General features: G+C 68.4%; 58 protein-coding genes and 2 pseudogenes (2 of these 60 cut by a window edge). 41 read left to right on the top strand and 19 right to left on the bottom strand.

Annotated elements, in window-relative coordinates:
- Window positions 1-1,048 carry the 5' portion of a cytochrome P450 gene (locus ACQI46_RS15490; protein WP_427094901.1) on the bottom strand. Its footprint begins 329 nt before the window's first position, so 1,048 of the gene's 1,377 nt are visible here — the first part of the coding sequence; the start codon lies at window positions 1,046-1,048; the stop codon falls past the left edge of the window.
- A 1-nt stretch (window position 1,049) separates the two neighbouring features.
- Window positions 1,050-1,745, bottom strand: a complete 696-nt coding sequence (locus tag ACQI46_RS15485) for a phosphodiesterase (protein ID WP_427094900.1) — start codon at window positions 1,743-1,745, stop codon at window positions 1,050-1,052.
- A gap of 75 nt (window positions 1,746-1,820) precedes the next feature.
- On the opposite strand from ACQI46_RS15485, the gene ACQI46_RS15480 reads away from it, so the two are divergent.
- A complete protein-coding gene (locus ACQI46_RS15480) occupies window positions 1,821-3,338 on the top strand; it encodes an FAD-dependent oxidoreductase (RefSeq protein WP_427094899.1) in 1,518 nt (505 codons plus the stop codon).
- A 1-nt stretch (window position 3,339) separates the two neighbouring features.
- Here ACQI46_RS15480 and ACQI46_RS15475 read toward each other — a convergent pair whose 3' ends face one another.
- The 4 genes from ACQI46_RS15475 to ACQI46_RS15460 form a co-directional block, all read right to left on the bottom strand.
- Entirely contained in the window at window positions 3,340-4,314 is a 975-nt protein-coding gene (locus ACQI46_RS15475; protein ID WP_427094898.1) for a helix-turn-helix domain-containing protein, read from the bottom strand.
- 112 nt (window positions 4,315-4,426) lie between these two features.
- On the bottom strand, window positions 4,427-6,169 hold the full coding sequence (locus ACQI46_RS15470) for a PecA family PE domain-processing aspartic protease (protein ID WP_427094897.1): 1,743 nt from the start codon (window positions 6,167-6,169) through the stop codon (window positions 4,427-4,429).
- Between the two features lie 435 nt (window positions 6,170-6,604).
- Window positions 6,605-8,044, bottom strand: a complete 1,440-nt coding sequence (gene pntB / locus ACQI46_RS15465) for a Re/Si-specific NAD(P)(+) transhydrogenase subunit beta (protein WP_427094896.1) — start codon at window positions 8,042-8,044, stop codon at window positions 6,605-6,607.
- 5 nt (window positions 8,045-8,049) lie between these two features.
- Window positions 8,050-9,591 carry a Re/Si-specific NAD(P)(+) transhydrogenase subunit alpha gene (locus ACQI46_RS15460; protein ID WP_427094895.1) on the bottom strand — a complete coding sequence of 514 codons (1,542 nt, stop codon included), beginning with the start codon at window positions 9,589-9,591 and terminating at the stop codon, window positions 8,050-8,052.
- A 216-nt stretch (window positions 9,592-9,807) separates the two neighbouring features.
- On the opposite strand from ACQI46_RS15460, the gene ACQI46_RS15455 reads away from it, so the two are divergent.
- From ACQI46_RS15455 to ACQI46_RS15440, 4 genes are all read left to right on the top strand, one after another.
- Window positions 9,808-10,677 (top strand): ABC transporter permease, encoded by an 870-nt coding sequence (locus ACQI46_RS15455; protein WP_427094894.1) that lies wholly within the window; start codon window positions 9,808-9,810, stop codon window positions 10,675-10,677.
- The gene (locus tag ACQI46_RS15450) at window positions 10,674-11,708 is read left to right on the top strand and encodes a glycine betaine ABC transporter substrate-binding protein (RefSeq protein ID WP_427094893.1); all 1,035 of its coding nucleotides are present in this window, start codon (window positions 10,674-10,676) and stop codon (window positions 11,706-11,708) included. The genes ACQI46_RS15455 and ACQI46_RS15450 overlap by 4 nt, the downstream gene beginning before the upstream one ends.
- Window positions 11,695-12,471 (top strand): ABC transporter ATP-binding protein, encoded by a 777-nt coding sequence (locus ACQI46_RS15445; protein WP_427094892.1) that lies wholly within the window; start codon window positions 11,695-11,697, stop codon window positions 12,469-12,471. The genes ACQI46_RS15450 and ACQI46_RS15445 overlap by 14 nt, the downstream gene beginning before the upstream one ends.
- 91 nt (window positions 12,472-12,562) lie before the next feature.
- The gene (locus ACQI46_RS15440; protein ID WP_427095074.1) at window positions 12,563-12,973 is read left to right on the top strand and encodes a hypothetical protein; all 411 of its coding nucleotides are present in this window, start codon (window positions 12,563-12,565) and stop codon (window positions 12,971-12,973) included.
- On the opposite strand, the pseudogene ACQI46_RS15435 reads toward ACQI46_RS15440, so the two are convergent.
- A pseudogene (locus tag ACQI46_RS15435) lies at window positions 12,958-13,065 on the bottom strand (CAP domain-containing protein); the annotation flags it as partial. The gene ACQI46_RS15440 and the pseudogene ACQI46_RS15435 sit on opposite strands and share 16 nt — an antisense overlap.
- Before the next feature lie 141 nt (window positions 13,066-13,206).
- Here ACQI46_RS15435 and ACQI46_RS15430 point away from each other — a divergent pair.
- Window positions 13,207-13,863, top strand: a complete 657-nt coding sequence (locus ACQI46_RS15430) for a TetR/AcrR family transcriptional regulator (protein WP_427094891.1) — start codon at window positions 13,207-13,209, stop codon at window positions 13,861-13,863.
- On the opposite strand, the gene ACQI46_RS15425 is transcribed toward ACQI46_RS15430, so the two are convergent.
- Window positions 13,860-14,927 (bottom strand): M42 family metallopeptidase, encoded by a 1,068-nt coding sequence (locus ACQI46_RS15425; protein WP_427094890.1) that lies wholly within the window; start codon window positions 14,925-14,927, stop codon window positions 13,860-13,862. The two genes, ACQI46_RS15430 and ACQI46_RS15425, sit on opposite strands and share 4 nt — an antisense overlap.
- Window positions 14,928-14,980: 53 nt before the next feature.
- Here ACQI46_RS15425 and ACQI46_RS15420 point away from each other — a divergent pair, with 53 nt between their 5' ends.
- Complete coding sequence (locus ACQI46_RS15420) at window positions 14,981-15,709, top strand: DUF72 domain-containing protein (RefSeq protein ID WP_427094889.1); 729 nt, start codon at window positions 14,981-14,983, stop codon at window positions 15,707-15,709.
- A gap of 19 nt (window positions 15,710-15,728) precedes the next feature.
- Window positions 15,729-16,169, top strand: a complete 441-nt coding sequence (locus tag ACQI46_RS15415) for an SRPBCC family protein (RefSeq protein WP_427094888.1) — start codon at window positions 15,729-15,731, stop codon at window positions 16,167-16,169.
- Between the two features lie 5 nt (window positions 16,170-16,174).
- On the opposite strand, the pseudogene ACQI46_RS15410 reads toward ACQI46_RS15415, so the two are convergent.
- Together ACQI46_RS15410 and ACQI46_RS15405 are read right to left on the bottom strand one after the other, a co-directional pair.
- A pseudogene (locus ACQI46_RS15410) lies at window positions 16,175-16,521 on the bottom strand (hypothetical protein).
- A 506-nt stretch (window positions 16,522-17,027) separates the two neighbouring features.
- A complete protein-coding gene (locus ACQI46_RS15405; RefSeq protein WP_427094887.1) occupies window positions 17,028-17,726 on the bottom strand; it encodes a GntR family transcriptional regulator in 699 nt (232 codons plus the stop codon).
- 126 nt (window positions 17,727-17,852) lie between these two features.
- On the opposite strand from ACQI46_RS15405, the gene fadD5 reads away from it, so the two are divergent.
- From fadD5 to ACQI46_RS15330, 15 genes are all read left to right on the top strand, one after another.
- Window positions 17,853-19,529, top strand: coding sequence for a fatty-acid--CoA ligase FadD5 (fadD5, locus tag ACQI46_RS15400; RefSeq protein ID WP_427094886.1), 1,677 nt, complete (start codon window positions 17,853-17,855; stop codon window positions 19,527-19,529).
- A 303-nt stretch (window positions 19,530-19,832) separates the two neighbouring features.
- Window positions 19,833-20,549: an MlaE family ABC transporter permease gene (locus ACQI46_RS15395; RefSeq protein WP_427095073.1), complete on the top strand. Its 717-nt coding sequence runs from the start codon at window positions 19,833-19,835 to the stop codon at window positions 20,547-20,549.
- A gap of 1 nt (window position 20,550) precedes the next feature.
- Complete coding sequence (locus tag ACQI46_RS15390) at window positions 20,551-21,420, top strand: MlaE family ABC transporter permease (protein ID WP_427094885.1); 870 nt, start codon at window positions 20,551-20,553, stop codon at window positions 21,418-21,420.
- A gap of 4 nt (window positions 21,421-21,424) precedes the next feature.
- Window positions 21,425-22,642, top strand: a complete 1,218-nt coding sequence (locus ACQI46_RS15385) for an MCE family protein (RefSeq protein ID WP_427094884.1) — start codon at window positions 21,425-21,427, stop codon at window positions 22,640-22,642.
- Window positions 22,639-23,670: a virulence factor Mce family protein gene (locus tag ACQI46_RS15380; protein ID WP_427094883.1), complete on the top strand. Its 1,032-nt coding sequence runs from the start codon at window positions 22,639-22,641 to the stop codon at window positions 23,668-23,670. Before ACQI46_RS15385 ends, ACQI46_RS15380 begins: the two co-directional genes overlap by 4 nt.
- On the top strand, window positions 23,667-25,250 hold the full coding sequence (locus ACQI46_RS15375) for an MCE family protein (RefSeq protein ID WP_427094882.1): 1,584 nt from the start codon (window positions 23,667-23,669) through the stop codon (window positions 25,248-25,250). Before ACQI46_RS15380 ends, ACQI46_RS15375 begins: the two co-directional genes overlap by 4 nt.
- A 15-nt stretch (window positions 25,251-25,265) precedes the next feature.
- Window positions 25,266-26,900 carry a virulence factor Mce family protein gene (locus tag ACQI46_RS15370; protein WP_427094881.1) on the top strand — a complete coding sequence of 545 codons (1,635 nt, stop codon included), beginning with the start codon at window positions 25,266-25,268 and terminating at the stop codon, window positions 26,898-26,900.
- A 3-nt stretch (window positions 26,901-26,903) separates the two neighbouring features.
- Window positions 26,904-28,049, top strand: a complete 1,146-nt coding sequence (locus ACQI46_RS15365) for a virulence factor Mce family protein (RefSeq protein WP_427094880.1) — start codon at window positions 26,904-26,906, stop codon at window positions 28,047-28,049.
- Window positions 28,050-28,052: 3 nt separating this feature from the next.
- Window positions 28,053-29,615, top strand: a complete 1,563-nt coding sequence (locus ACQI46_RS15360; protein ID WP_427094879.1) for an MCE family protein — start codon at window positions 28,053-28,055, stop codon at window positions 29,613-29,615.
- Entirely contained in the window at window positions 29,585-30,226 is a 642-nt protein-coding gene (locus tag ACQI46_RS15355) for a hypothetical protein (protein ID WP_427094878.1), read from the top strand. The genes ACQI46_RS15360 and ACQI46_RS15355 overlap by 31 nt, the downstream gene beginning before the upstream one ends.
- Window positions 30,223-31,200 carry an RDD family protein gene (locus ACQI46_RS15350; RefSeq protein WP_427094877.1) on the top strand — a complete coding sequence of 326 codons (978 nt, stop codon included), beginning with the start codon at window positions 30,223-30,225 and terminating at the stop codon, window positions 31,198-31,200. Before ACQI46_RS15355 ends, ACQI46_RS15350 begins: the two co-directional genes overlap by 4 nt.
- A complete protein-coding gene (locus tag ACQI46_RS15345; RefSeq protein ID WP_427094876.1) occupies window positions 31,197-31,745 on the top strand; it encodes a mammalian cell entry protein in 549 nt (182 codons plus the stop codon). The genes ACQI46_RS15350 and ACQI46_RS15345 overlap by 4 nt, the downstream gene beginning before the upstream one ends.
- Window positions 31,712-32,440, top strand: a complete 729-nt coding sequence (locus tag ACQI46_RS15340) for a mammalian cell entry protein (protein ID WP_427094875.1) — start codon at window positions 31,712-31,714, stop codon at window positions 32,438-32,440. The genes ACQI46_RS15345 and ACQI46_RS15340 overlap by 34 nt, the downstream gene beginning before the upstream one ends.
- A gap of 9 nt (window positions 32,441-32,449) precedes the next feature.
- Entirely contained in the window at window positions 32,450-33,130 is a 681-nt protein-coding gene (locus ACQI46_RS15335) for a YoaK family protein (protein ID WP_427094874.1), read from the top strand.
- A complete protein-coding gene (locus ACQI46_RS15330) occupies window positions 33,127-33,891 on the top strand; it encodes a fructosamine kinase family protein (protein WP_427094873.1) in 765 nt (254 codons plus the stop codon). Before ACQI46_RS15335 ends, ACQI46_RS15330 begins: the two co-directional genes overlap by 4 nt.
- Here ACQI46_RS15330 and ACQI46_RS15325 read toward each other — a convergent pair.
- The 4 genes from ACQI46_RS15325 to ACQI46_RS15310 all read right to left on the bottom strand — a co-directional run bounded on the left by ACQI46_RS15325 (window position 33,888) and on the right by ACQI46_RS15310 (window position 38,401).
- A complete protein-coding gene (locus tag ACQI46_RS15325; protein WP_427095072.1) occupies window positions 33,888-34,919 on the bottom strand; it encodes a phosphodiester glycosidase family protein in 1,032 nt (343 codons plus the stop codon). The two genes, ACQI46_RS15330 and ACQI46_RS15325, sit on opposite strands and share 4 nt — an antisense overlap.
- Window positions 34,920-35,228: 309 nt before the next feature.
- Complete coding sequence (locus tag ACQI46_RS15320; RefSeq protein ID WP_427094872.1) at window positions 35,229-36,548, bottom strand: PQQ-dependent sugar dehydrogenase; 1,320 nt, start codon at window positions 36,546-36,548, stop codon at window positions 35,229-35,231.
- Window positions 36,526-37,296, bottom strand: a complete 771-nt coding sequence (locus ACQI46_RS15315; RefSeq protein ID WP_427094871.1) for a pirin family protein — start codon at window positions 37,294-37,296, stop codon at window positions 36,526-36,528. Before ACQI46_RS15315 ends, ACQI46_RS15320 begins: the two co-directional genes overlap by 23 nt.
- 82 nt (window positions 37,297-37,378) lie before the next feature.
- A complete protein-coding gene (locus ACQI46_RS15310) occupies window positions 37,379-38,401 on the bottom strand; it encodes a sigma-70 family RNA polymerase sigma factor (protein ID WP_427094870.1) in 1,023 nt (340 codons plus the stop codon).
- 52 nt (window positions 38,402-38,453) lie between these two features.
- Here ACQI46_RS15310 and ACQI46_RS15305 point away from each other — a divergent pair, with 52 nt between their 5' ends.
- The 7 genes from ACQI46_RS15305 (at window position 38,454) to ACQI46_RS15275 (ending at window position 43,187) form a co-directional block, all read left to right on the top strand.
- Window positions 38,454-39,296 (top strand): lysophospholipase, encoded by an 843-nt coding sequence (locus ACQI46_RS15305; protein WP_427094869.1) that lies wholly within the window; start codon window positions 38,454-38,456, stop codon window positions 39,294-39,296.
- Complete coding sequence (locus ACQI46_RS15300; RefSeq protein ID WP_427094868.1) at window positions 39,293-40,282, top strand: hypothetical protein; 990 nt, start codon at window positions 39,293-39,295, stop codon at window positions 40,280-40,282. Before ACQI46_RS15305 ends, ACQI46_RS15300 begins: the two co-directional genes overlap by 4 nt.
- Window positions 40,283-40,361: 79 nt before the next feature.
- Window positions 40,362-41,114, top strand: a complete 753-nt coding sequence (locus ACQI46_RS15295) for a DUF2786 domain-containing protein (RefSeq protein ID WP_427094867.1) — start codon at window positions 40,362-40,364, stop codon at window positions 41,112-41,114.
- Window positions 41,111-41,602 (top strand): TIGR04338 family metallohydrolase, encoded by a 492-nt coding sequence (locus ACQI46_RS15290; RefSeq protein ID WP_427094866.1) that lies wholly within the window; start codon window positions 41,111-41,113, stop codon window positions 41,600-41,602. Before ACQI46_RS15295 ends, ACQI46_RS15290 begins: the two co-directional genes overlap by 4 nt.
- A 10-nt stretch (window positions 41,603-41,612) precedes the next feature.
- Complete coding sequence (locus ACQI46_RS15285; RefSeq protein ID WP_427094865.1) at window positions 41,613-42,272, top strand: O-methyltransferase; 660 nt, start codon at window positions 41,613-41,615, stop codon at window positions 42,270-42,272.
- 16 nt (window positions 42,273-42,288) lie between these two features.
- Window positions 42,289-42,705, top strand: a complete 417-nt coding sequence (locus ACQI46_RS15280) for an SRPBCC family protein (RefSeq protein ID WP_427094864.1) — start codon at window positions 42,289-42,291, stop codon at window positions 42,703-42,705.
- A 41-nt stretch (window positions 42,706-42,746) separates the two neighbouring features.
- Window positions 42,747-43,187 (top strand): SRPBCC family protein, encoded by a 441-nt coding sequence (locus ACQI46_RS15275; RefSeq protein WP_427094863.1) that lies wholly within the window; start codon window positions 42,747-42,749, stop codon window positions 43,185-43,187.
- Window positions 43,188-43,197: 10 nt separating this feature from the next.
- Here the strand turns inward: ACQI46_RS15275 and ACQI46_RS15270 are convergent, their stop codons facing one another.
- The gene (locus ACQI46_RS15270; RefSeq protein WP_427094862.1) at window positions 43,198-44,019 is read right to left on the bottom strand and encodes a nitroreductase; all 822 of its coding nucleotides are present in this window, start codon (window positions 44,017-44,019) and stop codon (window positions 43,198-43,200) included.
- A gap of 56 nt (window positions 44,020-44,075) precedes the next feature.
- On the bottom strand, window positions 44,076-44,570 hold the full coding sequence (locus ACQI46_RS15265) for a DUF2243 domain-containing protein (RefSeq protein ID WP_427094861.1): 495 nt from the start codon (window positions 44,568-44,570) through the stop codon (window positions 44,076-44,078).
- A gap of 181 nt (window positions 44,571-44,751) precedes the next feature.
- On the opposite strand from ACQI46_RS15265, the gene ACQI46_RS15260 reads away from it, so the two are divergent.
- From ACQI46_RS15260 to ACQI46_RS15240, 5 genes are read left to right on the top strand one after another with little or no spacing between them, the layout of a single operon-like run.
- Entirely contained in the window at window positions 44,752-45,642 is an 891-nt protein-coding gene (locus ACQI46_RS15260; protein ID WP_427094860.1) for a phosphate/phosphite/phosphonate ABC transporter substrate-binding protein, read from the top strand.
- 1 nt (window position 45,643) lies between these two features.
- Window positions 45,644-46,453 (top strand): phosphonate ABC transporter ATP-binding protein, encoded by an 810-nt coding sequence (gene phnC / locus ACQI46_RS15255; RefSeq protein ID WP_427094859.1) that lies wholly within the window; start codon window positions 45,644-45,646, stop codon window positions 46,451-46,453.
- Window positions 46,450-47,280: a phosphonate ABC transporter, permease protein PhnE gene (phnE, locus tag ACQI46_RS15250; RefSeq protein ID WP_427094858.1), complete on the top strand. Its 831-nt coding sequence runs from the start codon at window positions 46,450-46,452 to the stop codon at window positions 47,278-47,280. Before phnC ends, phnE begins: the two co-directional genes overlap by 4 nt.
- Entirely contained in the window at window positions 47,277-48,005 is a 729-nt protein-coding gene (locus tag ACQI46_RS15245; protein WP_427094857.1) for a GntR family transcriptional regulator, read from the top strand. Before phnE ends, ACQI46_RS15245 begins: the two co-directional genes overlap by 4 nt.
- 46 nt (window positions 48,006-48,051) lie before the next feature.
- Complete coding sequence (locus tag ACQI46_RS15240; protein WP_427094856.1) at window positions 48,052-49,230, top strand: alpha-D-ribose 1-methylphosphonate 5-triphosphate diphosphatase; 1,179 nt, start codon at window positions 48,052-48,054, stop codon at window positions 49,228-49,230.
- Here ACQI46_RS15240 and ACQI46_RS15235 read toward each other — a convergent pair.
- A complete protein-coding gene (locus ACQI46_RS15235; RefSeq protein ID WP_427094855.1) occupies window positions 49,227-49,790 on the bottom strand; it encodes a TetR family transcriptional regulator in 564 nt (187 codons plus the stop codon). The two genes, ACQI46_RS15240 and ACQI46_RS15235, sit on opposite strands and share 4 nt — an antisense overlap.
- A gap of 91 nt (window positions 49,791-49,881) precedes the next feature.
- Here ACQI46_RS15235 and ACQI46_RS15230 point away from each other — a divergent pair, with 91 nt between their 5' ends.
- Window positions 49,882-50,565 carry a nitroreductase gene (locus tag ACQI46_RS15230; RefSeq protein ID WP_427094854.1) on the top strand — a complete coding sequence of 228 codons (684 nt, stop codon included), beginning with the start codon at window positions 49,882-49,884 and terminating at the stop codon, window positions 50,563-50,565.
- A gap of 18 nt (window positions 50,566-50,583) precedes the next feature.
- Here the strand turns inward: ACQI46_RS15230 and ilvD are convergent, their stop codons facing one another.
- Window positions 50,584-52,281 carry a dihydroxy-acid dehydratase gene (ilvD, locus tag ACQI46_RS15225; RefSeq protein ID WP_427094853.1) on the bottom strand — a complete coding sequence of 566 codons (1,698 nt, stop codon included), beginning with the start codon at window positions 52,279-52,281 and terminating at the stop codon, window positions 50,584-50,586.
- Between the two features lie 77 nt (window positions 52,282-52,358).
- On the opposite strand from ilvD, the gene ACQI46_RS15220 reads away from it, so the two are divergent.
- Together ACQI46_RS15220 and ACQI46_RS15215 are read left to right on the top strand one after the other, a co-directional pair.
- Complete coding sequence (locus ACQI46_RS15220; protein ID WP_427094852.1) at window positions 52,359-52,487, top strand: hypothetical protein; 129 nt, start codon at window positions 52,359-52,361, stop codon at window positions 52,485-52,487.
- Between the two features lie 23 nt (window positions 52,488-52,510).
- Window positions 52,511-52,834 (top strand): metal-sensitive transcriptional regulator, encoded by a 324-nt coding sequence (locus tag ACQI46_RS15215; RefSeq protein ID WP_427095071.1) that lies wholly within the window; start codon window positions 52,511-52,513, stop codon window positions 52,832-52,834.
- Window positions 52,835-52,844: 10 nt separating this feature from the next.
- Here the strand turns inward: ACQI46_RS15215 and ACQI46_RS15210 are convergent, their stop codons facing one another.
- Complete coding sequence (locus ACQI46_RS15210) at window positions 52,845-53,141, bottom strand: thiamine-binding protein (protein ID WP_427094851.1); 297 nt, start codon at window positions 53,139-53,141, stop codon at window positions 52,845-52,847.
- A gap of 155 nt (window positions 53,142-53,296) precedes the next feature.
- Between ACQI46_RS15210 and ACQI46_RS15205 the strand changes: the two genes are divergently transcribed.
- The 3 genes in view from ACQI46_RS15205 to ACQI46_RS15195 are tightly spaced (at most 35 nt apart) and all read left to right on the top strand, a layout consistent with a single transcriptional unit that may run on beyond the window.
- On the top strand, window positions 53,297-54,298 hold the full coding sequence (locus ACQI46_RS15205) for a L,D-transpeptidase family protein (protein WP_427094850.1): 1,002 nt from the start codon (window positions 53,297-53,299) through the stop codon (window positions 54,296-54,298).
- 35 nt (window positions 54,299-54,333) lie between these two features.
- Window positions 54,334-55,326, top strand: coding sequence for a DUF4129 domain-containing protein (locus ACQI46_RS15200; RefSeq protein ID WP_427094849.1), 993 nt, complete (start codon window positions 54,334-54,336; stop codon window positions 55,324-55,326).
- Window positions 55,323-55,793, top strand: the 5' portion of a protein-coding gene (locus ACQI46_RS15195) for a hypothetical protein (protein WP_427094848.1). Its footprint extends 9 nt past the window's final position; only the first 471 of its 480 coding nucleotides appear in the window; it begins with the start codon at window positions 55,323-55,325; its stop codon lies off the right edge, out of view. Before ACQI46_RS15200 ends, ACQI46_RS15195 begins: the two co-directional genes overlap by 4 nt.

Below are 55,793 nucleotides of genomic sequence, written 5' to 3'. Positions count from 1 at the left end.
CCGGCACGGGGATCAGCACCGAAGCCGGCGGCGACGTCGTCACCTCCGCCGGAGTGCCCTCGTGCCATGTGGTCGTCGTGGTCACCTCACGCAGGATGGCGGGCGTCGTCGGCCACAGCCGCACCGACTCCAGGACGCACGCGCGCAGAAACGGGCGCACCGCAACAGCTTCCGGGTCGTCGACCTCGCAGCGGGCGAGCGCGTCAGGATGGGTGGACAGCAACGCCAACGCGCGCAGCGACGCCATCCCGGCCGCGTCGAACGCGAACAGCCACTGTGGAACCTGCCCGACCGGGTCCACCGCACCGGCGGCGGGTGTCGCGGCCAGCGCGCCCATCAGACTGTCCGGGTCGGGCGACTCGGCGTAGCGGTACAGCTTGGCGAAGAAGCGGTCGCGGCGCCGCTGATGCGGCAGGCTCGCGAACGACCAGTTCCCGGCCTTGCGGAGCCGCCACAGGTCGTCGGTGATCGAGTCGTCGTCCTCGGCCGCGGCGCCCAGCACCACGCGGCGGACCAGCCGCCACCAGGCGATCGTGAACTGTGCGGAATCGAAACCCTCGCGCGAGAGCACCGCCTCGGCGAACGCCGCGGCGTGGTGCGCCACGGCGGCGTGCAGCGGCGCGGCCAAGTGGTGCAGTTCTGCGTCGGAGTCCAGGACGGCTTCGTTGTAGTCGCGGCGCTGCTGACGGATCGCGCCACGCGAGGACAGCACCCCGCGCGGCTGGAACTGGTCGAGCGCATGCCGTTTCTCCCAGCTCGCCGGGTGAAACGGGTTCGGCGTCTGCGCGAGGACGCCGCCGACGTCGGCCGGGTCGAGCGGGACCACGATGTGACGGCCCGGGATCGCCAGCTCGACAGGGCCCAGGCCGTAGCGGTCGCGCAGCGTGCGCAGGCGGCGGACGCCTCTCGCGTCGGCATCCAGCCGGTCCAGCAGACCCATCACGGGCCGGCGCCGCGCGATCACACCCGCCGCGACCGACGGCAGACCCAGATCGGCGAGGGTGAGCGCTGCTTCGAGGCCGGTCAGTCGCGGAGCAGGACGTGCCATGTCAGAGCTTCGCGCCGTCGGGGCTGTCGGCGTCGGCTCCCCGGCCCTCGCGGCTGTTGCGGTAGGCCGACTTGCGCAGCGACGTCAGCCACCGCGGCAACAGCTGCACCTCGGTGCCGCTGCGCACCGTCGGGTCGAAAGGCTGGTCGCAGCCGGGATCGTCCTCGCAGACCTCCCGCTGCAGCGTCAGCGTCGCGAGGTTGGTGAACGGGCCGTTGCCGCGTGCCTGCTCGATACTGAATTCCAGTGGCGCCGAGCCCAAGTGGGAGCGCAGCGCGTCGATCGACAATCCGTCGCCGTCGAACGGGGTCCGCAGTTGCGCGCGCAACCAGAACATTCCGCCGCGATAACCCAGCGGCATCAACGTCGAATACTGCGGCGACGACCATGCGGCCACCGGTCGCAGCACGACACGCGCCGAGGACGACACGGTCAGCACGTCCCACGGATGCTCACCGTCGGCGTCGCGCGGCATCCGCCAGGCCAGACCGGCGAAGTCGGGCAGCGCGCCGGGTGTTCCGGCGCCTTTGGAGACTCGGCCCACGACGTCACCGGACACCAGGGGCAGGCCCTCGCCGTCCGGTGCGAGTCGGGTGATGTTGCCGGCGCAGAGCAGTCCGGTGGGATGGAAGAACCGCTTGTCCCGCAATGCCGCGCCGGCGCGTAAAGGCAATGTGGCCAGCTCTGAGATCGTCATCCGAATTGTCTGCCCGCTCCGGGCATGATCAAACGCCTCGGTTAGACAGCTCGGCCTTCGGGTATTCGCGCGGCCATGCCGTCTCTGTGGACCGATGGACGCATTCAAGCTCCCACGTCGGCAGGTGCCGCCGAGGATGTCCGCTCCGCCGACATCGTCGTCGTGGGTGCCGGACTGACCGGCCTCACCACCGCGCTGCTGCTCGCGCGCGCCGGAAAGAAAGTCGTCGTGCTGGAGGCCCGCCAGGTGGGCGCCTGCGCCACCGGCAACACCACCGGCAAGGTCAGTGTGCTGCAGGGCAGCAAGCTTGCCCGCATCGCGAGAAAGCACAACACCGACGTGCTGCGCGCATACGTCACCGGCAACACCGAGGGCCGCGACTGGCTGCTGCGCTACTGCGACGAGCACGGCATCAGCGCGCAACGCGAAGACGACCACGCCTACGCGCAGAGCCTCAAAGGACTGAGCACCGCCCGCGACATCCTCGACGCGTGCCGGGACGCCGGACTCGGCGAGGCGATCTGGGTCGACGACGCCGACGTCCCGTTCCCGTTCCGCGGCGGGGTCCGACTTCCCGACCAGGCCCAGATTGACCCGATGCCCGTCCTGACCAGTCTGACCGCCGAACTCGAACGCCACGGCGGCACCCTGCTGCAAGGCATGCGGGTGACGTCGGTGTCGGGTACCGGGCCCGTCGACGTCCATGTGCGGATGTCGAGCGCCCCCGAGGACAGTCGGGAAGCCCAACTGGTCATCCGCGCTCAGCGGTGCGTACTGGCCACGGGCACACCGATTCTGGACCGCGGCATGTTCTTCGCCCGCGTCGAGGCGCAGCGGTCGTACTGCCTGGCCTTCGACGTGCCCGGCGAGATCACGCGGTCGATGTACATCGCCGTCGATTCACCCACCCGCTCGGTGCGCTACGCGCCCACCGACACCGGCGACAAACTCATCGTCGGCGGCGCCGGTCACTCGGTCGGCCGCTCCAACGCGCCCAGCAAGAGCGTCAGCGAACTCGCGGACTGGGCCCGCCAGCACTATCCGGGTGCGGTGCAAACGCACTTCTGGTCGGCCCAGGACTACCACCCCGCTGCCGAACTGCCTTACGTCGGGCCGCTGCTGCCGAAGCTCGAGAACATCTTGGTCGCAACGGGATTCGACAAGTGGGGGATGACCAACGGCGTGGCGGCAGCGCTTGCGCTGGCCGCACGCATTCTGGGCGGTCGGATGGATTGGGCGCAGGCCTTCCAGAGCTGGAGTTCCCAGGAGCTCGGCGGCGTGCCGACCGCGGTCGAGTTCAACGCGAAAGTCGGTCTGCACCTGGCGCTCGGCTACGTCAAACCGTTGGTGCCGTCCGGGGCGCCCGCCGACGGACAGGGCTCGGTGCGCGGGATGCCGTGGCACCTACAGGCCGAAAGCAACGTGGACGGGACGCGCCGCGCAGTCTCCCCGGTCTGCCCGCACCTCGGCGGCATCGTCTCCTGGAACGACGCCGACCAGGCCTGGGAATGCCCCCTGCACGGTTCGCGATTCGGTCCCGACGGCGCCCTTCTGGAAGGACCGGCTACCCGCGGGCTATCGCCGGTGACCTGACTCAGCTCTTCAGCGTGTCGGACGGCGCGCAGCCGTAGTTCTGCCGGTACATCGTCGCGAATCGACCGGCGTGGGCGAAGCCCCAGCGGGTGGCGATGGTGTGCACGCTGGTCTCGGACGGGTCGGCGCGCAGCAGATCCCGGTGTGCGTGATCGAGACGAACCCGGCGCAGGTACTCCATCGGGGTCAGGTCCAGGTGCCGGCGGAACATGTACTGCAGAGCGCGCGGCGTGAGGTGCACGGCTGCCGCGATGTCGGCCAGCGCGATGTCGTGGTCGGCGCGGCTGTCGATGTAGGCGACGGCCCGCCGCAGCACCGCGGGTTTGGCGTTGCCGTCGGTCGCCTCGGCCGGACCGGTGTTGGCGGTGTTGGGGAGTGCTGACAACACCACCGCAGCCAGCAGGCTCGCCGTCGTCGAGGCCACCAGCGGGGTCACCGGTTGATCACCGTGCGCGACTGCGGAGACGTAATCGATGGCCGCGAAGAGTTGACGGCCGGCGTCGCGCGACACCGGCCGGTGACCGAGCAGCCGAATGGAGTCGCCGCGTCCGGCAACCCGGTCCAGCAGGACAGGGTCGAACATGGTCAGGTCGTAGCTGGCCTGGCAAGCCCGGCCGGAGTACGGCTCGTCCGGCGGCGAGAGCAAGGTGACGTCGCCGGGGGCGAAGACGTCGGTCGACTCGCCGATGAAGTTCTCCTCGATGTGCCCCTCGTGAACGCGGCACAGGCAGATCAGCCCGATCGGATTCGCGTCGTAGGACATGTGGAATCCGACACGCACCTCGTCGAAGGTGATCGGCCCCAGCCAGTGTCGTTCGATACGGGTCTGCGTCTGCTCGCCCGGTTCAGCCGCGAGCGACATCTTGGTGTAGGTCTTGGACAGGAAATCTTCTGTCGCGCCCAGGTCTGTGCTGACGAACCGCAGTTCGTCTCGTTGGTGCGGGGGCGACGACGTGGAGGGCGTGTGTTGGTTCATGCAGCCACCGGCTAAGAGGTGGTGGGGCGGGCGCTGGCTGTACCCAGTGACACCACCATACCGCCGGACCCCCAGAGGGGCCCGGCGGTCGGTTACCGGCGGGTGAAAACCGCTACCGGTAGTTGAAACTGGTGCTTCCGGAGCCGGTGAAGTCGGTATAGACGGAGGCTCCGACCCACGGTTGCCACCCGAAAAGCACCGTGTCGCTTTCGTCGGGATCGGTGAAGGTCGGCGTGTTGGACCTGGTGGTGCGGTACGAGAACAGCAGTGTTTCGCCGTCCTCGGTGTAGACCGAGATGAGGGTGCCGGGGGGCACGCCGTTGTCACCGTCGATTAGGGACTTCGGAAGGGTGCCCAGAAGTCCGCCGGTGTCGAGCCAGGTTTGGCCGACATACTCGTCGTAGTCGCCGATTTTGACCGTCAAGTCGCTGATCGGTGACCCGTCGACCGTGACGCGTGCCGCGTACGGGTTCGGACCGAGGATCGCCCGGTTCCGGCGCTCATCGATCAGGATGCCGCGACCGAGAAGCCCCGGCAGGGCCGTCAGCGGATTGTTGGTCCACGGCAACTCGTTATTGGCTCCGATGCCGAGAATGCCTTCGAAGTCGCCGTTCTCCTTCGCGACGTTCTCCCACGTGCTCAGGGTCACCACCAGCACCGGGGTGGCGGTGCTGTCGACGCCCTCGGCCACCGAAATCGGGATCTCGTACACGTCGAAGCGATATTCATTCGTGCAGTCGCCGTAGCAACCCTCGCCGTGGTCGACGGGCTCGGGAACGTTTTCCAGACCGATCACCTGCGGGTTGATCACGAGGCCGAGCGAGCCGGTGTCGAGCAGGACGTTGACGTACTCGCCGCCGTTGATCGACATCTGGAAGATCGGGTTGACGCGGACGCCGCCCGGTCCCCGCTCCGTGAAGATGTCCAGGATCTGATAGACGAGGCCGTTGTCGGAGGCCTCATCGATCAACTCCGAGATGTCGGTCAGGTCTTGTCGGGTGAATACGTGCACCACGTCGAGCCACTTGTCGGCGGCCTCGAGCTGATCCTGGACACGGACGACGCGCATGATGCTGGCTTCGATGCGCTGTCCGGCTATCCAGTGCGCGAACGGGTTGTCGACCGTGGCGGCGAACCGCGCCTGCAGCAGCTCGTGACCTTCCTGCCATCGCACCAGTGACGACTGGGCGCCGCCCAGCCACATTTGCGGCAGCATTGCCGCCAGTCCGGCCAGGATGTTGCCGCTGTTCCAGACGGCCGCGTCGAGGTCGGCGCGTGCGGCGGCGATTTGTTCGATCGCGCGACCGACGGTGTCGACGTCGTCATCCGCCGTGGCTTCTACGGTGCTGTCGTGCCTCGCGGCCAGTGTGTCCACCGTGACGAACCGCTGTGCGGCGCGGGGCTTGCTGCTCAACGGGTTCGAGGAGGCGGCGGTCAGGGCGGCTTTGCGCGGCTGGGGCTGGGCCGGCGTTGCGTCTGCGCCGTCGGGGTCGGATTGCTCCGCGACCGCATCGGTTTCGTCTGTCGTTTCGTCGATACCGAGGGACTCTTCGGCGGCATCGTCGTCGATCTCGACTTCGCGTTCCTCGGCCGCGCGGGTACCGGCATCGCGTTTGCGGAGCGACGAGTCCGACCGGTCGTCCGCCGCAGCGGATCCGGCGGTAGCGCGGGCTTTGCCACGCGCGGCCGAGGAGCTCGTTGCCTTGGTGTCGTCGCGGTCGGTGGCCGGTCCGGCGCTGACGCTGGAGGAGGTGTCGTCGGGCGACGCCTGTGCCGTGGCGGAACTGAGCATGCAGACGCCGGTCGCGATAGCAGGCGCGGCGAGGGCGGTGGCCGCCCAGCTATTTATTTTCATAGGCGTCAGTAAAGCACTTAGACTGTCGCGCGCACCGGTTTTCGCATGGTACGTGGGCATTCCAGTGTGCCGACGTTACAAACGTTGCTACAAAAGCTCAGCGGTGAGCGCGTGCAGCAAAATCAACTACCACTCCCAGCGCCCGGGAAACGGGGTAGCGGGGTCACACGGTCCTCATGCGGGCCGCGACGGGCTTCCCGAAAGACCAGCACGAGCGAATGTGTCGGAGGTCAGTAAGAGTGGCTAACCAGTGCTCGACAATGTCGCTCGCGTCGGTCTTTTTTCGGGTCCGTCCCCTCCTGTAGACGACGCCCGTCCGCGGGAGGTGCCCCCACACCGCTTGATCGTCGTCAGACGGTGCTGATGGTCTGACTCCTCAACGCGGCTCGTCTTCCCCCGCAAGCGGGGAGGCGCCCCCACACCGCTTGATCGTCGTCAGACGGTGGCCGGCGTCGACAGCGCCGCATTGATCGCGTCCACCCGGTCCTTCGCGTCACCGAACAGCATCTGCGTGTTCTCGCGGAAGAACAGCGGATTCTGCACGCCCGCATAGCCCGACGCCATCGACCGCTTGAACACGATGACGTTGTCGGCGTTCCACACCGTCAACACCGGCATGCCGGCGATCGGGCTGCCCGGATCCTCCGACGCCGCCGGATTGACCGTGTCGTTGGCGCCGATCACCAGGACCACCGAGGTGCCGTCGAAGTCGTCGTTGATCTCGTCCATCTCCAGGACGATGTCGTAGGGCACCTTGGCCTCGGCCAACAGCACGTTCATGTGGCCGGGCAGCCGGCCGGCGACCGGGTGGATGCCGAAACGGACCTCGACGCCGCGCTCCCGCAGCTTGCGCGTCAGCTCGGCGACGCCGTACTGGGCTTGCGCGACCGCCATGCCGTAACCGGGCGTGATGATCACCGTGCTGGCGTTGGCCAGCAGCTCGGCCGCGCCCTCGGCGGTGATCTCCCGGTGCTCGCCGTAGTCCTTGTCGTCGGCCGGGCCGGCCTCGATCCCGAACCCGCCCGCGATCACCGAGATGAACGACCGGTTCATCGCCTTGCACATGATGTACGACAGGTAGGCACCCGAGGAGCCGACCAGCGCGCCGGTCACGATCAGCAGATCGTTGCCCAACAGGAAGCCGGCCGCCGCGGCAGCCCACCCCGAGTAGCTGTTGAGCATCGACACCACCACCGGCATGTCGCCGCCGCCGATCGAAGCCACCAGATGCCAGCCGAGCAGCAGCGCCAACACGGTCACCGCCACCAGCACCCACAGCTGCGGGTCGATGACGAACCACACGGTCAGCGCGGCGAACACCACCAAGGCGCCCACATTCAGGAAGTTCTTGCCCGGCAGCATCATCGGGGCGGACTTCATCCGCGCCGAGAGCTTGAGGTTCGCGACGATCGAACCGGTGAACGTCACCGCGCCGATGAAGACGCCGATGACGACCTCACCGGAGTGGATGCCCAGCATCCCCTCGTCGGCCAGCTGCACGGCTTCTGCGCCGGACGGGTCTGCCTCGACGTGCAGGTAGCCGTTCCAGCCGACCAGCACCGCGGCCAGACCCACGAACGAGTGCAGCAACGCGATCAACTCGGGCATGCCGGTCATCTCGACCTTCTTCGCACGCCACAGACCGATCGCCGCACCGATGACCGTCGCGACGACCAGCAGCCCCAGGCCGAGCGGCTCGATCTGGTGGTTGATCGCCAGCGCGATGGTCGCGATCAGTGCGATGGTCATGCCGCCGATGCCGTAGCTGATGCCGGCGCGTGAGGTCTCGTGCTTGGACAGCCCGGCCAGCGACAGAACGAAGAGCAGCGCCGCGACGACGTAGGCCGCGGTGGCAGTGGTTTCCAGGGTGAACATGTCCTCTAGCTCCTCGTGAACATCGCGAGCATGCGGCGCGTCACCGCGAAACCGCCGAAGATGTTGATGCTGGCCAGCAGGATCGCGACGAAGGCGACCGCGGTGACGATGGCGTTGCCGTGCCCGATCTGGAGCAGGGCGCCGACGACGATGATTCCGGAGATCGCGTTGGTCACCGACATCAGCGGAGTGTGCAGGGCGTGGTGCACATTGCCGATGACGTAGTAGCCGATCACGATGGCCAGCGCGAACACCGTGAGGTGCACCTGCAGCGCGGCGGGGGAGAGCGCGATCAGCGCGAACAACGCGGCCGCCGCGACGAACGTCAGCCCCAGCCGGCGCCCCGACGACATGGGCGCCTTGGCCGGCTTGGTCTCGACGGGCGCGGCAGCCGCGGCCGCGGCCGCGGCCGGGGCCGCGGACACCTGCACCGGAGGCGGCGGCCACGTGATCTCGCCGTCACGGACGACGGTCACCGACCGCTGTACGACGTCGTCGAAATCCAGCGTGAGGTGGCCGTCCTTCTCCGGGGTGAGCAGCTTGAGCAGGTTCACCAGGTTGGTGCCGTAGAGCTGGGAGGACTGGGCCGGCAACCGGCCGGCCAGATCGGTGTAGCCGATGATCGTCACGCCGTTGTCGGTGACGATCGCCTGGTCCTTGACGGTGCCCTCGACGTTGCCGCCGTTGGCGGCTGCCATGTCGACGATGACGCTGCCGGACTTCATCGAGGCGACCATCTCGGCGGTGATGATGCGCGGCGCGGGCTTACCGGGGATCAGCGCGGTGGTGATGATGATGTCGACGTCTTTGCACTGCTCGGCGTACAGCGCCGCCTCGCGGGCCTTGTAGTCGTCGCCCATCTCCTTGGCGTAACCGGTCGCCGACACTTCGGCGGCCGCCGGGTCCACGGGCAGGTACTCGCCGCCCAGCGATTTGACCTGATCTGCCACCTCGGGCCGCGGGTCGGTGGCGCGCACGACGGCGCCCAGACTGCCGGCGGCCCCGATCGCCGCCAGCCCGGCCACGCCGGCGCCGACGACGAGCACCTTGGCCGGCGGCACCTTGCCGGCCGCGGTCACCTGACCGGTGAAGAAGCGGCCGAACCGGTGCGCCGCCTCGACCACTGCGCGGTAACCGGCGATGTTGGCCATCGAGGACAGCACGTCCATCGACTGCGCCCGGGAGATCCGGGGCACCGCGTCCATCGCCAGCACGGTGATCGGCCGCGTGGCCAACTGCTCGAGCAACTCGGGCTGAAGTGCCGGAGAAATCAGACTGATGACGGTGGCGCCGTCGCTGAAACCGGCGATCTCACCGCGGGTCGGGGCATTGACCTTCAGCACCACATCGGCGGACAGCACGTCGTAAGTGGTGCCGATGTCCGCGCCGGCCTCGGCGTACGCCGCATCGGAGAAGCTCGCCGCAGCCCCCGCGCCGGACTCCACCTGGACCTGATAGCCCAGCTTGATCAGCTGACCCACCGTCTGCGGGGTAGCCGCAACCCGCGTTTCCCCAGGCAGGGACTCTCTCGGTATCCCGATGATCATCGATGTCGATCCGATCTAGGCTTCGCTTCCCGGTGTCGGTCCGAGCGCCGCACGGCACCCTGACACCGCCCGTCGAGCGACGGGTAAAGATGTCAGTGTAGGAGGACGGCCGGTCAAACCTGCACGCCCTCCCGCCACGCACTCCGACGGTCCCGATTTTCGCTCGCGATGATCGCAGCCATTCCGCAACGGTGGCGGGTCGGTCAATGTTCGCCGGTGTCCGTTTTCGTCGACCTTCCCCGCGACGGTGCCGTCGCCCCGCCACCGAGCGGTGACGTACACCCCGACCGGAGTGGTCGGCGTGCTCGGTTGACCCGTGCGCTGCTGCCGCTGCTGTCGGTCGCGGTGTTCGGAGTGCTCTGGCAGCTCGCGGCGGCCAGCGGCCTGTGGAACCAGACCTTCGTGCCGCATCCCGCCGCCGTCTGGCGCGCCTTCGTCGACCTGTCGACCACCCACGACGGCGTACGTGGCTACGCCGGGCACCTGCTGTGGGAGCACCTGTACATGACGTTGCGACGGGTGCTGGCCGGCGTGGTCGTCGGTGTCGTGGCCGGTGTGCTGCTGGGCCTGGTCATGGGGTCGGTGCGGTGGGTGCGCAGCGTCCTGGAACCGTGGCTGACGTTCCTGCGGGCGCTGCCGCCGCTGGCCTACTTCTTCCTGCTGGTCATCTGGCTCGGCATCGACGAGGCGCCGAAGGTGACGCTGCTCGCGCTGGCCGCACTGCCGCCCGCCGCGGTCGCGACCACCGCGGCCGTCGTCGCCGCCCCGGTCGGGCTACAGGAGGCCGCACGGGCACTGGGCGCTTCCCGGCGCGAGGTGATCCGCGACGTCGTGATCCCGTCCGCGCTGCCCGAAACGTTCACCGGGATCCGGCTCGCGGTCGGAATGGCCTACTCGTCGGTGGTGGCCGCCGAACTGTTCAACGGCATCCCCGGTGTCGGCGGACTGGTCAAAGACGCGAGCAACTACAACAACACCCCGGTCGTGCTGGTCGGGATCTTCGCCATCGGGTTCTCCGGTTTGGTGATCGACGGTCTGCTGCGCGCCGCCGAACGGCGCAGTGTCCCCTGGAGAGGAAAGATATGAAAACCAAAGCTGTTGTGGTAGCGCTTCTTTCGGTCGTGCTGGCACTGGCCGGCTGCTCGGTGGACCGCTCGGCCCAGCACGGAGACGGCTCGGACAAGCCGACGATCCGGATCGGCTACCAGACGTTCCCCAGCGGCGACCTCATCGTCAAGAACAACAAGTGGCTCGAAGAAGCGTTGCCGGACTACAACATCAAGTGGACGAAGTTCGATTCCGGCGCCGACGTCAACACCGCGTTCATCGCCGAGGAACTCGACTTCGGGGCCCTGGGATCCAGCCCGGTCGCCCGTGGACTCTCCGCGCCGCTGAACATCCCGTACAAGGTCGCGTTCATCCTCGACGTCGCCGGCGAGAACGAGGCGCTCGTCGTGCGCAACGCCGCCGGCATCGACAACGTCGCACAGCTGAAGGGCAAGCGCATCGGCACCCCGTTCGCCTCCACCGCGCACTACAGCCTGCTGGCTGCGCTGCACCAGAATGGGTTGTCCGCCAACGATGTTGCCCTCATCGACTTGCAGCCCCAGGCCATCCTCGCCGCCTGGGAGCGCGGCGATATCGACGCCGCCTACACGTGGCTGCCGACGCTGGACCAGCTGCGCGAGACCGGCAAGGACCTGATCACCAGCCGCCAACTCGCCGAGGCCGGCAAGCCCACCCTGGACCTGGCCACGGTGTCCGACGAGTTCGCCGCGGCTCACCCCGAGGCGGTCGACGTCTGGCGTCAGCAGCAGGTACGGGCCCTCGACGTCATCCAGGACGACCCGAAGGCCGCCGCGGCGGCCATCGCCGCCGAAGTCGGACTGACCCCAGAGGAGGTGGCCGGCCAGCTCGAGCAGATGGTGTTCGTCCCGCGCCAGGACATCTCGTCGTCGGAATGGCTTGGCACCGAAGGAAACCCGGGCAACCTGGCGGCGAACCTGGAAAGCGCGTCACAGTTTCTCGCCGACCAGAAACAGATCCCCGCGGCCAGCCCCCGCGCTGTCTTCCAGGACGCGATCTACACCAAGGGCCTGCCGGATGCCCTCGAGTGACGGCGCGGTCCGCATCGAAGCGGTGTCGCACCGCTACGGCAGCGGACGCGATCAAGTGACCGCGCTGGGCCCGGTCGACCTGACCGTCGACCCCGGCTCGTTCCTGGTGCTCGTCGGCGCGTCCGGCTGCGGCAAGAGCACGCTGCTGCGGTTGCTGGCCGGCTTCGAGGAACCCAGCCAGGGCTCGGTTCACGTGGCCGGCCGACCGCCCACTCCGGGGGTCACCGCAGGGGTGGTGTTCCAGCAGCCTCGGCTGTTCCCGTGGCGCACCGTCGGCGGAAACATCGACCTGGCCCTGAGATACGCGAGGGTGCCGCGCGACCGCCGTGCAGACCGCCGCGACGAACTGCTCGAACGCGTCGGCCTGGCCGGCACTGCGCACCGCCGCATCTGGGAGATCAGCGGCGGGCAGCAGCAGCGCGTCGCGATCGCGCGGGCGCTCGCGGCGGAAACGCCGCTGTTCCTGCTCGACGAACCGTTCGCCGCGCTCGACGCGCTGACCCGCGAACGGCTCCAGGACGACGTGCGCCAGGTCAGCGCCGAGTCGGGACGCACCACGGTGTTCGTCACCCACAGCGCCGACGAGGCCGCGTTCCTCGCGTCGCGCATCGTGGTGCTGACCCGCCGGCCCGGCAAGGTTGCCCTCGACATCCCGGTTGCCCTGCCGCGCTCCGGAGTCGACGCCGACGAGCTGCGCCGCTCTCCGGAGTATGCGGAACTGCGAGCCGAGGTGGGCCGCGCGGTCAAGCAGGCGGCGGCCTGACCGCACATCTCGAAACGGCACCGATCAGGCATCGAGATGTCGGTGGCCGGTGCGTGCACTGGCGTGTCGGCCGCACGATGGCGGTGTGAGCATGGTCGTCGAACGCGGGCTCGCCCGCTGCCCGCGCTGCGTGTCCGTCGCGGACTACGCCTTCATCGAGTATGGCCGCGGCATGCGCTACGAGGTGCGGTGCCGCAAATGCGGCGAGCGCTACGAGGAGGAAAGCAGGCCGTCGGCAGCCGTGGCGCCCACGCCCGCACCGGAACCGCCCATCGAGTGGCCGCGCGACCGTGACCCGGTACCGCCGCGCGACTGGCGCGCCGAACTCAACGAGCGCATCTCAGCAGCCGCGAGGCATGGGCGTACTGGCGCCGAGGAACTGAGCAGACGGCTGGGCGTGCTCAACGAACAGGCCCGCACCTGGGTGCAGGCGCGCAAAGCGCGCCTGGACGCACGACGAGACGACCGACAGGGCGTCGACGCGGATCAGACCGGCGGGTAGGCCGGCGGCGGATACACCCCGCGCAGAATCCAGGCGAACCAGTTGACGCCGTACTCCAGCTCATCGCTGGCGTCATAGTCAGGATTGGGATCCAACGTCATCACCTCTCGCCTGCGTGCTGGCTATGTCGCGAGTCTAGACCTGTCCGCCACGCGGCAACACGGCAACGACTTAGACTGGCCGACCAGTTAGTAGACCGCCGAGAAGTCAGGCACATGCTTATATGAGTCGCCATGTCTGAGACCACCACGACGAACGGAATGTCGCGCCGCCAGGAGTTGCTGGCTGTGGCCACAAAACTGTTCGCCGCGCGCGGGTACCACGGCACCCGGATGGATGACGTCGCGGACGCGGTCGGGCTGAACAAGGCGACGGTCTACCACTATTACGCGAGCAAGTCGCTGATCCTCTACGACATCTACAAGGGTGCGGCCGACTTCACCGTCGACGCGCTGCACGACGACCCGACCGCTTCGGCCCGCGAGACCATCTATCACTTCACGCGGCGGTTGCTGGTCGGCATCGCCAGCGACATCGAGCGCGCCGCCGTGTATTTCCAGGAGGGGCCCTACATCACCGAGTGGTTCACCGAGGAGCAGGTGGCCTACATCCGGGAGAGGGAAGCCCAGGTCTACGAACATGTGCGCGACGTGATCGACCGCGGCATCGCCAGCGGCGAGTTCTATGACTGCGATTCCCACGTGCTGGCCCTGGGATACATCGGCATGACGTTGGGGTCCTACCGCTGGCTGCGTCCGGACGGCCGGCGCAGCGCGCAGGAGATCGCCGTGGAATTCAGCACCGCGCTGTTGCGGGGTCTGATCCGCGAGGAGGCGGTGCGGACATCGTCACCGCTCGGCGTCGTCGCCGAGGCCGAGGCCGCCGGCTAGCGGTCACGCCGGTCCGACCACGGGTCGGAGAGGAACTCCGTGAGCACCGACGTCATCGCTGGGATCGCGTCGGTGTGGATGACCTCGTAGCCGTGCGTGCTCAGTGTCGGTAGGCACAACAGGCCCGCCTGCGCGGTGCATCCACACGCTTTTGCGTGGGAAGCGTCGGACTCGAACGCGCCCAGTACCGCGGCCTGCGGCGTCATCCCCAGACCTCGAGCCACGTCCATCAGTCGATCGGCCACCGGCTTGTCGTACACCGCGATCGCGTCGCTGTAGGCGACGATCGGGCCGCCTCCCACGGCGGTGTCGTACTCGGGTTCGGTGGGACCGACCTCGACCGCGACGGTCAGGTCGCCGGGCAGAGTGCGCGCGGCATACGAGCCGCCCAGCCCGCCGATCTCCTCGTTGGCGGTGAACACCAGATACACATCGCCCGCCGGTCCGGCGCCGTCCCGCATGCGGCGCGCCGTCTGCAGCACGGCGGTCACGGGGGCGCGGTCGTCCATGAAGTAGCACCCCAGGTAGTCGCCGAGGTCGACCAGCGTGCGCTTGCTGCGGTCGACACACACCCGGGTGCCCGGCCCCACCCCGGCCTCTGCCAACTGTTTCCTGTCGCGGCCGGTGAACACGTAGACGTCGGGCCAGTCGAGTGCCTTGTCGCCCTGGTCGGGTTTGGTCTGCCAGATGCGCGGGGTCTCTTGCGTGGTGTGCTCCGAGCCGAGCGCCAGGACGCCGCAGAACGTCTCGTGTTCCCCGAGAATCGCCACCGGACCTAGCCCGAAGTTGCCCGGGTACATCGTGCCCAGCGGCGTCAGGTGGATGGTCCCGTCGTCGTCGATGCGTTTGATCAGCATCGACAGTTCGTCCATGTGGGCCAGTAGCTGCACCGGCGGCGCGCTGCCGCCCCGGATGACACCGACCAGGTTGCCGGCGGGGTCCACCCAGACCTCGTCGGCAACCGGGGCGAGTTCGCGGCGGCAGATGTCACGGACGGCGTCTTCCTGACCGCACGGGCCGTAAGCGAGCAGCAGTTCCTGTAAGAGATCCCGGTAGTCGTCCACGTAGATGCCCGATACCCGAGGCCGAGGAGTTCGAACCGGGGTATCAGACAGAGATGACGATCCGGATCGGTTGCTCGGGGTGGTCGTACAACCACTGGAACGGCGTGCTCTACGAGCGCGGCGTGCCCGCGGCGCGGCGGTTGGAGCGCTACGCCGCCGAGTTCGACACCGTCGAGCTGAACGGCAGCTTCTACCGGTGGCCGCGCGACGACTGGTTCGCGCGCTGGCGCGACCAGCTGCCACCGGGTTTCGTCATGGCGGTCAAGGCGGCGCGCGGCCTGACGCATGCGCGGCGGCTGCGGTCGCCGGAGGTGTGGATCGAACGGTTCGAGCGCGGCTGGAAGGAACTCGGCGACCGCAGCGGACCCCTGCTGGTGCAGCTGCATCCCGCCCTCGAGCGCGACGACGCCCGCTTGGACTACTTCCTGAACGCGATGCCGGCCGCGATCCCGGTCGCGGTGGAATTCCGGCACCCGTCGTGGGAGCACCCGGACGTCTACGAGCTGCTCGAGCGGCACGGCGCCGCGTATGTCGTGATGAGCGGTGCCGGGTTGCCGTGCAACCTGCAGGCGACCGCGAACTTCGTCTACGTGCGCTTGCACGGACCCGACCCGGGCGCGATGTACGGCGGCTCCTACAGCGACGACGACCTGCGGTGGTGGGCCGACCGCATCCGCGAGTGGCAGGCGCAGGACCGCGATGTGCTGGTCTATTTCAACAACGATCTGGGCGGCAACGCGGTGCGCAATGCGCGCGACCTGCGCGTGCTGCTGGGCTGCTGAAGGTCGATATGCTCTGCCAATGCCGCTGGTGAGTAAGACAGTCGAGGTCGAGGCCGCTGCCGAGACGGTGATGCGGATCGTCCACGACTTCGAGAGCTACCCGCAGTGGAACGAGGAGATCAAGGGCTGCTGGGTGCTGGCCCGCTACCCGGACGGCCGGCCCAGCCAGCTGCGTCTCGACGTGGTGGTGCAAGGCCAGTCCGGCACCTTCATCACCGCGGTGTACTACCCGGCCGAGAACCAGATCTATACCGTGTTGCAGCAGGGTGATCACTTCGAGAAGCAGGAGCAGCGGTTCTCCGTGGTGCCGATCGGCCCCACCTCGCTGCTCACCGTCGACCTCGACGTCGAGACCAAGTTGGCGCTGCCCAAGCCGATGGTGAAGAAGGCGATCGGCGACACGCTGGACTATCTCGCCGACAACCTGAAGAAGCGCGCCGAGCAACTCGCGACGCCGTAGCGCCGCTACTGCAGATACGGGACCACTCGATCCCAGAAGTGCTCGTCGGTGCGGCCCATCGCCAGTCCGGCCTGCGCACGCAGCGTCATTGCTCGCCGGTGGATTCGTTGCTCTGTGGTGCGGGCATGTCGACGGGCCCGAAGCGCCCACGACGCAGCCGGCGCAGCCTGCCGCGCCGGACTTCCCAGCGCAGCGCGTCGGAGATGGTCTTCGAGGCTCGCCCGGCGATGGTGAACCCGTGGTAGTGCAGTTCCTCGATGAGGTCGGGGATGTCGGCCGGGCCGTGGCGGAACAGATGGTCGACGATGACGTAGCGCAGGTCGGTGCCGCGGAGTTGCGGGATCTCGGTCACGAGGGCACGGTCGCAGGCCACGCCGACACATAGCAGGTGCTGGTCAGCCGAATCGCCCGGCCTGTGGACAGATCCGAGGCTGGGGATGCCCCGTCGCGAGGACTGGCGGGCACCGGGTCACCGGGCAGGGCACCGGGGCGCACCGGCGCGAGGGCTGTCGGTCATCGCGGCGCAACGGGCAGGGCACCGGGGTCACCGGGCAGGGCACCGGGGGTCACTGGGCGTTCCGAAAGACCAGCACGAGCGAGAGTGTCGGTGGTCAGTGAGATCGGCTATCGGATCTCCGACAATGTCGCTCGCGTTGGTCTTCTTCGGTCCGCATCTGCTCCGGGCGTCCTCCGTTCAGCGGCTCCGGGCCTCGCTGCTCCGGGCGTCCTCCGCACCGGGCCTCGCCGCTCCGGGCGTCCTCCGCACCGGGCCTCGCTGCTCCGGGCGTCCTCCGTTCAGCGGCTACCGGCCTCGCCGTTCCGGGCGGCCCTCGCTCCGACCGCCCGTCCGCGAAAGCCTCAGCGTCGCGCGTTGTTCCACAGCCCGGCCTGGTCCAGCCAGGTCAGCAGTCGGGCCAACCCGTCGGTGAACTGCTGATCGGTCAGATCCACGACGGTGTGCACGTCACGCCGGCGCAGCGCGGCGACCAGACGGTCGTGGCCGGCCACCGCCGCCGCGCCCCAGTTCGGGTCGGTGACGTACAGCTGCGGCGGCAGATACCGCGCAACGTGCAGCAGGAACCAGCCCAGCTTGATGCGGCCGCTCGCGCGGTTGAACAGCCGATGGAAGTTGAACTCCGCGGCAGTGATCCCTGCGGCATCGCCGTTCTTCACCGCGACCCTCATCGTCCGGTTCAGCCGTTCGAGTTCGTCGATCTGCTCGGCGGTGATGCGCCGCGTGGTGGTGGCCGCCAGCTCCTGCGCAATGGTCGACTGCAGCCAGAAGATGTCCTCGATGTCCTGCCGCGTCAACGGCATCACACGGTGACCGCGATGTGGTTCGAGCTCGACCATGCCCTCCCCGCGCAGCGTGCGCAGCGCCTCACGCACGGGGGTGTTGCTCACGCCCAGGCGGGCGGCTGTTTCCTCGAGACGGATGAACGTGTTGGGTCGCAGCGAGCCGGTCATGATCTCCGCGCGCAGGCGTGCGGCCACCTCGTCGGAGAGCTGTTCCCGACGGACCGATCCGGAGCGCAGCGGCTTGACAGGAGCGTTCATCGGATCGGCCTTTCCGGCAGTCAAGCGAGGGCCTTGTCCCCATGGCGTCGGGGCCATAGTGTGACCGAGGCAACACAATGTTTGATCAAATATCATCATCGCGCAACCCTGACGATGGAGAACTACGTGAGTGACCCCTCCGGTGCGTCCGGCTCACCGACCGAGCAGCCCTACCTGGCGCGACGTCAGAACTGGACCAACCAGCTGGCCCGTCATGCATTGATGCAGCCCGGCGCGACGGCCATGCGTTTCCTGGGGCGCACCATCACGTGGGCCGAACTGGACCTGCGGGTCACCGCCCTGGCCGCCGATCTGCGCCGGCGCGGCGTCGGGTTCGGCGACCGCGTCCTGATCCTGATGCTCAACCGCCCGGAGTTCATCGAGTCATTCCTGGCGGTCAACAAGTTGGGCGCGATCGCGGTCCCGGTGAACTTCCGCATGACGCCGCCGGAGATCGCGTTCCTGGTCTCCGACTGCGAGGCGAAGGTCGTCATCACCGAGTCCGTGCTGACCAACGTCGCCACGGCGGTACGGGAGCTCGAACCCACGCTGGCGACGGTGATCGTCGCCGGCGGAAGCGCCGAGGACGCCGACGCTGAAGTGCTCGACTACGAACAGCTCGTCACCGAAAGCGACGGGGACTGCCCGGTGGTCGACATCCCCAACGACTCACCGGCACTGATCATGTACACCTCCGGCACCACCGGCCGGCCCAAGGGTGCGGTACTGACCCACACCAACATCTCCGGTCAGGCCCTGACCTTCCTGTTCACCAGCGGCGCCGACCTCAACCACGACGTCGGGTTCATCGGCGTGCCGCTGTTCCACATCGCGGGAATCGGCAACATGATCCCGGGTCTGCTGCTCGGCCGCCCGACCGTGCTGTATCCCTTGGGCGCATTCGATCCCGGTGAACTGCTCGACGTGCTCGAAGCCGAGCGCGTCACCGGCATCTTCCTGGTGCCCGCGCAGTGGCAAGCGGTGTGCGCGGCGCAGCGGGCCAAGCCCCGCGACCTGAAACTGCGCACGCTGTCCTGGGGAGCCGCACCGGCCTCGGACACGCTGCTGCGCGAGATGGCCGAGACGTTCCCGGGCGCACAGATCCTGGCTGCGTTCGGCCAGACCGAGATGTCGCCGGTGACCTGCATGCTGTTGGGCGAGGACGCCATCCGCAAGCTCGGCTCGGTCGGCAAGGTCATCCCCACCGTCTCGGCACGCATCGTCGACGACGAGATGAACGACGTGCCCATCGGTCAGGTCGGCGAGATCGTCTACCGGGCGCCGACACTCATGGCCGGATACTGGAACAACCCCGAAGCCACCGCGGCAGCGTTCGAGGGCGGATGGTTCCACTCCGGTGACCTGGTTCGTCAGGACGAGGAAGGCTACATCTGGGTGGTCGACCGCAAGAAGGACATGATCATCTCCGGCGGGGAGAACATCTACTGCGCCGAGGTGGAGAACGTCCTGGCGGCCCATCCGGACATCGTCGAGGTGTCGGTCATCGGACGCGCTCACCAGAAGTGGGGCGAGGTGCCGGTTGCTGTGGTGGTTCTGCGCAGTTCGCTGGGCGCCGGCTCCGACGCGAGCTTGCGCCTGGAGGATCTCGACGAGTTCCTGACGTCGCGGCTCGCGCGCTACAAGCACCCGAAGGCGCTCGAAGTGGTCGATGCGCTGCCTCGCAATCCCGCAGGAAAGGTGCTGAAGACCGACCTGCGGAACCGGTTCAGCGCCGCAGTCGCCGTTGACGCCGACGAAAGTACAGCTGCGGCAACAGTTTCCACCTCGGCCAAGATCGATTAGCCGGGCGGGGCGGAGTTTGCTAACAGTTAGAGGCCCAATACTGCCGATGCGGTACGCGCCGCCCTTTGGATCGGGTACAGTCCGGTGGTCTGTCTTACTACTGACGGGTAGGACGACTGTCCTCACTCGATCTGAGTCCGGGCGGGAAGGGAGCGTGCGACAGGTGCTGCCGGTGCGCTACGCCAGTGACAATTTCGTCGCGGAGGCCTCCCGGTGACGATCTCGTCCAAGTCCAACAACCTGACCGGCTACGTCCGGGACCAGGTGCGGCCCGGGCTGGAAGCCGTCGGCGGGTTCGTCCGCATGTGCGTGCTCGTCGGCAAGGCCCTGCTGCGGCCGCCGTTCCAATGGCGAGAGTTCATCCTGCAGAGCTGGTTCCTCATGCGCGTCGCGTTCCTGCCGACGCTCGCCGTGTCGATCCCGCTGACCGTGCTGCTCATCTTCACCCTGAACATCCTGCTCGCCGAGTTCGGCGCCGCCGACGTGTCCGGAGCGGGCGCGGCGATCGGCGCGGTCACCCAGCTCGGTCCGCTGGTGACCGTGCTGGTGGTGGCCGGTGCCGGGTCCACCGCGATCTGCGCGGACCTCGGTGCCCGCACCATCCGCGAGGAGATCGACGCGCTGGAAGTGCTGGGCATCGACCCTATCCACCGCCTGGTGGTGCCACGGGTGGTCGCGTCCACCTTCGTCGCGATCCTGCTCAACGGCGCGGTGATCACCGTCGGCCTGGTCGGCGGCTTCATCTTCGGTGTGTACCTGCAGAACGTGTCGGCCGGCGCCTACGTGTCGACGCTGACGCTGATCACCGGCCTGCCCGAGGTGATCATCTCGATCGTCAAGGCCGCGACCTTCGGTCTGATCGCCGGACTGGTCGGGTGCTACCGCGGCCTGACCGTCGGCGGCGGTGCCAAAGGTGTGGGCACCGCGGTCAACGAGACCCTCGTGCTCTGCGTCATCGCGCTGTTCGCGGTGAACGTGGTGCTGACGACCATCGGTGTCCGATTCGGGACGGGGGCCTGACGTGTCGACGACCGCCGTTCTGAGAGCCCGCTTCCCGCGCGGCGCCGCCACCGCCAAACGTCTGGCCGGTGCGCCGGCCCGCGGCCTGGACTCGCTGGGCCACGTCGCCTGGTTCGTGGTCACCGCGGTCGGCTCGATCGGCCACGCACTGCGCTTCTACCGCCGGGAGATGCTGCGGCTGATCGCCGAGATCGGCATGGGCACCGGCGCCATGGCCGTCATCGGCGGCACCGTCGCCATCGTCGGGTTCGTGACTTTGTCGGGTTCCTCGCTGGTGGCCATTCAAGGTTTCGCGTCCCTGGGCAACATCGGCGTCGAGGCGTTCACCGGCTTCTTCGCCGCCCTGATCAACGTGCGCATCGCCGCGCCCGTGGTGGCCGGGCAGGCGCTCGCCGCCACGGTCGGTGCCGGCGCCACCGCCGAGCTGGGCGCCATGCGCATCAGCGAGGAGATCGACGCCCTCGAGGTCATGGGCATCAAGTCGATCTCGTACCTGGTGTCGACGCGCATCATGGCCGGGTTCGTCGTGATCATCCCGCTCTACGCGATGGCGATCATCATGAGCTTCCTGTCCGCGCAGGTGACCACCACGATCTTCTACGGGCAGTCCGTCGGCACCTACGAGCACTACTTCCGTACGTTCCTGCGGCCGGACGACGTGATGTGGTCGTTCATCCAGGCGATCATCATCTCGGTGATCGTGATGCTCAACCACTGCTACTACGGGTTCTACGCCAGCGGCGGCCCGGTCGGTGTGGGTGAGGCCGTCGGCCGCTCGATGCGGGCCTCGCTGGTCGCGATCGTCTGTGTGGTCCTGTTCGCCTCGTTGGCGCTCTACGGCGTCGACCCGAACTTCAACCTGACGGTGTAGCGCCATGACCGCCCCCGAGAATTCACCTCGCCAGCCCCCGTACAAGCTGGCCGGACTGGTCCTGGCCATCCTCGCGATCATCGTGCTGGTCGTCGTCTTCCTGCAGTTCCGCGGCGAACTCATGACCCGCGAACGGCTGACGATGCTGTCGGCGCGCTCGGGCCTGTCCATGGACCCGGGCGCGAAGGTCACCTACAACGGCGTTCAGATCGGGCAGGTCGGCCAGGTCGACCAGGTGACCGTGGACGGCGAACCGCGCGCCAAGATCATCCTCGAGGTCGACCCGCGCTACCTCGAGCTGATCCCGCAGAACGCGGACGTCGACATAGCCGCGACGACGCTCTTCGGCAACAAGTACGTGTCGTTCTCCACGCCGGAGAACCCGTCGTCGGAGCGGATCGACGCCAGCGACGTCATCGACGTGACGTCGGTGACCACCGAGTTCAACACCCTGTTCGAGACGGTGGTGTCGCTGGCCGAGCAGGTCGACCCGATCAAGCTGAACCAGACGCTGACCGCGACGGCCGAAGCGCTCGACGGGCTCGGTGACCGTTTCGGCGAGTCCATCGTCAACGGCAACGAGATCCTCGCCGAGATCAACCCGCAGATGCCGCAGATCCGCCGCGACAATCGGCTGCTCGCCGATCTGACCGACATCTACGCCGGAGCGGCGCCCGATCTGTTCGACGGTCTGGAGAACGCGGTCACCACCGCGCGCACCCTCAACGCGCAGCGCGGCGACGTCGACCAGGCGCTGATGGCGTCGGTCGGGTTCGGCAACACCGGCGGGGACGTGTTCGAGCGCGGCGCCCCGTACTTCATCCGTACCGCCGAGGACCTGATCCCCACCACGGCGCTGCTCGATGAGTACAGCCCGCAGTTCTTCTGCATGTTCCGCAACTACCACGACGTCGAACCCAAGATCAGTGACGCGCTGGGCGGCAACGGATACTCGCTCAAGACGCACTCGCAGGTGCTGGGTCTGGGCGCCGGCAACGCGTACGTCTATCCGGACAACCTGCCTCGCGTCAACGCCAAGGGCGGCCCCGGTGGCCGACCGGGCTGCTGGCAGCCCATCACCCGCGATCTGTGGCCCGCGCCGTTCCTGGTGCTCGACACCGGCGCATCCATCGCCCCGTACAACCACCTGGAGTTGGGCCAGCCGCTTCTGACCGAATACGTCTGGGGACGCCAAGTCGGAGAGCACACGATCAACCCATGAAAATCACCGGAACCGCGATCAAGCTCGGCGCCTTCTCACTGGTGCTGCTCATGTTCACCGCGATCATCGTGGTGGTCTTCGGGCAGGTGCGTTTCGACCGCACCACCGGGTACTCGGCGATCTTCTCCAGTGCCAGTGGTCTGCGGCCCGGCCAGTTCGTCCGCGCCTCGGGAGTCGAGGTCGGCAAGGTCAAGGGTGTCGAACTGATCGACGGCGGCACCAAGGTCAGGGTCGACTTCAACGTGGACCGCTCGCTGGACCTGTTCGACGAGACCCGCGCCTCGGTCCGTTACCTGAACCTCATCGGCGACCGCTACCTCGAGCTGACCCGCGGCGACAGCAACACCAAAATCTCTGCGGGAGCGACCATCCCGCTCGAACGGACCCAGCCGGCGCTGGACCTCGACGCGCTGATCGGCGGCTTCCGCCCGGTGTTCCAGTCGCTGGAGCCCGAGAAGGTCAACACCATCGCGCAGTCGCTGATCACCGTGTTCCAGGGACAGGGCGGCACCATCAACGACATCCTCGACCAGACGGCGTCGCTCACCTCCGCGCTGGCCGACCGTGACCAGGCCATCGGTGAGGTCGTCAAGAACCTCAACACCGTGCTCGAGACGACGGTCAGACATCAGCAGCAATTCGACGAGACCATTCAGAACTTCGAGGTGCTCATCACGGGGCTGAAGAACCGCGCCGACCCGCTGGCCGGATCGGTGGCCGACATCAGCGACGCCGCGGGCACCATCTCCGATCTGCTGGCCGACAACCGGCCGCTGCTCAAGGACACGGTCACCAAGCTGGAAGTGCTCCAGGAGCCGCTCGTGGAGCAGCGCGAGGAGCTCAACAAGTTCCTCGACGACCTGCCCGACGCGTTGGGGATCATCGGCCGGTCAGGCGGTATCTACGGTGACTTCTTCAACTTCTATGCCTGCGACATCACGTTGAAGCTGAACGGGTTGCAGCCGGGCGGGCCGGTACGCACCGTCAAGGTGTGGAGCCAGCCTTCGGGTAGGTGCACGCCGAAATGAGAGTCCTCGAAGGGTCCAATCGCCTCCGCGGCGGATTGATGGGCATCATCATCCTGGTCATCGTGATCGGGGTGGGACAGAGTTTCGCCAGCGTGCCGATGCTGTTCGCCCAACCCAGGTACTACGCGGAGTTCGCCGACACCGGCGGTCTGAACACCGGTGACAACGTCCGCATCGCCGGCGTCGACGTCGGCACCGTGCAGTCCATGGAGATCGACGGTGACCGCGTCGTCATCGGCTACTCGCTGGGTGGCACGCAGATCGGCACCGACAGCCGCGCCGCGATCCGCACCGACACCATCCTGGGCCGCCGCAATCTCGAGATCGAACCGCGCGGCGACGATCCGTTGCCGCCCAGCGGCGTCATTCCGTTGGCGCGCACCAGCACGCCGTACCAGATCTACGATGCGTTCGCCGACCTGACCGACTCGGCCGCCGGCTGGGACACCCAGACGGTCAAAGAATCGCTCAACGTGCTGTCGGAGACCATCGATCAGACCTACCCGCACCTGAGCGCGGCGCTGGACGGGGTGGCGCGCTTCTCCGACACGATCGGCAAGCGTGACGACCAGGTCAAGCAGTTGCTCGCCAACGCCAACAAGGTCGCCGGGGTGCTCGGCAACCGCAGCGGGCAGATCAACGCCCTGCTGGTCAACGCGCAGACTCTGCTCGAGGCGGTCAACGAGCGCAACTACGCCGTCGGCCAACTACTCGAACGGGTCTCCGCCTTCTCGGCGCAGGTGCGCGGCTTCATCGACGACAACCCGAACCTGAACCGCGTGCTCGAACAGCTGCGGGTGCTGTCGGACATCCTCAACGCGCGCAAGATGGATCTGGCCGACTCGCTGTCGTCGCTGTCGAAGTTCATGGTGTCGCTCGGCGAGGCGCTCGCTTCGGGCCCCTACTTCAAGGTGATGCTGGCCAACCTGGCCCCGTACTGGATCCTGCAGCCGTTCGTCGACGCCGCGTTCAAGAAGCGCGGCATCGACCCCGAGGAGTTCTGGCGCAACGCCGGCCTGCCGGCCTTCCGCTTCCCGGACCCGAACGGCACCGGTTTCCCCAACGGTGCACCGCCGCCGGCGCCGACGCCGCTGGAGGGCACGCCCGAAAACCCGGGCCCCGCAGTGCCGCCCGGCTCGCCGTGCTCGTACACGCCGCCGGCCGACGGTCTGCCGCGGCCCGGCAACCCGCTGCCGTGCGCGGACCTGACGGTGGGACCGTACGGCGACAACCCCTACGGCCCGAACTACGAGAATCAGCGGCCGAACGTCGCGACGTCGGCGCCCAACGCGCACGGCCCGCAGCCGTCGCCGGGTGTGCCGGCCGCGGCCATCCCCGGCCAGCTGTCCCCGGACGTGCCCGGCGCGCGGGTGCCGCTGCCGGAGGCGCCTCCCGGGGCGCGCACCGTTCCGCTCGCGCCGCAGCCGTCGGCGCCGGACTTCACCCCCGGTATCGCTCCGCTGCCACCGGCACTGGACGGACCGCCACCGCCTCCGGGTCCGGGCCCGGTGCCCGGTCCGGCGGGCCAGCCGCTGCTGCCGGGCAATCCGCCGTTCCTCCCACCGGGATCTCAGGGCTGAGGGGGATCGAGAACCATGTCGACTGTCTTCAACGTCCGCAACCTCAAGGTGCCCGCGGTGTCCCGCGGCGCGTTGATCATCGGGACGATCATCGTGGCGCTCGCCCTCATCGGCGGCCTCGTCGGATGGAACCTGTACAAGGGGCTGACCACCAAGACCGCGGTCGCCTACTTCACCCAGACGTTGGCGCTCTACCCGGGCGACAAGGTCCAGATCATGGGTGTCCAGGTCGGCACGATCGACAAGATCGAACCCGCCGGCGACAAGATGAAGGTCACGTTCAACTACGAGAGCAAGTACAAGCTTCCCGAGGACGTGACGGCCTCGATCGTGAACCCCAGTTTGGTGGCGTCGCGGTCCATCCAGTTGGCGCCGCCCTACACCGACGGAAACGTGTTGCCGGACAACGCCGTTCTGGGTCTCGACCGCACGCAGGTGCCCGTCGAGTACGACGATCTGCGCAACTCCCTGGATCGGCTGCTGACCGACCTGGGCCCCACCCCCGAGCAGCCCAAGGGGCCGTTCGGCGACATCATCGAGTCGGCGGCCTACGGGTTCGCGGGCAAGGGCAAGCAGCTCAACGAGACGCTGACCAACCTGTCCGAGGCGCTGTTCGCGCTCAACGAGGGCCGCGGGGACCTCTTCAGTGTGGTCAAGAGTCTGGCGCTGTTCGTCAACGCGCTGCATCAGAGCGACCAGCAGTTCGTGGCTTTGAACAACGACCTCGCCCAGATCACCAACGCATTCAGCAACACTGATCAAGAGGTCGCCACCGCGCTGCGTGACCTCAACCAGTTGCTGTCCACCACAAGGGAATTCGTCAACGAGAACGGCGAAGTCCTGGCCCACGACATCAACAACCTGGCCGACGTCACCAACGCGATCCTGCAGCCCGAGCCACGCGAGGGCCTGGAGACCGCGCTGCACGCCTACCCCAACGTCGCGGCCAACCTGATGAACATCTCGTCTCCGAACGCGGGCGGCATCGTGTCGATGCCGGTGATCTCCAACTTCGCCAACCCGATGCAGTTCATCTGCAGCGCCATCCAGGCCGGCAGCCGGATGGGCTACCAGGAGTCGGCCGAGTTGTGCGCCCAGTACCTCGGGCCCATCCTCGACGCGATCAAGTTCAACTACCTGCCGTTCGGCGCGAACCAGCTGCAACCGGCATACACGCTGCCCAAGCAGATCGCGTACTCCGAACAGCGTCTGCGGCCGCCGCCGGGATACAAGGACACGACCGTGCCGGGCATCTTCTCGCGGGACACGCTGTTCTCGCACGGCAACCACGAACCCGGCTGGGTCGTTGCGCCGGGCATGCAGGGCGTCGAGGTGCAGCCGTTCACCGCGAACATGCTGACCCCGGAGTCACTCGCCGAGCTGATGGGGGGCCCGGACATCACGCCGCCGCCGGCCCCGCCGGCGTTCGGGACCACCCGCAACGGCAACCTGCCCGGTCCGCCGAACGCGTTCGACCAGAACAACCCGCTGCCACCGCCCTGGTACCCGCAGCCGGGTCCGCCGCCGGCGCCTGCGCCCGGGGTGATCCCGGGTGATCCGCTCGGCGCGATCGCTCCGGCGGCACCGCCGGCGCCGGCCGCGCCCTCGGCGCCGACGGGACCGTTGTTGCCGGCCGAGGCAGGAGGCTGAGCCGTGGCCAGATGGAGCACAATCGCCAAGCGCGCCGGTGCGCTTGGTGCGGCCGCACTGGTTCTGACGTCGTGCGGATCCTGGAGGGGCATCTCGAACGTCCCGCTGCCGGGCGGTCCGGGTACCAGTTCGGACGCGACGACGATCTACGTGCAGATGCCGGACACGTTGGCGTTGAACGTCAACAGCCGGGTGCGCGTCGCCGACGTCTACGTCGGCAGGGTCCGGGCCATCGAGCTCAAGAACTGGGTCGCGACGCTGACGCTGGACCTCGAGCCCACCGTGCAGCTGCCGGTCAACGCGCTGGCCAAGATCGGCCAGACCAGCCTGCTGGGCACGCAGCACCTGCAGCTGGACATGCCGCCGGATCCCGCGCCGGAAATGCTGGAGAACGGTGACACGATCCCGCTGGCGAACGCGTCCGCCTTCCCCAACACCGAGCGGGTGCTGGCCAGCATCGCCACCATCCTGACCGGCGGCGGCGTCAGCAACCTGGAAACCATCCAGACCGAGATCTACAACGTCCTCAACGGACGCGCCGATCAGATCCGGACGTTCCTGGGACAGCTCGACACCTTCACCGCCGAACTCAACGCGCAGCGCGACGACATCACCCGCGCCATCGAGAACACCGATCGGCTGTTGGCGGTGGTGGCCCAACGCAACGACACACTGGACCGGGTGCTGACCGAATTCCCGCCGCTGATCGAGCATTTCGCGGAGACCCGGGACCTGTTCGCCGATGCGGTGGAATCGCTGGGCCGGATCAGCAATGCCGCCGAGGGTGCGCTGGAGCCGTCGTCTGACAACCTCAACACCAACCTGGCCAATCTGCAGCGGCCGCTGCGCGAGTTGGGCAAGTCGGGTCCGTACCTGATCAACGCGCTCAAGATCTTCCTGACCGCGCCGTACAGCATCGAGAACGTGCCGAAGGCCATCCGCGGCGACTACATCAACGCGTCGCTGACCGTGGACCTGACGTTGTCGGCCATCGACAACGGGTTCCTGTCCGGCACCGGGGTCTCGGGCATGCTGCGCGCGCTCGAGCAGTCGTGGGGCCGCGACCCGGCGACGATGATTCCGGATGTCCGGTTCACCCCGAACCCGAACTCGGCACCCAACGGACCACTGATCGAAAGGGCGGAGTGAGCGATGCTGACCCGCTTCGTCAAGATCCAGCTGATCATCTTCACGATCCTTACCGTGGTCGCGCTCGGCGTGCTGGGGTTGTACTACCTGCGGTTGCCGAGTCTGGCCGGGGTCGGGCAGTACACGCTGCACGCCGATCTGCCCCGGTCGGGTGGGCTGTACGAGACGTCGAACGTGACCTACCGGGGCACCCAGATCGGCAAGGTGACCGCGGTCGAGCCGACCGAGACCGGTGCTCGAGCCACCATGAGCATCGACAACCGGTACAGGATCCCCGTCGACGTCGTCGCGAACGTGCACTCGGTGTCGCCGATCGGTGAGCAGTATCTGGACCTGGTGCCCCAGGGCGACTCCGACCAGTACCTCAGCCCGGGACAGACGATCACCGAGAGCACGGTGCCCGCGCCGGTCGGTCCGGCGCTCGACGCGGCCAACGAAGGTCTGGCGGTGCTGCCCAAGGAACAGATCGACACGCTGCTGACGGAGACGTCGTTGGCCGTGGGCGGTCTGGGACCGACTCTGCAACGGTTGGTGGATTCGACCACCAACCTCGCCGAGGGCTTCCGCGACAACCTGCCGCAGGTCAACGACATCATCGCGAACGCCGCACCGATCCTGCAGAGCCAGGTCGACTCGGGTGACGCGATCGCTGCGTGGTCGCGCAACCTGAACACCATCGCCGGGCAGGCGGCGAGCGAGGACGCGGCGCTGCGCAGCGGACTGTCGCAGGCGGCGCCGACGCTGGACCAGGTGACCACGGTGTTCAGCGATGTGCGGGAGGCCCTGCCGCAGACGCTGGCGAATCTCGCGGTGGTCTCCGACATGCTCAAGCGCTACAACAAGGGCCTCGAACAGACGCTGGTGATCTACCCGCAGGGCGCCTCGCTGCTGCAGATGGGTTCGATCTTCGAAGACGGTGGCCTGCTGCACTTCGGTCTGTCGATCAACCAGCCGCCCCCCTGCATGACGGGCTTCCTGCCGGCGTCGGAGTGGCGGTCGCCGGCCGACACCAGCACCGCGCCGCTGCCGTCGGGCACCTACTGCAAGATCCCGAAGGACTACCAGGGCAACGCGGTCCGCGGCGCCCGTAACTATCCGTGCGCGGATGTCCCGGGCAAGCGGGCCGCCACCCCGCAGGAGTGCCGCAGCGACGAACCGTATGTCCCGCTGGGCACCAACCCGTGGTACGGCGACCCGAACCAGGTGCTGGCCTGCCCGGCTCCGGGCGCCCGCTGCGACCAGGGCGTGGACCCGGGCCGCGTGATTCCCGCGCCGTCGGTCAACAACGGCATGAACCCGCTGCCCGCCGACCAGCTGCCCAAGCCCGAACGGCTCGCGCCCACCAGCGATCCGGTCAGTGCTCCGGGCTCGGGTACCGTCAGCTGCAGCGGGCAGCAGCCCAACCCGTGCACCTACACCCCGACCCAGGGCCCGCCCGGAACCACCGCGGCATACAGCCCGAGTTCCGGCGAGGTGGTCGGCCCGGACGGCGTCCGGTACAACGTCAACAGCTCGACCAACACAGGAGACGACGGATGGAAGGAGATGCTGGCACCAGCCGGCTGATCCCCGACCCCGAAACCGGTTCGGTCGACGAAGCGCTCATCACGCCGGAGGAGACTCCCGCCGCGACAGCCGGTGATGCGACACCGGACCAGACCGCCGATACCCGCCGTCCGGCACGGCTGGGCAACGGCTGGGTCACCACGATTTGTGTGTTGTTGATCCTGCTGACCGCCGGTGCGGCCGTGGGCGGTTACTTCGCGGTGCGTGCCAACGACCGCGCCGACGAGATCGCCCGCGCCGACGAGGCCGCCCTGGCCGCGGCCAAGGAGTGCATCGCCGCGACCCAGGCGCCCGACACCGCTGCGATGACCGCGGCGCAATCCAAGATCCTCGAATGCTCGACGGGTGAATTCGGGGTGCAGGCCGGGCTGTACAGCAGCGTGCTGGCCGAGGCATACCAGGCCGCCGACGCGACGGTGAAGGTCGACGATCTGCGGGCGGCCGTGGAGCGGCACAACGACGACGGCTCGGTCAACGTGCTGGTGGCCGTGCGGGTGCGCATCACCAACGCCGAGGCCGCCGATCAGCAGGTCGGCTACCGGTTGCGGGCCACGATGGCCTTCGACGAGGGCCGCTACCGGATCTCCAAGATGGATCAGGTCACCTCGTGACCACCGTTCTCGACGGCGTCGTCGTCTCCGCGGAGGAGACCGACGAGCGTCCGCAGCTCGCGTCCTGGCCGGCGCGGGCCGGTGCGCTGGCGGTCGACGTGCTGCTCCCGATCGGTGTGGCCGCGACGATGGCACTGCTCGCGTTGGGCGCCGCCGACGACTCATGGGCCCGTTGGGTGTTCATCGCCGGTTTCGCGCTGACGCTGCTGGCCCTGTTGGGGAACCGGCTGGCGTTGCCGGTCGCCACCGGCTGGACTATGGGCCGTGGGCTGTTCGGCATCGCCGTCCGCCGCGGCGATGGCGGCACGGTCGGTCTGGCGCGGTTGATCGCGCGCGACCTGGCGCACCTGCTCGACACCGGATCGTTGTTCGTCGGGTGGCTGTGGCCGCTGTGGGATCGACGCAACCGGACGTTCGCCGACATGCTGACCGGCACCGAGGTGCAGAAGGTGACGCGGCCGGGGCGCGACATGCGGCGCCTGGTGGCCGGTGTGCTGATCTCGGCCGCCGTGTTGAGCGCGGGTGCGGCCGGTCTGGGATACGGGGCGGTGTACCGGCAGGATCAGGCCGTCGACGCGGCGCGTGCACAGATCGCCGAACTGGGCCCGCGCATCGTGGAGCAGATGCTCAGCTACAGCGCGGATTCCATCGACGAGGACTTCACCCACGCCCAGGAGTTGACCACCGCCGCCTATCGCGAACAGTTGGTCGCCCAGCAGGACGCGGTCCGCAAGGCGGGCGCGACCACCAACGAGTACTGGGCTGTCAGCAGCGCGGTGCTGACCGACCCGCCGGTCACCCGGGACCGGGCCGCCATGCTGCTGGCGATGCAGGGCCAGCGCGGCGCCACCGCCGAGGACCTCAAGTTCATCACCGCCACCGTGCGCGCGGAGTTCGAGAAGGCCGGCGACCAGTGGCGCGTCGCGAACCTCACGGTGCTCAAGGCGCCCCAGATGAGTCAGGCCGGCCAGTGAGTCCGCGCCGCAGATTCGACGAGCAGACCGACTACTTCCAGAGCCCACCGGCGCGGAAACGCCGGTGGGGGATGGCCATCGTCAGCGCCCTGTCGGCGCTGGTGATCGCCGCCGCGATCACCGCGGCCACCCTGATGCTGGTACAGCAGCAGGCCGACCGTCGCGCCGACGTCCAAGAAGCCGCCGCGCTGGGATACGCGCGCGAGTTCATGACCATGTACACCAGCCTGGACCCGTTCAACGCCAACGCCTACGCCGACCGGGTCGCCGCCGAAGCCACCGGTGAATTCGCGAAGAACTTCAACGAGAAGGTCAACGAGATCCTGGTTCAGGTCGCGCGGTCGGAGCCGTCCACCGGTGAGGTGCTCGCCGCGGGCGTGCAGCGCTGGAACGACGACGGCAGCGCCGACGTTCTGGTCGCCACCAAGGTCACCTCGACGATGCCGGACGGCAAGACCACCATCGAGAGTGGGAGCCGCTGGATCGCCACGACGATCAGGGAAGGACAGCAGTGGAAGATCAGCAACCTGATCCAGGTGATCTGACCACCGACGCGCCCAAGACGCCCTTCGGCAAGGCCAGCCGGCAGTCCAGAACGGTTGAGGTTGAGCAGGATTCGCCGGAGCCTGATGCGGATCCGTCGGAGCAGTCCGACGCGGATTCGCCGGAGCAGTCCGACGATGACAACCACGTTGTACTCGTCGAGCACCGGCCGGCCGGTCGGGGCGCCCTGATCGCGGCCGCGGTCGCCGCGGTCCTGTTCGTCGGGGCGTCGGCGTTCGCCGGCGCGGCCGTGCAGCCGTATCTGATGCAGCGCGCGCTGGTGGAGACGAAGCTGGACATCGCCCGCACCGCGACCAGCGCCATCACCGCCCTGTGGACGTACACGCCCGAGGACATGAACACTCTCGCCGATCGCGCCACGGTGTTCCTGGGCGGCGACTTCGCCGCGGAGTATCGCCGCTACATCGACGCGATCGTCGAACCGAACAAGCAGGCGCAGGTCACCAACACCACCCAGGTGATGGGCGCGGCGGTGGAATCGGTTGCCCCGGCCGGTATTCCGACCGAGGCCACCGCGATCGTCTACACCAACTCGGTGGCGACCAGTCCGGTGACCAAGAACATTCCGTCCCTGCGGTATCTGTCCTACCGGTTGACCATGCAGCGCGACGGCAGCGACTGGTTGATCACCCGGATGTCGACGATCACCACCTTCGACCTGACGCCTCAGCTGTAGTCGGTCGCCGTGGCACTACCGTCTCCGGTGTCGCGGCGGCTGACCGTCACCGCGTTGTTGCTGCTGACCTTCACCACGGGTCTGGTCGACGCGGTCAGCGTCCTGGTCCTCGGTCACGTGTTCGTCGCGAACATGACCGGCAACGTGATCTTCCTCGGGTTCTGGTTCGTGCCGCACTCCGGAGTGGACCTGACCGCCGCGATCGTGGCGTTCGCCGGCTTCGTCGTGGGAACCATTGCCGGAGGGCGTTTTTCGCGGCATCTGGACCACCACGTGCGACGCTGGCTGGTCACCGCGCTCGGTGCCGAGATGGTGCTGCTGGCGGTGTTGGCGGTGCTCGCCGGAACCGGGGTGCTCGACTACCGCGACGATTCGAAGCTGTGGCTGATCGCGGGTCTGGCGGTGGCGTTCGGCAACCAGAATGCGACGGCGCGCCAGTTCGGCATCCAGGAGCTGTCCACCACGGTGCTGACGTCGACGATCGTCGGCCTGGGTTTCGACAGCCGGTTGGCCGGGGGGAGCGGGCAGGGCGAGAAGCTGCGCTACACCGTGGTTCTCACGATGTGCGCCGGCGCGGTGGTGGGCGCGACGCTGACCCGGATCACCGTGGCGCCGATCATCGGGCTGGCCGCGGTGATCGTCGCCGTCAGCGCGGCGATCTTCTGGTTCGGGCGAGGCGGCGAGGCGTGATGCAGTTCGTCAAGCGCAGCGCGGCAGCTCCGCGCGGCTTCTTCGCCTGCGAGGCCGCCGGCCTGCGGTGGCTGTCGTCGGCCGACGGTGGTGTGCCGTGCGCGCAGGTGCTCGCCGTCGACGACCACGCGCTCACGTTGGAGCGGCTGACGTCCGTCGCGCCCACCGTCGCGGCGGCCCGTGAGTTCGGTGTCCGGCTCGCCCGGACCCATGCCGCCGGCGCGGACGGCTTCGGCGCGCCGCCGACCGGATGGACCGGGCCGATGGGGTTCTTCGGTCCGCTGGAGCAGCCGCTGCCGATGAGCTACACCCACGAGACGTCGTGGGGTCGGTTCTACGCCGAGCACCGGATCCTGCCGATGCTCGAGCACGCCGCCCCGCGTCTGGACCCGGCCACCGCGCAGACGGTGCACGAGGTCGCGAACCGTTGTAGCGCCGGGGATTTCGACGACGATGACGTCGCGTGCCGACTGCACGGTGACCTGTGGAGCGGCAACGTGATGTGGACCGCCGGCGGGGTGGTTCTGATCGACCCGGCGGCGCACGGCGGTCACCGGGAGACCGATCTGGCGATGCTGGCGCTGTTCGGGTGCCCGCATCTGGACGCGGTGCTGGCCGGATATCAGAGCGAGCATCCGCTGCGGCCCGGGTGGCGTGATCGCATCGGCGTGCACCAGCTGTACCCGCTACTGGCGCACGTCGCGCTGTTCGGCGCCGGCTACGTCGGCGCGACGCGCTCGGCCGCGCTGGGGGCGCTTTAGTTGAACGCCAGCCACGCCGGCTGTGCGCGCTCGCGGGAATCGCACAGCACCGCCATGGTGTCGCAGGACCCGCGTGGTGCGCCGGCACCCGCCCACATGCCGCCGGTGTCGCGGCGCAGCACGATCGCCGACGAGCCGCCGCCGTCCAGCAGCACCGCGGTGTCACTGCCCAGGCCGCGGTACAGGTCCTGGATCTGGTCGGGCGTGTAGTTGCCGCCCTGGAACACGTACATCTCGTCGCGGTCGCGGACGTAGCCCAGCGCGGTGCGCGCCGCGCTGGGGCCCGGGTCGTTGAGCTGTCCGGTGTCGCCGGGGGCCAGCAGCCCGATGCCGGCGACCGCGACGAACCGGGTGCCCTTGTCGAGCAGACCGGCGATGACCGGTGTCGCGGCGTCGTAGTCGTCGTCGCTCTTGGGTGACACCACGAACGGCGCACCCTTGACCGGCAGGACCATCGTCGACAGGGCCATCCAGTTCTCGTTGCCGCCGGACAGTCCCTGTTTGCCGGCGTAGGCCAGCGTGCCGGTGACCTTGGTGTTGGTGCGGCCGAGGCCGCCGGTGTTGTCGACGTAGGCGCCGAGCGGGGAACTGCAGCCGGTGGTCTTCCACGAACCGCCCTGCTGGCCGCGCACGTCGAAGAAGTTCGCGTTGATCGCGATGGTCGGCTGCCCGAGCGCCTGCCAGGCCTGCAGCGGTGAGTAGATCTCGGAGGCCTGCCACAAGCCTTCCGAGGTGCGCGCCCGCGGATCGCGCTCGCAGCGCGCCTGGTAACCGGTGTGCGAGTCGGCCAGCAGCCGCGGCGCCAATCGCGCGGAGGCTGCCTTGATGATCATCAGCCGGCCGCCGTTGTTCATCTCGTACCAGTGCCCGGCCGCGTTCTGCATGGGCGCCGGGAAACCGGAACCGAAGTTGTAGACGAGATAGGAGCCGCGCGTGTTGGCGATCGCCGCGGCCAGCAACTCCCGGGCGTCGGCTGCTGACGCCGGGGGAGCGGCCAGGATCGCCGCGACCGTCACGACGAAGACCACGGCGAGCGTCCGGATACCGGCGGCGGCGCGGCGCGATGCGACGACGACACGGTTCACCGGAGCTCCTCACGTCATGGCTTCAGCAAACGACTCGGGCAGAACAACACTAGTCACATTGACACCAGTGTCAACTTTGATAACTGTCGAATAACAGCAATGTTTCACGTGAATCACCGAACGGCCGCAGTTTCTGTGACTGGTGAGGTTGCTGTTGCGTAAGTGTCGCAGGCTGACGACCGCCCGACCGGCGCGGCAGAATTCCTAAACCGGTGACGGCCCGCCCGGCGCAGGGCCGCTAGCAAACAGACGTCAGGCGGGCGGCGCCAGTCGGTAGATGGCATCGGCGCTGTCGTCGGTGATGTAGACGGCACTGTCCGGGCCGACAACGGCGGCCACCGGACGTCCCCAGCGGGACCCGTCCTCGGCCTGGAAGCCCCCCACCAACGTCTGCTGGTCACCCAACCCGCCGTCCCGCCACGGGTAGAACGACACCTCGGGTTCGCGTGGCGGCTGACGGTTCCATGACCCGTGAACCCCGATGAGCGCACCGCGGGCATACGGCTCGGGCAGTCCGCCGTCGGCGAAGCTCATTCCCAGCGGCGCCGAGTGTGCACCCATCGACTGCTCGACCGCGGGCAGCGCCGAGCAGTCCATCCGTTCTCCGTCCGGGTTGGTCTGCACGTCGCGGATGAACGGCAGATCGGCCGGTCCGCCGTCGGAGTTGCAGTACGGCCAGCCCAACTCGCGGCCCGGGGTGAGCCGGGCGATCTGCTCGGGCGGATGGTCGCCGACGTAGTCGTCGAGGACCCGACCGTAGTTGGGGCCCGGCTCGGGGAACGCCACGTTGTCGCGGCCGTTGTTCGCGGTCCAGATCGCGCCGTCGGGCGCGGTCGCCAGACCGGTGCCGTTGCGCACCCCGGTCGCGAACGGCTCGGGTGGTCCACCGCCGGGCGGAACGCGCATGATGACGGCGCGCGGCGGGTCGGCGGTGCGGTCCTCCGCGGAGACGTTGCCGGTCGAACCGATCGAGAAGTAGACCGCGCCGTCGGGCCCGACGGTCACGCTCTTGAGCGCGTGGGCGTAGGCGCCGCGCAGGTCGGGACTGCGGTCGTCGGGCAGCCCGCCGGCGATCACGCGCTGTCCGGTCGCCGCGCCGGCGGTGTAGTCGTAGGCGACGATCTGATCGCTCTCGGCGACGTAGAGAGTCGACCCGTCGAAGGCCAGCCCGTGCGGCTGGTCCAGACCGTCGAGCAGCACGCTCTCCTCGCCGGTGTCCTCGGTCGGGGTGAAGCGCAGCACGGTGCCGGCGCTCGGTACCGAGACCAGCAGGGTGCCGTCGGGGGCCCAGGCGGCCAGCCGGGGGCGCGGGGTGCGGGCCCACACCGACATCGTCCATCCGTTCGGGATCACCGCCCGTCGGTGCTCGTCGAACGGTGCGGCGGCCAACTCGGTCGGCACGCCGACGAGCACCTGCCGGCTGCCGGCGGCGGGACGCGCGGAGGTCGGCGCCGGTGTGGCGCTGGTCGAGGTGTCCGGTTCGGGTTCCGGCGGCTGCTGTCCGCAGCCGGCGAGCAGTGCGGCGCACATCGCCAGCGCCCCAAAACCTTTACGTCGCACCGAGACCGGCATGCATCTCCCAAATCAGGATTTCGGCGGGCTCGGTCGCGGTGACCCGTTGGCCGCCCGAGGCGGTGAACCGCACGGCATCGCCCTCGCCGAGCGGGCCGGCGTCCTCCAGTTCGACCTGGCCGCGGGCGACGAACAGGTGCAGATACGGCGCTTCGGGCAGCGTGACGCTCTGCCCGGCGGCCAGGCGTGCGCCGTGCAGGGCGGCGTCCCGGTTACCGATGGTGATCGCAGTGGTGTCGCGGTGCCGGGCCATGCCTGAGGCGATGGTCACCAGATTGCCGGTCAGCAGTTCGTCGTCGATCTCGAGCTGTTGGTAGCCCGGGTCGAGGCCGGTCTCATCGGGGGCCACCCACATCTGCACGAAACGCACAGGCTCGCTGTGGGACGGTTCGCCGGTCAGCGTCCACGAGTCGTTCTTCTCGGAGTGCAGGATGCCCCGGCCTGCCGACATGCGCTGCGCCAGCCCGGGGTAGATGACCCCCGCGTTGCCGGTCGAATCCTGGTGCACCAGCGACCCGCGCAGCACCCAGGTGACGATCTCCATGTCGCGGTGGGGGTGAGTCTCAAACCCGGCCCCGGGCGTGACGATGTCGTCGTTGTTGACCAGCAGCAGCCCGTGGTGGGTGTTGTCCGGCTCGTAATGGTGGCCGAACGAGAACGAGTGCTTGGAGTCCAGCCAGTCGATCGTCGTGGCAGCGCGGTCCTCGGCGCGCCGGATATCGACGGTGGTGCTGCGGCTGGCGGTCATGCGGTCACTCCTCCGAAGTGTCGTTGCCAGCCTAGGTGTGGCTTCGGTGACCGACAACGACGCCGGTCGCGGCGGTGACCGTTCAGTCGAGAGCCTCGGGCAGACCGAACTTGGTGAAGAACCCGTCTTCCTTGAACGCCACGACGTGGGCGATGCCGTCGGTACGCGCATCGATGACGTGCAGTTGGAACGCCTCGTGGCGCCCGGATACGGGGTTGAGCAGGTACAGCGCCGCCGTCGGCTGACCGTTCGCGGTGGTGAGCAGAAACCGCATGTCGCCGGCCTTCTCGGCCGGGCAGTGCGTCTTCGACAGGGTGACGATGTTCTGCGGGCCCTGGTACCAGCCGTCGAAGGGTGGCATCTCCCAGACCGCCTCGTCGGTGAACAGCTCGACGAGCCGGTCGATGTCGTAATCCTCGAATGCCGAGGTGTAGCGGGCCAGCAGGTCGGCGACCTCCGGGGAGCCGGATTCCAGGGCGGTGCTGTCCAGGTCCGGCTGTACCTCGTCGAGGTGCGCCCGCGCCCGCTGCAGCAGGCTGTTGACGGCCGCGGTCGATGTGCCGATTGCCGCGCCCACCTCGGCGGCCTTCCACTGCAGCACCTCGCGCAGGACCAGCACTGCACGTTGGCGCGGCGGAAGGTGTTGCAGCGCAGCGATGAACGCCAACCGCACCGACTCGCGGGATTCGGCGATGACCGACGGGTCCGACGGGTCCTCGCGGTGTGCGTCCGGCAGTGGTTCGAGCCAGGTGATCTCGCGGCGGTCGAAGATCTCGCCGGTCGGGTCGGACGCCGGCTGGCCCAGCCCGCTGGGAAGGGGGCGGCGCTGACGCCCCTCCAGGGCGGTCAGGCACGTGTTGGTGGCGATGCGGTAGAGCCACGTGCGCACCGAGGACTTGCCCTCGAACTTCGCATACGACTTCCAGGCCCGCAGGAAGGTCTCCTGAACCAGATCTTCGGCATCGTGCAGCGAGCCGGTCATGCGGTAGCAGTGCGCCAACAACTCTCGCCGATACTGCTGCGCGTCGGCGAGAAAGTCATCCTCGGTGCTGCTGTGAACTGCCGAAACGGTCACGAGGGGCAGCTTACGCAGTCGGGCCGACAAACACAGCGCCCGACGACGGCCGGTTTAGCGGGTGCCCGATAGGCTGGCCGCAATGGCCGTGACCCACAGCGAACACAGATTCCACGGAGTCGGTGGAATCGAGATCGTCTACGACGTGTGGACGCCCGCCGCAGCCGACGCACGCGGTGTGGTGATCCTCGCCCACGGTTACGCCGAGCACGCGCGCCGGTACGACCACGTCGTCGCGCGCTTCGGCGCCGCCGGGCTGATCACCTATGCGCTCGACCACCGCGGCCACGGCCGTTCCGGCGGCAAACGCGTCTACCTGCGCGACATCGCCGAGTACGCCAACGACTTCCACACCCTCGTCGGCATCGCCGCGCGTGAGCACCCGAACCTCCCGCGCATCGTCGTCGGGCACAGCATGGGCGGCGCGATCGCCTTCACCTACGGCGTCGAACACCCCGACGACTACCGCGCGATGGTGCTGTCCGGGCCGGCGGTCGACGCAGCGGCGTCGGTGTCGCGGGCGAAGGTCGCCATGGCCAAGATCGTCGGCCGCATCGCACCCGGACTGCCCGTCGAGAAACTGCCCGCCGACGCGGTGTCGCGCGACCCCCAGGTCGTCGCTGCCTACGAGAACGACCCGCTGGTGCATCACGGCAGGCTGCCGGCCGGCGTGGCACGCGCACTGATCGGGGTCGGCGAGACCATGCCGCGCCGGGCCGCGGCGATCACCGCACCCCTGCTGGTGGTCCACGGCGAGCAGGACCGGTTGATCCCGGTGCAGGGAAGCAGGCGGCTCGTCGAGTGCGTCGGCTCCACCGACGTGCAGCTGAAGGTCTACCCGGGGCTCTACCACGAGGTGTTCAACGAGCCCGAACAGGTCGCCGTGCTCGGCGACGTGACCAGCTGGATCGAGTCGAGACTGTGAGAATTATTGGAGCACTGCTGATTTCGGCTGCCGTCGGGTTGGTGGGCGGGTGTTCGTCGGAGCCGGAGAGCGCGTCCTGGACCGACCAGGAGGTGACGTTCGACGCCGACGGGCTGACCGTGCACGGCACTTACCGGCACCGCGGCGAACAGACCGGCCCCGCCGCGCTGCTCATCTCCGAGAGCGGCAACACCGACCGCAACGGCGACAACCAGGTCGCCGGCCCGATCGGCAACATGCGGCAGCTCGCGGAACTGCTGTCCGAGCGGGATGTGGCCAGCCTGCGTTACGACAAGGTCGGCACCGGCCGGACGGGGCTGGGCCGCTACGCGGAGGACCCGAACGCAGTCGTCAGCGCGGTGTACACCACGGGCGCGAAGGCCGCCGTCAAGTTTTTGGCCGAGCAGCCCGGCACCGACGACGACCGCCTGTCGGTCTACGGGCTGGGAGAAGGCACCATCCACGCGCTGGCGCTCGCCGGTGACACCGCCCCCGAGGCTCCGAAGATCCACTCGCTCGGGCTGTTTCAACCGATGCCCGGCCGCTACCTCGACATCATCACCACCCGCGTCGAAACCGACGGAGCCCCCGAGACCATCGCGACCTGGCGTGCGGCAGTCGAACAGATCCGCAACACCGGCACCGTGCCGGAGAACCTGCCCGACGGGCTGACCGCGATCGTGAACCGCGGCAACGTCGCCGCGGTCGCCGAAGCCGACAAGATCGACCCGCTGGCGCTCGCCGCGGCGGTGCCTGCCGGCACGCCGGTACTGCTGACGTGCTCGGACTCCGACAGCCAAGCCCGCTGCGACGCCGTACGCCCGCTGGCCGAGGCGCTGAGCCACACCGACCTGACGCTGGTCGAGCTCACCGGCGTCAACCATGTGCTGCGCGACGACCCGACCGACGCCATCGCCAACTACGCCAAGAAGGAGCCGTTGTCGCCGCAGGTCGTCGAGGCCCTCGACGGGTTCGTCGGTAAATAGGTTGTGGATCAATCCGGTTGTGGGGACAGAGGAATCGGTTGGCGATGGTTCGTCGTAGCTGCTCTCTAGGGTCGCGGGCATGAGTACTGACGAGAAGATGCTGGCCCGTATCGCCGCGCTGTTGCGACAGGCCGAAGGCACCGACAATCCGCATGAAGCCGAGGCGTTCATGGCCGCCGCACAGCGGCTGGCCACCGCGACCTCGATCGACCTCGCGGTCGCGCGTAGTCACAGTGCCCAACGCACCGCCGCCCAGGCGCCGGTGCAGCGCACCATCACCATCGGTGAGGCCGGAACGCGCGGGTTGCGTACCTATGTGCAGTTGTTCGTGCTGATCGCCGCGGCCAACGACGTCAAATGCGATATCGCGTCCAACTCGACGTTCGTCTACGCCTACGGTTTCGCCGAGGACATCGACGCCACCCACGCGCTGTATACCAGCCTGGTCATGCAGATGGTGCGGGCGTCCAACGAGTACATCGCCTCGGGCGCGCACCGGCCGACGCCGACCATCACCGCGCGGATCAACTTCCAGCTCGCGTTCGGTGCCCGGGTCGGGCAGCGGCTCGCCGAAGCCCGGGAGCAGGCCCGCGCGGAAGCCACCGCAAGCCCGACCAGTGCGCCGGGCACCGCGATTGCGTTGCGCAACAAGGATCTCGAGCTCAAGGACTACTACAGCCAGACCTCACGGGCCCGGGGAACGTGGCGGGCCACCAGCGCCACGGCCGGATACTCGTCGGCGGCTCGGCGCGCGGGGGACAGGGCGGGGCGTCGCGCCAAGCTCGGTGGTGACGCCGAGCTCGCGGGCGCTCGCTCCGCGTTGGAGAAGTGACCCGCGACAGCCAGCGCGCAAAGGTCTACGCCGCAGAGCAATTCGTGCGCACCATGTTCGATCGGGCGGCCGAGCGCGGCAACCCCGCGGTGGAGTTCTTCGGCACGATGCTGACGCTGCCGCCGGAGGCGCGGTTCGGTTCGGCTGCCACGGTGCAGTCCTATGTCGACGACGTGCTGGCTCTGCCCGCGGTGCGGCAGCGCTGGCCGGACGCGCAGCCGCTGCGGGTGCGGGCCCGGCGCGGAGTGAGCGCCGCGCACTACGAGTGCACTGAGCGCGGCGCGGTGATCGCGGTCCCCGACGAGCGCAGTGGCTGGGCGCTGCGAGAGTTGGTGGTGCTGCACGAGATTGCCCATCATCTGGGTGATGCGGATCCGCCGCACGGACATGAGTTCGTCGCGACGTTCTGCGAACTCGCCGGCGCGGTGATGGGCGCCGAGGTGGCTCACGTGCTGCGTGTGGTGTACGCGAGGGAAGGGGTGAAGTAGCGTCGACACCGTGACCGCGCCCGACTGGGGTTCTCTCGACGACCTGTTCACCCGCGTCCTGCACACCGAGGACGACGCACTGCGTGCCGCCCGCGAGGCCGGCGACGCCGCGGGCATGCCCGCGATCGAGGTCTCGGCGCAGCACGCCAAGCTGTTGTCCTTGTTGGTGCGCATCGCCGGTGCCCGCCGGGTGCTGGAGATCGGCACCTTGGCCGGATACAGCACGATCGCGTTGGCCCGTGCCGTCGGCCCCGAGGGATCGGTGACCACGCTGGAATTCGAACCGGCCCACGCCGAGGTGGCGCGCCGCAACCTCGAGCGCGCCGGGGTCGGCGACCGCGTCGACATCAAAGTCGGTGCGGCACTGGATACTCTGCCCACCCTGCAGGGCGGGGAGCCGTTCGGTCTGGTGTTCATCGACGCCGACAAGGAGAACAACGTCGCCTACGTCGAGTGGGCCGTCGAGCTGGGCGCCCCAGGCACCGTCATCGTCGTCGACAACATCGCCCGCAACGGCCGGGTGCTCGATCCGCAACCCGAGGACCGGCAGGCACATGCCGTGCGCGCCATGTTCGACATGATGGGCGCCCACCCCCGGCTCGACACCGCCGCGATTCAGACCGTCGGCGCCAAAGGCTGGGACGGCTTCGCGATCGCGATCGTCACGTAGTGGGTACACCGCCCGGATGTGGACGGTGAGTAGAGACATCCGGGCGCCCGCCGACACGGTGTGGCAGATCCTCGTCGACCTCGACGCCTGGCCACGCTGGGGCCCCACCGTGTCGGGCGCGTCGTTGGACGGGCCGGGCTTCGAGCTGGGCGCGACGGGCAAGGTGTGGACGCCGGTGGGTGTTCCGCTGCCGTTCATGATCAGCGAACTCGACCCCGGCCGGGTGTGGGGGTGGCGGGTCGCCGGGGTGCCGGCCACCCGGCACGGTGTCGAACCCGGCGGTCAGCAGTGTCGCGCCTGGATGAGCGCACCGCTGTGGGGCCCGGCGTATCTGCCGGTGCTGGCGCTGGCATTGCGGCGGATCGAGCAGATGGCCGTCGCGCAATCCGCAGGGCAGAGCAAGACCGCACCGCCGGGCACCGGACGACCGTGAGCGCGGGTTTCGATCGGCGACCGCCGGGCTAATCGCCCGCCATGGCCATCACCGAGTCCCGTGAGATTCTCATCGAGGCGACACCCGAGGAGATTCTCGCGGTGCTGTACGACCTCGAAACGCTGCCCGACTGGTCCTCGGCTCATGAGCGCGTCGAGATCCTCGAACGCGACGACCAGGGCCGGCCGAAGCGCTCCCGGCAGGTCGTCAAAATCGTCGGCATCAGTGACGAACAGGTGCTCGACTACGAGGTCTACGAGGACGGCGTCGGCTGGACGCTGGTGAGCTCCGCACAGCAGAAGGCGCAGGACGGCCGCTACACGCTGACCCCGGAGGGGAACGGCACCCGCGTGCGGCTGGAGCTGACCGTCGACACCACGGTGCCGCTGCCCGGATTCCTGATCCGCAAGGGTGCCAACGGTTTGATGGACACCGCCACCAAAGGGCTGCGCAAACGCGTGCTGTCGGTCAAGGGCACGTAGGGAAGCGCCGTCAGTTCAGGTCGAAAGTGGTTGTCTCCGCTACGGATCGACGTTCCACCGGCGGCAGCGGGTCGCCGACGGCCTGCACGCCGAGCCGCAGCAAGGCCTGGGGGTGAGCCTCGGCGTCGAAGACCTCACACGCCAACGCCAGGCGGTCGCGCATGTCGTGCAGCGGCAGGGTCAACGGACACGACGCCAGGCCCAGCGCGGCCGCCGACAGCGTCAGGTGACTGATCGCCTCGCCGGCACGCAGCCGCGCTCCGTCGTCGTCGGTATCGGTGGCCAGCACGAGCATGGCGGCGTCGTCGCCGGGATGCCCCGGTGCGTCGTCGCCGTAACGCAGCGCGAACTCGGTGTCACCGATGCGGGCCCATCGGACGGTGGGCACCACGGCCAGCCGGACGCCGAAGCGCTCCGCGCGCAGCATGAGCAGTTCGATCGTTCCGGCGGGCAGCGAGCCGAGGTACGGTCGCCGGTCCGCACGGCGACGCACGATCGCCTCCGCCAGCTCCAGGTTGCCGCTGCCCGGCGTCCGCTGCTCGAGCGCGATGGTGGCGAGGACACCGTCCTCCGGCAAGCGAACTATGCGGCTGGACCAGCCCGCCGCGGAGAACGCGACCGCACAGTGGTGTAGAACGGCGCCGCAGCTCAGGACGACGTCACGCCGGTCGGAGTCGCTCTCGCCGAGTCGGCGGTCCCAATCGGCGAACAGCTGCACGCCCCGGTGGTCGACGTGCCACCGCCACGGCTGCGCGTTCCGGGCTGATGGGGCGCGCGCGGCGAGGTCGAGAACGCTGTCCAGCGTCGCGGCATCAGGGAACGCTGCGGCCACGCCTCACCTCCGCCTGATGTTCGCCGGTACGGCGACATTCTAGGGGCAGGCCGGTGTCAAGATCGCGTTGCCGCCAGCGGCCGGGAAGGGAGGTTGCCGACGCCGCGGCGGTACAGCAACCACCCCACGATGATCTGCAGCACCCCGAACACCAGGAACCCGATGTCCCAGGACAACGGCGCGCCGAGGTCGTCGCGCACGTGGTGGACGCCCAGCAGCAGGTGGTCGACGGTGCCTTCGACGACGTTGAAGATCCCCCACCCGGCCAGCAGCAGTCCGAAGTGGAAGGACCAGCTCGGGGCGAGATCACCACGCCGCCAGGACACCACGGTGCCGATCGACCCGGCCATCACCAGCAGCCAGGTGCCGACGTGGAAGAACCCGTCGGCCATGACGTTGTGTTGAAGACCTGTCAGGGTGTCCGGTGACTCCGTGTCGCTGATCATGTGGTGCCACTGCAGAATCTCGTGCAGCACGATCCCGTCGATGAAGCCACCGAAGCCGAGCCCCAGCAGCAGGCTCGGCCAGACGCTCGGCTTGTTGTCGGCCATGCCCGTACGGTGCCCGTCTTCCGGGCGGCCAAACCTCACCGCAGTCCGAAGGCGCCGAACGACCGTCGACGGTGGCCGCGTGACGTTGCGCTGAAGGTCGATCTCCGTTAACCGGCACGTCGCCGTTGCTATCTACACAAGTACACAGCAATCGACGGGGGCCAACAGATGGGAACAATCGATGTCCGGACGCAAGGTCGTCACAGGAGCTGTTGTGCTGTTGTCCGCCGCGGCGCTCGCCGTCGGGTGTAGTAGCCAACCCAGCGAGGAAGAGCAGGCAGGCACCATCCGACTGGCCGTCACCGACCTGCAGGGCTTGGAAGAACTCCAACGCGAATACGGCGCATTTCAGGCGGTATTCGAGGAGAAGTCCGGAGTCGAGGTGGAGTTCTTCGCAGTCAACGATCGCACCGCCGCGGCAGCGGCATTGCAGGCCGACCGCCTGGACGTCGTCTTCACGGGACCGGCCGAATACGTGGTGATCCACGAGCGCACCGGTGCCGAACCGATTGTCGCGATCGAGCGGGACGGGTACCGATCGTGCATCTACACCCGCGCCGACACCGGGATCGACAATCTCGCCGCACTGCGGGGCAAGAAGATCGCCATGTCCGACGTGGGCTCCACCAGTGGGCATCTCGGTCCTGCGCAGATGCTCAAGGATGCGGGCGTCGAACCCACCTCGGACGTGGAGGTGCTCACCGTCGGAGACGCCGTGCACGCGGCGCTGCAGCGGGGCGACGTCGACGCCGTCGGCATCGGCTGCCACGACTACGAAGAGTTCATGGCCACCGACGATCCCGCGGCCTACCGGTTGATCGAGGAAGGCCCCATCCTGCCGCCTGACCTCCTGGTCGGACGAGAAGGCCTGGATCCGCAGACGATTCAGACCATCCAGTCCACGTTCGACGAGAACTTCGACGAGCTGTTGGGCGCCATGCTCGAGGGTAAGGACAACGCCAAGTTCGCCAACGCGAAACTGGTCGAGGTGAACGACGGCGACTACGACCGGGTGCGGTCGATGTACCAGGCCGTCGGCGTCGACGACTTCTCCGACTTCCTCGGCGATTGACATGGCCGTCCCCGTCGAACTGTCCGCGTCTGCGAAAGCCGGCCGGCGCGCAGGATCCGAGATCGCGATTCGGGTCGACGAACTCGAGCTGCGCTATCGCCGCAGTGCGGACAAGGTGCTCGCCGGTGTGAATCTGCATGTGCGCCAGGGTGAGACGGTTGCGCTGATCGGTACGAACGGGGCCGGCAAATCGACTCTGCTGAGGTGTCTCGTTCGACTGGTCGAGCCGACCGCCGGAACGGTGAACCTGGGCGGGACCGACATCACCTCCACCTCCAGACGGCAGCTGCGTGGTGTCCGCAGTGAGATCGGATTCGTGTTCCAACGGTTCCACCTGATACCGCGGCTCTCCGTCCTGCACAACGTGATTCACGGTGCCATGGGGCGCCACGGAGTGCGCTGTGCCTGGCCGCTGACCAGTCCGTCGCACGTGCGCCGGGACGCCATGGCCAACCTCGAGAGGGTGGGGCTGGACAGCATGGCCGAGCGCCGCGTGGACACCTTGTCGGGCGGTCAGCAGCAGCGGGTCGCGATCGCGCGGATGCTCATGCAGCAGCCGACCATCGTGCTGGCGGACGAACCGGTGGCGAGCCTGGATCCCGCGTCGGCGATTGCGGTGATGGAACTGTTGCGGTCGATCGCCATCGAACGCCACGTCACCGTCGTCATGGCCCTGCACCAGATGGACCTGGCCTTGCGCTACGCCGACCGGGTGGTCGGTCTCCAGGACGGGAAAGTCAGTCTCGATCGTCCCACCGCGGAATGCGACTCCGCCCAACTGGCGCGGATCTTCGCCGACGGTGCCGCGTGACGACCACGGCTCCGTCGGGCCGGGTCGGCGGGCAGCCGCCGCCGCGGATGCGACGCCCCAGCCTGCTGACGCTGGTCATCATTCTGGTGGTCGGTGGGCTGCTCGCGCACGGATGGACACAAGGGGCGGCCGTGCGGCCGGATTCCCTGGCCACCGGTGTGTTTCGACTCGGCGACTTCCTGTCCTCCGCGGTCCCACCGGACACCGACCGTCTCGGTCCCATTCTCAAGGCTCTGCTGGTGACGGTCGAGATGGCCCTGCTCGGCACGGCCATCGGCGTGCTCCTCAGCGTTCCTCTGGCAGTGCTGGCCGCTCGCAACACCACCCCGCACTGGTCGTTGTACGGCCTGAGCCGAGGCGTCATCACTGTCAGCAGAACCATCCCCGACCTGGTGTGGGGGCTGATCTTCGTCATCGCCGTGGGACTCGGACCCGAGGCCGGTGTCCTGGCCATCGCCGTCGACGTCATGGGCTTCTGCGGGCGGTTCTTCGCCGAGAGCATCGAGGACATCGATCCCGGACGCATCGAAGGGTTGCAAGCGCTCGGTGCGTCCCGCTTCGGGGTTCTGGCCGGCGGTGTATTGCCCGCCTGCACACCGTCGTTCGTCACGACGTCGATGTTCGCGCTGGAATCCTCGGCGCGCTCGTCGGTGGTGCTCGGCCTGGTCGGCGCCGGTGGCATCGGCATCGAGCTCGCGACGTCGATGACGCTGCTGCGTTACGACGAGGCGGCCACCATCATCCTGGCCATCCTGGTTGTCGTCGTCGCCTTCGAACGCGTGTCCGCCGCGATCCGGCGGCGGATTCTCTCGGACGGGAACCGATGACCAGCCCTGCGATCAACAGGTACGCCGAACAGCCGCTGTACCGCCAGCTGTGCCACGTGCTCGAGACGCGGCTGATCTCCGAGGCGAAGCCCGGCGACAAATTGCCCAGCGAAGCGGAGCTGTCGGCGCAGTTCGACGTCAACCGGCTGACGGTACGACGCGCACTCGACGAACTGAACCAGCGTGGCCTCATCGAAACCGTGCGTGGGAAGGGGTCTTTCGTCGCGATCCCGCGGGTGCGCTACGACATATCGGCAGGACGCGACGCCAGCTTCACCCGCACGATGGTCAGTGCGGGCCATCGGGTGGGCATCACGGTGCTCTCGACCGAGATCGCCGACGAACCGGTCACGCAGTCGCTGCTGCAGACCGAACGCCCGCTTTTCATCTGCCGGACGTTGCGGTGGGTCGACGGCGAGCCGTGGTCGGTGTCGACGACCGCGATCCCCACTGAGTTCTTCCCCCGGGTCGAACTCGAATGGGCCGGTGACACTTCGCTGTTCGACTATCTGCACGACGCCTACGGCGTTCGCATGCGCCGGGCCTCACGTACATTCGTCGCTGTCCTGGCCGAACCCGGAGAGGCGGAGCAGCTTCGAGTTCGCGTGGGGGCAGCGATCTTGGAGATGCGGGGCATCAACGTCGATCTGGGCGCCACGCCCATCGCAGCGGTGCGGCACCGTTTCCGCGGCGACCACGTGCAATTCACGGTGGACCTGACGTGAACGTCGATCGCAGCGTGCTGCGCGATCGTGGACAGGAGAGAATGTCATGACCCACACGGTGATCGAAGGCGTGACCGTCATCCCGGGCATCCGCCGCGACGCGATCCGCGACGCGGTTGTCGTGCTCGACAACGACGGCCGGGTCGACGAGATCATCCCCGACCAGGTGGCCGCCCACGACCGGTACCTCGTCCCCGGCGGTGTGGATCTGCACCTGGACAACCTCCTGCAACGGCGCCGGCCCCGCGCGACCGTCTCCCTCGATCACGCGACGGTCATCTCGGTACTCGACGCCGAATGCGCAGCCGCCGGGATCGCTACGGTCTGCATCGCCGCGCGCTGTGAGGACTCGCCGCGCAAGGGCATCGCGATCGCCGACGCGGCGGTGCTGGCCGCGGTGCTCGAAGAGCTCGCGCCGATGTTGTGCTGCGACTGGCGCATCCACGCCCGCGTCGAGCTGACCGACGAAGGCTCGGTGGACGCGCTCGAAAGTGTTCTGGCAGCGTCGACCCGCGTGGCGTTGATCTCGGTGATCGAGACATCGATCCAACGCAGCCGGTTCGCCAGTCTCGCGGAAACCCAAGCGTTCTACGCCCAGGACTGGGGCATCTCCGAAGCAGAGGTCGAAGAGATCTTCACTGTCGATGCCGTCCAGCTGGGCAGGATCGCCGAGCGTCGCAGTCAGGTCGCAGCGCTGGCGCACAGTCGTGACATCGCGCTGGCGACTCACGACGACCGCACCGCCGAACACATCGAGGAAGCGTTCGCCCTGGGCGCACGGATCGCGGAGTTTCCGCTCACCACGGCCGCCGCTCGCCGCGCGCACGAACTCGGTATGACGGTGGTGCTCGGCGCTCCCAACGCCGTGCGCGGCAGATCGACATCGTCGGGCAACATCCTTGCCGCCGAGGCGATCTCGGCAGGGGTGTGCGACGTGCTCTGCTCGGACTACCTGCCCTCGGCGCTGTATTCGGCACCGCACGTGCTCTCGTCTGAGCACGGTGTGCCGCTCACCGATGCCGTGGATCTGGTGTCGACCACTCCCGCTCGGGCGCTGGGGCTGCCGCCCGTCACGATCGAGGTGGGCCGCCCTCTGACCGCATCCCTCCGACGGGTCCAGCATTTCGTCGCCGGCGCCCCCGAACGGGGCGCACACGTCGGCACGGCCCTGTGGCGGGACGGCCGGCTGGTGTTCAGCCGCGACCCCGCTCCGACGCTCACCTAGCGCAGCGCGGCCTCGAGCAGCGTCTCGGCGGCCTCCCGGGCGTAGTCACCGCGGTCCGGATCGTCGAAGACCATGGCTCGTCCCGCGACTCCGTCGGCGAGGATGGCCAGCTGCTCGGCCAGTCGGTCGGCGTCGCGCGCCCCGAGCTCCGTGAGCAGTTCGGAGATCCGAGAAGTGAACTGTTGCTTACGTTCTCGCGTATATGCGTGGGGCGGGCTCTGGGGGTCGGGGAATTCCGTCGCGGCCGCGGTGAACGGGCACCCGCGCACGGGCCCATCGAACCGGTGCACTCGGAACAGCGCCATGACGCGGTCGCGGGCCGGCAGGTCCTGGCGGTCGAGCATGCTCTCCATCGTCAGGCCGGCGTCGGAGAGGTGCCGCAGGTACGCGACGACGAGGTCCTCCTTGGCGGGGAAGTGAACGTAGAGCGTGCGTTTGGACACCGGGGCCGCAGCGGCGATCTGCTCCATGGTGGTCGCGGTGATGCCCTGGGACTCGAACAGAGCAGTGGCGGCGGCCAGAATGCGCTCCCGTCCGCCGCGACCGCGAGATGTCTCCATGCCGAAAAGTATACGTCAGCGTTTACATCGGGGCGGAAGATCGCTAGGGTCCTCTTTGGTAAACGCAACCGTGTACTTGAGGAGGTTTCCCATGATGTCGACGACCGCACTGAGCGAATCGGTCGATCACGTGATCCGCAGCCGGCGCGCGACCCGGGCGTTCCTGCCCGACGAGGTGCCCGACGACACGATGCGCGCGGTCTTCGCCCTGGCCAACCACGCGCCGTCCAACTCGAACACCCAGCCGTGGCACGTCGAGGTGGTCAGCGGGTCGGCCCGGGATCGGCTCGCCGATGCGCTCGTCGCGGCCCACGCGACCGGTGCACAGTCGGTCGACTTCCCGTACCAGGAGGGCCTCTTCCAGGGCGTGCTGGCGACCCGGCGTGCGGAGTTCGGGGCGCAGCTCTACGGCACCCTCGGCATCGCGCGGGAAGCCACCGACCTGCTCGAGGGCTACAACACCAAGAGCCTGCGGTTCTACGGAGCGCCGCACGTGGCGATGCTGTTCGCCCCGGCCGAGACCGAGGCGCGGATCGCCGCCGACATGGGCATCTACGCCCAGACGTTACTGCTCGCGATGACCGCGTACGGCATCGCGTCGTGCCCGCAGGCGTTGCTCTCGTTCTACGCCGACACCGTGCGGGCCGAGCTCGGTGTCACCGGGCGAAAGCTGTTGATGGGCATCTCATTCGGCTACGCCGACGAGTCCGCACGAGTCAACACGCTGCGGGTGCCCCGCGCGGAGCTGGGGGAGACGACGCGCTTTCGCCGGTGACCTCCTGGACAGGTTGACCTAGGTGCAGACGGCGCCGACGGCAGCCGACCCCACCAGCTTGGTGTACTTGGCCAGCACACCGGTGGTGTAGCGGGGCGGCAGCGGCTCGAATCCCGCTTTGCGGGCTTCGAATTCGTCCTTGTCCACCAGGATGTCCAGCGTGCCGTTGGCGACGTCGAGCCGGATCCGGTCCCCGTCGCGGACGAACGCGATCGGTCCACCGTCCACGGCCTCGGGCGCGATGTGGCCGACACACAGGCCGGTGGTGCCGCCGGAGAACCGGCCGTCGGTCATCAACAGCACGTCCTTGCCCAGCCCGGCGCCCTTGATCGCGCCGGTGATGGCCAGCATCTCGCGCATGCCGGGGCCGCCCTTGGGGCCCTCGTAGCGGATGACGACGACGTCGCCGTGGGTGATGGTGCCGTCCTCGAGTGCGTCCAGCGCGGCCCGCTCACGCTCGAAAACCCTTGCGGTGCCCTCGAACACATCGGAGTCGAAGCCGGCCGACTTCACCACCGCACCCTCCGGCGCCAGCGACCCGTGCAGGATCGTGATGCCGCCGGTGGGGTGGATCGGGTTGTTCATCGCGCGCAGCACCTTGCCGTCGGGGTCCGGCGGCTCGATGTGGGCGAGGTTCTCGGCCATCGTCTGACCGGTGACCGTCAGGCAGTCCCCGTGCAGCAGACCGGCATCCAGCAGCGCCTTCATCACCACCGGCACGCCGCCGATCTCGTCGACGTGCTTCATCACGTGGCGCCCGAACGGCTTCACGTCGGCCAGGTGCGGAACCTTCTGCCCGATGCGGGTGAAGTCCTCCAGCGTGAGCTTCACGTTGGCCTCGTAGGCGATCGCCAGCAGGTGCAGCACGGCGTTGGTGGAACCGCCGAACGCCATCACCACCGCGATCGCGTTCTCGAATGCCTCCTTGGTCAGGATGTCGCGCGCGGTGATCCCGCGGCGCAGCATCTCGACGACAGCCTCACCGGAGCGGCGGGCGAAGTCGTCGCGGCGCTTGTCGATGGCCACCGGAGAGGCGCTGCCGGGCAACGACATTCCCAGCGCTTCGGCAGCCGAGGCCATGGTGTTGGCGGTGTACATGCCGCCGCAGGCGCCCTCGCCGGGACAGATGGCGCGTTCGATGATGTCGACGTCCTCGCGCGACATCAGCCCACGGGCGCACGCCCCGACCGCCTCGAAGGCGTCGATGATCGTGACTTCCTTCTCGGTTCCGTCGGTGAGCTTGGCGGTGCCCGGCATGATCGAGCCGTTGTAGAAGAACACCGACGCCAGATCCAGGCGCGCCGCGGCCATCAGCATGCCGGGGATCGACTTGTCGCAGCCGGCCAGCAGCACGGTGCCGTCGAGGCGCTCGGCCTGCACCACGGTTTCGACGCTGTCGGCGATCACCTCACGGGAGACCAGCGAGAAGTGCATGCCCTCGTGGCCCATGGAGATGCCGTCGGACACCGAGATGGTGCCGAACTCGAGCGGGAAGCCGCCGGCCTCGTGCACGCCGCCCTTGACGGACTGGGCCAGTCGCTGCAGCGACATGTTGCAGGGCGTGATCTCGTTCCACGACGAACCGACGCCGATCTGCGGCTTGGCCCAGTCGTCGTCGCCCATGCCGACCGCGCGGAGCATGCCGCGCGCGGCGGCCTTCTCCAGTCCGTCGGTGACGTCACGACTGCGGGGCTTGATATCAGATCCTGAGGGCATCTATCGATTATGCGCCCGGTGTTTGCACCGGCCAAACCATTACCGATACCCCCGTAGGGTACCGGTAGGCTGGTCGCATGACAGGGACGGCGGCACGGGGATGCGCGCCGGCCGAGCAGATCGCCGCGGAGTTCGACAAACTCATGGTGGCGACCCAGGAAGCCGAGATCGAACGGATGGGACAGCTACAGAAGGAGCTCCCGTGAGCGAAGCGAGCAATCCGGCTCCCGTGACTGAACCGACCGACACCGCGTCACCGGAGCCGGAAGCACCACACGGGTATTCGGCGCAGAAGGACAACTACGCGCGGCGGCTGCGCCGCATCGAGGGTCAGGTGCGCGGGATCGCGAAGATGATCGACGAGGACAAGTACTGCATCGACGTCCTCACCCAGATCAGTGCTGTGAACAGCGCGTTGCAGTCGGTGGCGCTGGGCCTGCTCGAGGAGCACCTGGGTCACTGCGTGAGTCATGCGGTCGCGGCCGGCGGCGCCGAGGCCGACGCCAAGCTCGCCGAGGCGTCCGCGGCGATTGCGCGCCTGGTCCGGTCCTGACCGGCAGACGTCAGCCCAGCGCGTCCTCGATGCGCTGCACTTTCGCTTCCAGCTGGCCGGTGTAGCCCGGCCGGATGTCGGCTTTGAGAACCAGGCTGACCCGGGGTGACTTGGCCGCCACGGCGTCGACGGCCTGCTTCACGACGGCCATGACCTCGTCCCATTCGCCCTCGATGTTGGTGAACATCGCATTCGTCTCGTTGGGCAGCCCGGATGCCCGCACCACCCGGACGGCTTCGGCCACCGCCTCGCTGACTCCGCCGGTGTCGTCGGCGCCGGCAGGACTGAGGGAAAACGCCACGATCATGGGCCGAGCCTACGACCGTCAATGCGCCGCAGGTAACGCCCGGCTGCCGGAGGGCGATGATCCGTGCAGGTCAGGGCGTCGACGGTGTTTACGGGCGGCTGATCGAACAAACGGCTGTGCCACACTGGGGTGCAGTCGCTGAACTGGAGGTATGTATGCGGCAGCGCAACAATCTGCGGTGGTTCGCCGTGACGATGGCATCAGCGGTGGTCGCCGTGCTGACGCTGAGCGCCCCGTCGGCACTCGCGCAACCCGGAGTTGCACCCGTGCCGCCGCCGGTGGACCCGGCGGCGCCGGTGGACCCGACGGCGCCGGTCGCCGCGGTGCCGTCCGCGCCGGGCGTCTCCGCCGCAGCCGATCCGCTGGCGGTCATCCCCGGAGAGGCCATGCCCATCCCCGAGGACACGCCGGCCGGACAGAACCCGACCCCGTTCGTCGGGCAGCCGCCGTTCGTGCCACCGTCCTTCAACCCCGTCGACGGAGCACTGGTCGGCGTGGCCAAGCCGATCATCATCAACTTCCAGCGGCCCATCGCCAACCGCCCGCTCGCGGAGAGCGCGATCCACATCTCGTCCAACCCGCCGGTGCCCGGCCGGTTCTACTGGATCAGCGACAAGCAGGTGCGGTGGCGCCCGCAGGACTTCTGGCCGGCCCACACGATCGTCAACATCGACGCCGCGGGCACCAAATCCAGCTTCCGTGTCGGCGAGTCCCAGGTCGCGACCATCGACAACGCGACCAAGCAGATGGAAGTCATGATCAACGGCGAGTTGGTCAAGACCTTCCCCGTCTCGATGGGCAAGACCGGCTATGACACCAAGAACGGCACCTACTACGTGCTGGAGAAGTTCGCCGACATCGTGATGGACTCCTCGACCTACGGTGTCCCGGTCGACGACCCGTCCGGCGAGGGGTACAAGATCAAGGTCAAGGACGCCGTCCGCATCGACAACAGCGGCATCTTCGTCCACAGTGCGCCCTGGTCGGTGGGTTCGCAGGGCAGCTCGAATGTCAGCCATGGCTGCATCAACCTCAGCCCTGCCAACGCCAAATGGTTCTTCGACACGTTCGGCAGCGGCGACCCGGTGGTCATCAAGAACACCGACGGCGGCTGGTACACCCAGCAGGACGGCGCACACGACTGGCAGCTGTTCTGAGTTAGTCCCGCCCGGCTCGTCGCGACCGTGCCACGATGGGCTCAGGCCGATGGCCGTCTGAGACCGTCGGCACCGAGTTCAGGGTGGGGCCGATGCCCGGTGACGGCAAGGCGGTGGCACGCACGGTCGCGGTGCTCGCGGCATTGCTGCTGAGCGCGCTGGCCCTGCGGGGCTACCTTCCGGCCGACCAAGGCGCCGCGCCCCCACCGCGTGAACGGGAGCCTGCGCAGGGCTCACCGATCCCGGTCCTGGTGCTGTTCACGGTCGCGGTGGCGATCCTCGCGTTCACGGCGCTGGCCCGACCGCGGCGACGACCCCACACCTACGCCGAGGAGCCACCCCGTCGATTCGGTGGCACCGGGGGACAGATCCCGTGGCGGCTGGTCATCTATGTCGCCGCGGGCTTCCTGATCTGGCTGACGCTGCTGCTGCTCCTGCAGCGCTGGGACGTGCCGCCGCCCGAACCCGACAGTGCACCCTCGGACGTCGCACCGACCGAGCCTGGCACCGACTCCGGTGGTGCCGAGCCCGAGCCGCCGGCCCGCGGCGGCTCCGACAGCCTGTTCGGCTACGTCCTGGCCGCGACCATCGCGATGGTGCTGCTCTCGATCGTCGCCGGCTTCCGCGGCCGCCCGCGCGGTACCGCAGCGCAACTCCCCGCCGCCGACGACGTCGGCCCCGCGCCCGTGCGATCCGGCGGGCCCGACCTGGCGCGCGCCGCCGAACTCGGGCTCGCCGAGATCGGCGACCGCAGCCGCGACCCGCGAGAGGCCATCATCGCCTGCTACGCCGCCATGGAAACCGAACTGGAGAAGTCCCCGAGCACCAGCCCGCAGGCCTCGGACACCCCGTCGGAAGTGCTGGCCCGCGCCGTCGCACGCCGGGTGCTGCGCGCCGACAACGCCGCAGAGCTGGTCGACCTGTTCGAGGAAGCCCGGTTCAGCCGCCACGTGATGACCGAGCAGCACCGCGACGAGGCGCTGCAGGCCCTGCGTGCGGTGCAACGCGAGCTGCAGGGCGCGTCATGACGAAGCTGGTCGCGGGCACGGTGGTCCTGGTGGTGGCGGCCGGCGTTCTGGCGTGGATGATCGACCGGCAACTCGTGCTCCCGGCCTGCGGCGCGGCGCTGGCCTGCGGACTTATCACCGCACGATGGCGGCTCACGCATCCGGACCGCGCCGACCAGGACCCTCCGGCCGACAGCGCCGACGCCGCGCTGCAACGGTGGCTGGCGCGGACCGAGACGTTGATCTCCTGGTCGGAGTCCACGCGCGCCGACTGGGACCGCCGGCTGCGCCCACTGCTGGCCCGTCAGTTCGAACTGGCCGCCGGCACGCGTAAAGCCAAGGATGCCAACGCCTTCCAGGCCACCGGGCGCATGCTGTTCGGCCCGCAGCTGTGGGCGTGGGTGGACCCGGAGAACATCTCGCGGACCGGTGGCCAGCAGCCCGGGCCCGGCCGCGAGACCCTCGATGCGATCCTGCGACGTCTGGAG

This window comes from Mycobacterium sp. SMC-4 (assembly GCF_050205565.1).
In the GTDB taxonomy this organism is placed as follows: Bacteria; Actinomycetota; Actinomycetes; order Mycobacteriales; family Mycobacteriaceae; genus Mycobacterium.
This window is presented reverse-complemented; position numbering and strand designations above follow the sequence as displayed.

Coding starts and splice junctions, on each gene's coding strand:
- ACQI46_RS15470 (WP_427094897.1), bottom strand. CDS start 6,169: ATGAAAATAAATAGCTGGGCGGCCACCGCCCTCGCCGCGCCTGCTATC.
- ACQI46_RS15275 (WP_427094863.1), top strand. CDS start 42,747: ATGGCCATCACCGAGTCCCGTGAGATTCTCATCGAGGCGACACCCGAG.
- ACQI46_RS15485 (WP_427094900.1), bottom strand. CDS start 1,745: ATGACGATCTCAGAGCTGGCCACATTGCCTTTACGCGCCGGCGCGGCA.
- ACQI46_RS15420 (WP_427094889.1), top strand. CDS start 14,981: ATGACGATCCGGATCGGTTGCTCGGGGTGGTCGTACAACCACTGGAAC.
- ACQI46_RS15475 (WP_427094898.1), bottom strand. CDS start 4,314: ATGAACCAACACACGCCCTCCACGTCGTCGCCCCCGCACCAACGAGAC.
- ACQI46_RS15295 (WP_427094867.1), top strand. CDS start 40,362: ATGAGTACTGACGAGAAGATGCTGGCCCGTATCGCCGCGCTGTTGCGA.
- ilvD (WP_427094853.1), bottom strand. CDS start 52,281: ATGCCCTCAGGATCTGATATCAAGCCCCGCAGTCGTGACGTCACCGAC.
- ACQI46_RS15415 (WP_427094888.1), top strand. CDS start 15,729: ATGCCGCTGGTGAGTAAGACAGTCGAGGTCGAGGCCGCTGCCGAGACG.
- ACQI46_RS15480 (WP_427094899.1), top strand. CDS start 1,821: ATGCCGTCTCTGTGGACCGATGGACGCATTCAAGCTCCCACGTCGGCA.
- ACQI46_RS15320 (WP_427094872.1), bottom strand. CDS start 36,548: ATGCCGGTCTCGGTGCGACGTAAAGGTTTTGGGGCGCTGGCGATGTGC.
- ACQI46_RS15440 (WP_427095074.1), top strand. CDS start 12,563: ATGGTCGTCGAACGCGGGCTCGCCCGCTGCCCGCGCTGCGTGTCCGTC.
- ACQI46_RS15370 (WP_427094881.1), top strand. CDS start 25,266: ATGTCGACTGTCTTCAACGTCCGCAACCTCAAGGTGCCCGCGGTGTCC.
- ACQI46_RS15430 (WP_427094891.1), top strand. CDS start 13,207: ATGTCTGAGACCACCACGACGAACGGAATGTCGCGCCGCCAGGAGTTG.
- ACQI46_RS15380 (WP_427094883.1), top strand. CDS start 22,639: ATGAAAATCACCGGAACCGCGATCAAGCTCGGCGCCTTCTCACTGGTG.
- ACQI46_RS15200 (WP_427094849.1), top strand. CDS start 54,334: ATGGGCTCAGGCCGATGGCCGTCTGAGACCGTCGGCACCGAGTTCAGG.
- ACQI46_RS15375 (WP_427094882.1), top strand. CDS start 23,667: ATGAGAGTCCTCGAAGGGTCCAATCGCCTCCGCGGCGGATTGATGGGC.
- ACQI46_RS15210 (WP_427094851.1), bottom strand. CDS start 53,141: ATGATCGTGGCGTTTTCCCTCAGTCCTGCCGGCGCCGACGACACCGGC.
- ACQI46_RS15315 (WP_427094871.1), bottom strand. CDS start 37,296: ATGACCGCCAGCCGCAGCACCACCGTCGATATCCGGCGCGCCGAGGAC.
- pntB (WP_427094896.1), bottom strand. CDS start 8,044: ATGTTCACCCTGGAAACCACTGCCACCGCGGCCTACGTCGTCGCGGCG.
- ACQI46_RS15265 (WP_427094861.1), bottom strand. CDS start 44,570: ATGGCCGACAACAAGCCGAGCGTCTGGCCGAGCCTGCTGCTGGGGCTC.
- ACQI46_RS15445 (WP_427094892.1), top strand. CDS start 11,695: ATGCCCTCGAGTGACGGCGCGGTCCGCATCGAAGCGGTGTCGCACCGC.
- ACQI46_RS15305 (WP_427094869.1), top strand. CDS start 38,454: ATGGCCGTGACCCACAGCGAACACAGATTCCACGGAGTCGGTGGAATC.
- ACQI46_RS15360 (WP_427094879.1), top strand. CDS start 28,053: ATGCTGACCCGCTTCGTCAAGATCCAGCTGATCATCTTCACGATCCTT.
- ACQI46_RS15460 (WP_427094895.1), bottom strand. CDS start 9,591: ATGATCATCGGGATACCGAGAGAGTCCCTGCCTGGGGAAACGCGGGTT.
- ACQI46_RS15450 (WP_427094893.1), top strand. CDS start 10,674: ATGAAAACCAAAGCTGTTGTGGTAGCGCTTCTTTCGGTCGTGCTGGCA.
- ACQI46_RS15260 (WP_427094860.1), top strand. CDS start 44,752: ATGTCCGGACGCAAGGTCGTCACAGGAGCTGTTGTGCTGTTGTCCGCC.
- phnC (WP_427094859.1), top strand. CDS start 45,644: ATGGCCGTCCCCGTCGAACTGTCCGCGTCTGCGAAAGCCGGCCGGCGC.
- ACQI46_RS15240 (WP_427094856.1), top strand. CDS start 48,052: ATGACCCACACGGTGATCGAAGGCGTGACCGTCATCCCGGGCATCCGC.
- ACQI46_RS15280 (WP_427094864.1), top strand. CDS start 42,289: ATGTGGACGGTGAGTAGAGACATCCGGGCGCCCGCCGACACGGTGTGG.
- ACQI46_RS15230 (WP_427094854.1), top strand. CDS start 49,882: ATGATGTCGACGACCGCACTGAGCGAATCGGTCGATCACGTGATCCGC.
- ACQI46_RS15205 (WP_427094850.1), top strand. CDS start 53,297: ATGCGGCAGCGCAACAATCTGCGGTGGTTCGCCGTGACGATGGCATCA.
- ACQI46_RS15355 (WP_427094878.1), top strand. CDS start 29,585: ATGGAAGGAGATGCTGGCACCAGCCGGCTGATCCCCGACCCCGAAACC.
- ACQI46_RS15395 (WP_427095073.1), top strand. CDS start 19,833: ATGTGCGTGCTCGTCGGCAAGGCCCTGCTGCGGCCGCCGTTCCAATGG.
- ACQI46_RS15245 (WP_427094857.1), top strand. CDS start 47,277: ATGACCAGCCCTGCGATCAACAGGTACGCCGAACAGCCGCTGTACCGC.
- ACQI46_RS15235 (WP_427094855.1), bottom strand. CDS start 49,790: ATGGAGACATCTCGCGGTCGCGGCGGACGGGAGCGCATTCTGGCCGCC.
- ACQI46_RS15405 (WP_427094887.1), bottom strand. CDS start 17,726: ATGAACGCTCCTGTCAAGCCGCTGCGCTCCGGATCGGTCCGTCGGGAA.
- ACQI46_RS15385 (WP_427094884.1), top strand. CDS start 21,425: ATGACCGCCCCCGAGAATTCACCTCGCCAGCCCCCGTACAAGCTGGCC.
- ACQI46_RS15220 (WP_427094852.1), top strand. CDS start 52,359: ATGACAGGGACGGCGGCACGGGGATGCGCGCCGGCCGAGCAGATCGCC.